This is a genomic window from Nitrincola schmidtii, assembly GCF_008973715.1.
Lineage (GTDB): Bacteria > Pseudomonadota > Gammaproteobacteria > Pseudomonadales > Balneatricaceae > Nitrincola > Nitrincola schmidtii.
The window spans coordinates 115,344-173,014 of sequence record NZ_WBOL01000005.1 but is presented as its reverse complement, the minus strand read 5'-3'; the positions used below and the strand labels follow the sequence as shown (position 1 = coordinate 173,014).

General features: G+C 45.1%; 56 protein-coding genes, 1 tRNA gene and 1 riboswitch (2 of these 58 cut by a window edge). Of the genes, 31 read left to right on the top strand and 26 right to left on the bottom strand.

All coding sequences use genetic code 11. The features are described from left to right. Together F7R24_RS06400 and F7R24_RS06395 are read right to left on the bottom strand one after the other, a co-directional pair. On the bottom strand, window positions 1-673 hold the 5' portion of the coding sequence (locus F7R24_RS06400; protein WP_240776011.1) for a FecCD family ABC transporter permease. Its footprint begins 320 nt before the window's first position; only the first 673 of its 993 coding nucleotides appear in the window; its start codon is at window positions 671-673; its stop codon lies off the left edge, out of view. Continuing rightward, on the bottom strand, window positions 670-1,479 hold the full coding sequence (locus F7R24_RS06395) for an ABC transporter substrate-binding protein (protein WP_168926786.1): 810 nt from the start codon (window positions 1,477-1,479) through the stop codon (window positions 670-672). Before F7R24_RS06395 ends, F7R24_RS06400 begins: the two co-directional genes overlap by 4 nt. Window positions 1,480-1,663: 184 nt before the next feature. Continuing rightward, window positions 1,664-1,886, top strand: a riboswitch (cobalamin riboswitch). Window positions 1,887-2,000: 114 nt separating this feature from the next. Here F7R24_RS06395 and F7R24_RS06390 point away from each other — a divergent pair. The 3 genes from F7R24_RS06390 (at window position 2,001) to F7R24_RS06380 (ending at window position 5,350) form a co-directional block, all read left to right on the top strand. Beyond that, window positions 2,001-3,854, top strand: coding sequence for a TonB-dependent receptor domain-containing protein (locus F7R24_RS06390; RefSeq protein WP_151670414.1), 1,854 nt, complete (start codon window positions 2,001-2,003; stop codon window positions 3,852-3,854). 64 nt (window positions 3,855-3,918) lie between these two features. After that, the gene (locus F7R24_RS06385) at window positions 3,919-4,593 is read left to right on the top strand and encodes a cob(I)yrinic acid a,c-diamide adenosyltransferase (protein WP_338087092.1); all 675 of its coding nucleotides are present in this window, start codon (window positions 3,919-3,921) and stop codon (window positions 4,591-4,593) included. A gap of 85 nt (window positions 4,594-4,678) precedes the next feature. Continuing rightward, the gene (locus tag F7R24_RS06380) at window positions 4,679-5,350 is read left to right on the top strand and encodes a Z-ring associated ZapG family protein (RefSeq protein ID WP_151670413.1); all 672 of its coding nucleotides are present in this window, start codon (window positions 4,679-4,681) and stop codon (window positions 5,348-5,350) included. A 10-nt stretch (window positions 5,351-5,360) separates the two neighbouring features. On the opposite strand, the gene F7R24_RS06375 is transcribed toward F7R24_RS06380, so the two are convergent. Beyond that, a complete protein-coding gene (locus F7R24_RS06375; protein WP_151670412.1) occupies window positions 5,361-6,131 on the bottom strand; it encodes a Nif3-like dinuclear metal center hexameric protein in 771 nt (256 codons plus the stop codon). 65 nt (window positions 6,132-6,196) lie between these two features. Between F7R24_RS06375 and F7R24_RS06370 the strand changes: the two genes are divergently transcribed. Continuing rightward, window positions 6,197-7,351 carry a trypsin-like peptidase domain-containing protein gene (locus F7R24_RS06370; RefSeq protein WP_151670411.1) on the top strand — a complete coding sequence of 385 codons (1,155 nt, stop codon included), beginning with the start codon at window positions 6,197-6,199 and terminating at the stop codon, window positions 7,349-7,351. Window positions 7,352-7,377: 26 nt separating this feature from the next. On the opposite strand, the gene hisD is transcribed toward F7R24_RS06370, so the two are convergent. From hisD to F7R24_RS06325, 9 genes are all read right to left on the bottom strand, one after another. Beyond that, window positions 7,378-8,688, bottom strand: coding sequence for a histidinol dehydrogenase (gene hisD / locus F7R24_RS06365; RefSeq protein ID WP_151670410.1), 1,311 nt, complete (start codon window positions 8,686-8,688; stop codon window positions 7,378-7,380). A 1-nt stretch (window position 8,689) separates the two neighbouring features. Further along, window positions 8,690-9,337 carry an ATP phosphoribosyltransferase gene (gene hisG / locus F7R24_RS06360; protein WP_151670409.1) on the bottom strand — a complete coding sequence of 216 codons (648 nt, stop codon included), beginning with the start codon at window positions 9,335-9,337 and terminating at the stop codon, window positions 8,690-8,692. Continuing rightward, window positions 9,334-10,611, bottom strand: a complete 1,278-nt coding sequence (murA, locus tag F7R24_RS06355; protein ID WP_151670408.1) for a UDP-N-acetylglucosamine 1-carboxyvinyltransferase — start codon at window positions 10,609-10,611, stop codon at window positions 9,334-9,336. The genes hisG and murA overlap by 4 nt, the downstream gene beginning before the upstream one ends. A gap of 21 nt (window positions 10,612-10,632) precedes the next feature. Then, entirely contained in the window at window positions 10,633-10,872 is a 240-nt protein-coding gene (locus F7R24_RS06350; protein ID WP_151670407.1) for a BolA family protein, read from the bottom strand. A gap of 97 nt (window positions 10,873-10,969) precedes the next feature. After that, on the bottom strand, window positions 10,970-11,257 hold the full coding sequence (locus tag F7R24_RS06345) for an STAS domain-containing protein (RefSeq protein ID WP_151670406.1): 288 nt from the start codon (window positions 11,255-11,257) through the stop codon (window positions 10,970-10,972). Further along, a complete protein-coding gene (locus F7R24_RS06340; RefSeq protein WP_151670405.1) occupies window positions 11,244-11,897 on the bottom strand; it encodes an MlaC/ttg2D family ABC transporter substrate-binding protein in 654 nt (217 codons plus the stop codon). Before F7R24_RS06340 ends, F7R24_RS06345 begins: the two co-directional genes overlap by 14 nt. 6 nt (window positions 11,898-11,903) lie before the next feature. After that, window positions 11,904-12,362, bottom strand: a complete 459-nt coding sequence (mlaD, locus tag F7R24_RS06335) for an outer membrane lipid asymmetry maintenance protein MlaD (protein ID WP_151670404.1) — start codon at window positions 12,360-12,362, stop codon at window positions 11,904-11,906. 1 nt (window position 12,363) lies between these two features. After that, the gene (mlaE, locus tag F7R24_RS06330; RefSeq protein WP_151670458.1) at window positions 12,364-13,146 is read right to left on the bottom strand and encodes a lipid asymmetry maintenance ABC transporter permease subunit MlaE; all 783 of its coding nucleotides are present in this window, start codon (window positions 13,144-13,146) and stop codon (window positions 12,364-12,366) included. Then, window positions 13,146-13,997, bottom strand: a complete 852-nt coding sequence (locus F7R24_RS06325) for an ATP-binding cassette domain-containing protein (RefSeq protein WP_151670403.1) — start codon at window positions 13,995-13,997, stop codon at window positions 13,146-13,148. The genes mlaE and F7R24_RS06325 overlap by 1 nt, the downstream gene beginning before the upstream one ends. Before the next feature lie 182 nt (window positions 13,998-14,179). On the opposite strand from F7R24_RS06325, the gene F7R24_RS06320 reads away from it, so the two are divergent. From F7R24_RS06320 to yjgA, 11 genes are read left to right on the top strand one after another with little or no spacing between them, the layout of a single operon-like run. Continuing rightward, window positions 14,180-15,151, top strand: a complete 972-nt coding sequence (locus F7R24_RS06320) for a KpsF/GutQ family sugar-phosphate isomerase (RefSeq protein ID WP_151670402.1) — start codon at window positions 14,180-14,182, stop codon at window positions 15,149-15,151. Window position 15,152: 1 nt separating this feature from the next. Then, window positions 15,153-15,689 carry a KdsC family phosphatase gene (locus tag F7R24_RS06315; RefSeq protein WP_151670401.1) on the top strand — a complete coding sequence of 179 codons (537 nt, stop codon included), beginning with the start codon at window positions 15,153-15,155 and terminating at the stop codon, window positions 15,687-15,689. Then, window positions 15,689-16,252 carry an LPS export ABC transporter periplasmic protein LptC gene (gene lptC / locus F7R24_RS06310; RefSeq protein ID WP_151670400.1) on the top strand — a complete coding sequence of 188 codons (564 nt, stop codon included), beginning with the start codon at window positions 15,689-15,691 and terminating at the stop codon, window positions 16,250-16,252. The genes F7R24_RS06315 and lptC overlap by 1 nt, the downstream gene beginning before the upstream one ends. Further along, a complete protein-coding gene (gene lptA, locus F7R24_RS06305) occupies window positions 16,239-16,751 on the top strand; it encodes a lipopolysaccharide transport periplasmic protein LptA (protein WP_151670399.1) in 513 nt (170 codons plus the stop codon). The genes lptC and lptA overlap by 14 nt, the downstream gene beginning before the upstream one ends. A 1-nt stretch (window position 16,752) precedes the next feature. Then, window positions 16,753-17,481 carry an LPS export ABC transporter ATP-binding protein gene (lptB, locus tag F7R24_RS06300; RefSeq protein WP_151670398.1) on the top strand — a complete coding sequence of 243 codons (729 nt, stop codon included), beginning with the start codon at window positions 16,753-16,755 and terminating at the stop codon, window positions 17,479-17,481. Window positions 17,482-17,517: 36 nt separating this feature from the next. Continuing rightward, complete coding sequence (locus F7R24_RS06295) at window positions 17,518-19,035, top strand: RNA polymerase factor sigma-54 (protein WP_151670397.1); 1,518 nt, start codon at window positions 17,518-17,520, stop codon at window positions 19,033-19,035. 48 nt (window positions 19,036-19,083) lie between these two features. Next, a complete protein-coding gene (gene hpf, locus F7R24_RS06290) occupies window positions 19,084-19,374 on the top strand; it encodes a ribosome hibernation promoting factor (protein ID WP_151670396.1) in 291 nt (96 codons plus the stop codon). A gap of 21 nt (window positions 19,375-19,395) precedes the next feature. Beyond that, complete coding sequence (gene ptsN, locus F7R24_RS06285) at window positions 19,396-19,860, top strand: PTS IIA-like nitrogen regulatory protein PtsN (RefSeq protein WP_151670395.1); 465 nt, start codon at window positions 19,396-19,398, stop codon at window positions 19,858-19,860. A gap of 3 nt (window positions 19,861-19,863) precedes the next feature. After that, entirely contained in the window at window positions 19,864-20,730 is an 867-nt protein-coding gene (gene rapZ / locus F7R24_RS06280; protein ID WP_151670394.1) for an RNase adapter RapZ, read from the top strand. Further along, complete coding sequence (locus F7R24_RS06275; protein WP_151670393.1) at window positions 20,727-20,996, top strand: HPr family phosphocarrier protein; 270 nt, start codon at window positions 20,727-20,729, stop codon at window positions 20,994-20,996. The genes rapZ and F7R24_RS06275 overlap by 4 nt, the downstream gene beginning before the upstream one ends. A gap of 10 nt (window positions 20,997-21,006) precedes the next feature. After that, window positions 21,007-21,549 (top strand): ribosome biogenesis factor YjgA, encoded by a 543-nt coding sequence (gene yjgA, locus F7R24_RS06270; RefSeq protein WP_151670392.1) that lies wholly within the window; start codon window positions 21,007-21,009, stop codon window positions 21,547-21,549. On the opposite strand, the gene F7R24_RS06265 is transcribed toward yjgA, so the two are convergent. From F7R24_RS06265 to F7R24_RS06240, 6 genes are all read right to left on the bottom strand, one after another. Next, on the bottom strand, window positions 21,530-25,102 hold the full coding sequence (locus F7R24_RS06265) for a YhdP family phospholipid transporter (protein WP_151670391.1): 3,573 nt from the start codon (window positions 25,100-25,102) through the stop codon (window positions 21,530-21,532). The two genes, yjgA and F7R24_RS06265, sit on opposite strands and share 20 nt — an antisense overlap. A gap of 16 nt (window positions 25,103-25,118) precedes the next feature. Then, window positions 25,119-26,597: a ribonuclease G gene (rng, locus tag F7R24_RS06260; RefSeq protein ID WP_151670390.1), complete on the bottom strand. Its 1,479-nt coding sequence runs from the start codon at window positions 26,595-26,597 to the stop codon at window positions 25,119-25,121. Window positions 26,598-26,630: 33 nt separating this feature from the next. Further along, window positions 26,631-27,218, bottom strand: a complete 588-nt coding sequence (locus tag F7R24_RS06255) for a Maf family protein (RefSeq protein WP_151670389.1) — start codon at window positions 27,216-27,218, stop codon at window positions 26,631-26,633. 3 nt (window positions 27,219-27,221) lie between these two features. Beyond that, window positions 27,222-27,713, bottom strand: coding sequence for a rod shape-determining protein MreD (gene mreD / locus F7R24_RS06250; RefSeq protein ID WP_151670388.1), 492 nt, complete (start codon window positions 27,711-27,713; stop codon window positions 27,222-27,224). Then, window positions 27,710-28,546: a rod shape-determining protein MreC gene (gene mreC / locus F7R24_RS06245; RefSeq protein WP_420812981.1), complete on the bottom strand. Its 837-nt coding sequence runs from the start codon at window positions 28,544-28,546 to the stop codon at window positions 27,710-27,712. The genes mreD and mreC overlap by 4 nt, the downstream gene beginning before the upstream one ends. Window positions 28,547-28,664: 118 nt before the next feature. Then, entirely contained in the window at window positions 28,665-29,702 is a 1,038-nt protein-coding gene (locus F7R24_RS06240) for a rod shape-determining protein (RefSeq protein ID WP_151670386.1), read from the bottom strand. Between the two features lie 148 nt (window positions 29,703-29,850). Between F7R24_RS06240 and gatC the strand changes: the two genes are divergently transcribed. From gatC to gatB, 3 genes are read left to right on the top strand one after another with little or no spacing between them, the layout of a single operon-like run. Continuing rightward, complete coding sequence (gene gatC, locus F7R24_RS06235; RefSeq protein WP_151670385.1) at window positions 29,851-30,138, top strand: Asp-tRNA(Asn)/Glu-tRNA(Gln) amidotransferase subunit GatC; 288 nt, start codon at window positions 29,851-29,853, stop codon at window positions 30,136-30,138. A 32-nt stretch (window positions 30,139-30,170) separates the two neighbouring features. Continuing rightward, a complete protein-coding gene (gene gatA / locus F7R24_RS06230; protein WP_151670384.1) occupies window positions 30,171-31,631 on the top strand; it encodes an Asp-tRNA(Asn)/Glu-tRNA(Gln) amidotransferase subunit GatA in 1,461 nt (486 codons plus the stop codon). A gap of 5 nt (window positions 31,632-31,636) precedes the next feature. After that, window positions 31,637-33,088, top strand: a complete 1,452-nt coding sequence (gene gatB / locus F7R24_RS06225) for an Asp-tRNA(Asn)/Glu-tRNA(Gln) amidotransferase subunit GatB (protein WP_151670383.1) — start codon at window positions 31,637-31,639, stop codon at window positions 33,086-33,088. Between the two features lie 107 nt (window positions 33,089-33,195). On the opposite strand, the gene F7R24_RS06220 is transcribed toward gatB, so the two are convergent. Then, window positions 33,196-34,254 (bottom strand): cytochrome-c peroxidase, encoded by a 1,059-nt coding sequence (locus F7R24_RS06220; protein WP_151670382.1) that lies wholly within the window; start codon window positions 34,252-34,254, stop codon window positions 33,196-33,198. Between the two features lie 144 nt (window positions 34,255-34,398). Then, window positions 34,399-35,061, bottom strand: a complete 663-nt coding sequence (gene rpe / locus F7R24_RS06215; protein WP_151670381.1) for a ribulose-phosphate 3-epimerase — start codon at window positions 35,059-35,061, stop codon at window positions 34,399-34,401. A gap of 119 nt (window positions 35,062-35,180) precedes the next feature. Between rpe and F7R24_RS06210 the strand changes: the two genes are divergently transcribed. After that, window positions 35,181-36,035 (top strand): DUF3530 family protein, encoded by an 855-nt coding sequence (locus F7R24_RS06210; protein ID WP_168926785.1) that lies wholly within the window; start codon window positions 35,181-35,183, stop codon window positions 36,033-36,035. 13 nt (window positions 36,036-36,048) lie between these two features. Here the strand turns inward: F7R24_RS06210 and djlA are convergent, their stop codons facing one another. From djlA to F7R24_RS06195, 3 genes are read right to left on the bottom strand one after another with little or no spacing between them, the layout of a single operon-like run. After that, a complete protein-coding gene (gene djlA / locus F7R24_RS06205; RefSeq protein WP_151670379.1) occupies window positions 36,049-36,882 on the bottom strand; it encodes a co-chaperone DjlA in 834 nt (277 codons plus the stop codon). Continuing rightward, window positions 36,879-37,586, bottom strand: a complete 708-nt coding sequence (gene murU, locus F7R24_RS06200; protein WP_151670378.1) for an N-acetylmuramate alpha-1-phosphate uridylyltransferase MurU — start codon at window positions 37,584-37,586, stop codon at window positions 36,879-36,881. The genes djlA and murU overlap by 4 nt, the downstream gene beginning before the upstream one ends. Next, window positions 37,583-38,632 carry an aminoglycoside phosphotransferase family protein gene (locus F7R24_RS06195; protein WP_151670377.1) on the bottom strand — a complete coding sequence of 350 codons (1,050 nt, stop codon included), beginning with the start codon at window positions 38,630-38,632 and terminating at the stop codon, window positions 37,583-37,585. The genes murU and F7R24_RS06195 overlap by 4 nt, the downstream gene beginning before the upstream one ends. 112 nt (window positions 38,633-38,744) lie before the next feature. Between F7R24_RS06195 and F7R24_RS06190 the strand changes: the two genes are divergently transcribed. The 12 genes from F7R24_RS06190 (at window position 38,745) to F7R24_RS06135 (ending at window position 50,138) form a co-directional block, all read left to right on the top strand. Further along, complete coding sequence (locus tag F7R24_RS06190) at window positions 38,745-41,594, top strand: LPS-assembly protein LptD (RefSeq protein WP_151670376.1); 2,850 nt, start codon at window positions 38,745-38,747, stop codon at window positions 41,592-41,594. Beyond that, window positions 41,581-42,879, top strand: a complete 1,299-nt coding sequence (locus tag F7R24_RS06185) for a peptidylprolyl isomerase (RefSeq protein ID WP_151670375.1) — start codon at window positions 41,581-41,583, stop codon at window positions 42,877-42,879. The genes F7R24_RS06190 and F7R24_RS06185 overlap by 14 nt, the downstream gene beginning before the upstream one ends. 4 nt (window positions 42,880-42,883) lie before the next feature. After that, window positions 42,884-43,891, top strand: a complete 1,008-nt coding sequence (gene pdxA / locus F7R24_RS06180; RefSeq protein ID WP_151670374.1) for a 4-hydroxythreonine-4-phosphate dehydrogenase PdxA — start codon at window positions 42,884-42,886, stop codon at window positions 43,889-43,891. Beyond that, on the top strand, window positions 43,884-44,693 hold the full coding sequence (gene rsmA / locus F7R24_RS06175) for a 16S rRNA (adenine(1518)-N(6)/adenine(1519)-N(6))-dimethyltransferase RsmA (protein WP_151670373.1): 810 nt from the start codon (window positions 43,884-43,886) through the stop codon (window positions 44,691-44,693). Before pdxA ends, rsmA begins: the two co-directional genes overlap by 8 nt. A 9-nt stretch (window positions 44,694-44,702) precedes the next feature. After that, window positions 44,703-45,089 carry a Co2+/Mg2+ efflux protein ApaG gene (gene apaG, locus F7R24_RS06170; protein ID WP_151670372.1) on the top strand — a complete coding sequence of 129 codons (387 nt, stop codon included), beginning with the start codon at window positions 44,703-44,705 and terminating at the stop codon, window positions 45,087-45,089. Window positions 45,090-45,171: 82 nt separating this feature from the next. Continuing rightward, window positions 45,172-45,981 (top strand): motility protein A, encoded by an 810-nt coding sequence (locus tag F7R24_RS06165; RefSeq protein WP_151670371.1) that lies wholly within the window; start codon window positions 45,172-45,174, stop codon window positions 45,979-45,981. Beyond that, window positions 45,978-46,766 carry an OmpA/MotB family protein gene (locus F7R24_RS06160; RefSeq protein ID WP_151670370.1) on the top strand — a complete coding sequence of 263 codons (789 nt, stop codon included), beginning with the start codon at window positions 45,978-45,980 and terminating at the stop codon, window positions 46,764-46,766. The genes F7R24_RS06165 and F7R24_RS06160 overlap by 4 nt, the downstream gene beginning before the upstream one ends. Beyond that, window positions 46,763-47,149: a PilZ domain-containing protein gene (locus tag F7R24_RS06155; protein ID WP_151670369.1), complete on the top strand. Its 387-nt coding sequence runs from the start codon at window positions 46,763-46,765 to the stop codon at window positions 47,147-47,149. Before F7R24_RS06160 ends, F7R24_RS06155 begins: the two co-directional genes overlap by 4 nt. A gap of 70 nt (window positions 47,150-47,219) precedes the next feature. Continuing rightward, window positions 47,220-47,296, top strand: a tRNA-Met gene (locus tag F7R24_RS06150). A 130-nt stretch (window positions 47,297-47,426) separates the two neighbouring features. Then, window positions 47,427-48,971, top strand: coding sequence for a plasmid pRiA4b ORF-3 family protein (locus tag F7R24_RS06145; RefSeq protein ID WP_151670368.1), 1,545 nt, complete (start codon window positions 47,427-47,429; stop codon window positions 48,969-48,971). Window positions 48,972-49,053: 82 nt separating this feature from the next. Next, complete coding sequence (locus tag F7R24_RS06140; protein ID WP_151670367.1) at window positions 49,054-49,518, top strand: PAS domain-containing protein; 465 nt, start codon at window positions 49,054-49,056, stop codon at window positions 49,516-49,518. A gap of 68 nt (window positions 49,519-49,586) precedes the next feature. After that, window positions 49,587-50,138 carry a PP2C family protein-serine/threonine phosphatase gene (locus F7R24_RS06135; protein ID WP_151670366.1) on the top strand — a complete coding sequence of 184 codons (552 nt, stop codon included), beginning with the start codon at window positions 49,587-49,589 and terminating at the stop codon, window positions 50,136-50,138. Window positions 50,139-50,147: 9 nt separating this feature from the next. Here the strand turns inward: F7R24_RS06135 and F7R24_RS06130 are convergent, their stop codons facing one another. The 3 genes in view from F7R24_RS06130 to F7R24_RS06120 are tightly spaced (at most 18 nt apart) and all read right to left on the bottom strand, a layout consistent with a single transcriptional unit that may run on beyond the window. Continuing rightward, window positions 50,148-52,748, bottom strand: a complete 2,601-nt coding sequence (locus F7R24_RS06130) for an EAL domain-containing protein (protein ID WP_151670365.1) — start codon at window positions 52,746-52,748, stop codon at window positions 50,148-50,150. An 18-nt stretch (window positions 52,749-52,766) separates the two neighbouring features. Then, window positions 52,767-55,724, bottom strand: a complete 2,958-nt coding sequence (locus F7R24_RS06125) for a CheR family methyltransferase (RefSeq protein ID WP_151670364.1) — start codon at window positions 55,722-55,724, stop codon at window positions 52,767-52,769. After that, window positions 55,721-57,671 carry the 3' portion of a response regulator gene (locus F7R24_RS06120; protein ID WP_151670363.1) on the bottom strand. It continues 1,157 nt past the right edge of the window, so only the last 1,951 of its 3,108 coding nucleotides appear in the window; its start codon lies off the right edge, out of view; its stop codon occupies window positions 55,721-55,723. The genes F7R24_RS06125 and F7R24_RS06120 overlap by 4 nt, the downstream gene beginning before the upstream one ends.

The window sequence follows — 57,671 nt, the reverse complement described above, 5'->3', positions numbered from 1 at the left end:
AGCTGGTCGCAACGTTTTCGCCAAGACTTAAGCCGAACAATAAACGGCGCTGACTGAAGACCAGCCCACCCCCTATGATGAGTGCTGGCAACAAAATCCATAGATGCTCAAAACCCCGATTGGCAACAGATCCTAATAGCCAAAAGACTAATTCCTGCATAGCATAAGGGTTAGGGGCGAAATTCAACACCATGGCTAACAGAGCACCGGTCAAGGTAGAAATGGCTAACCCCGCCATGATCACCATACTTTGGCGAGCACTGCCTGCTAAAAACAACATCAACATCATCGCCAAGCCAGCGCCCAATAAACCTGCCATCGCAGGAGCTGCACCACCTGCCTGAGGAAAGACTCCAAAGTAAAATACCGCCGCTGCCCCCAAAGCAGCTCCCTGACTGGCGCCCGTTAAACCGGGATCTGCCAATGGATTTCGCAACAAGCCTTGTAATGCAGCGCCACTCAAACCGAGGGCGGCACCGACTAAAAGAGCGATTAGGGTACGAGGCAAGCGAATATCACCCACGACTATTGCATCTAGGGTTTCCTGCTGAAAAATCCACTCCCATAGACCTTTGAAAACGACAACATCTGAAGAGCCCATCGATAAGGATAATAATGAAGAGACGATGAGCAGCAATATCAATACTGGATAAGTCAATGCTGGATAAATCAATCGAACGTCTCCTTCAGTGCTGATAACTGGTCTATCAGCTCATAAGTCCATGGCCCTGGGCACTGCCAACGCCAATAATCAGTTGTTAACCATGCATTTTCGGGTAAATGTTTTGCAAGGACCGGATGCTGCGCAAATTGGTTTGCCAACGCCGCTGACTCAGGTGCAGCCCATAAAATCGCATCAGGAAGATCCGTCACTAACCCTTCTAAATCTAAGCTAATATAACCCGATGACGTTAGATAATTTTGCCAACCTGCCCGTGTGATTAATTGATCCTCAAAGGTATCTTGACCAGTTCCCACACCATTAGCACCGAGCAGTAACAATCTCGGTTGATGAGGAGTGCTCTGAGCAACGACTGACTGTTCAGTAAAAGAACGTAAATCATCCAGTTTTGGATCTAACGGATCAATCGATTCATTGCTGAGATTGGGAATAGTCGTGATCGAAGAGAGATCCAATATTTCAATAAAACGTTGCAGATAACGTTCTACTTCAATTAAAGAGCGAGGGAGCGCTAATACTTCAACATTAACACCTAAACGCTGCAACTGAGAACGCAACATTAATGCATTAAACTCGCCAACGATTACTAAATCGGGGCGTAAACTAACCAATTGCTCAAGCGACCCATCATGAACAGGCCACTGGGTCGTATTGATCGGTAGAGGAAAACGTTGATGCAGAGGTGACAAAGCCAACACACGAGACGGATCCAGGTAGTAAGCCAATAGCCAGTCCATACAGAGATCCAACGAAGCGATACGCTGATAGGCTATATCAAATTGGTCAGGCTCAGTCATGCTATCACTCGCTTTAGTCAGCGAGGACACAGAGAGCATCGCACAGATCAACCCAATCATTGCCCTGCTATGTAACCATCGTCTAGTTTGATTCATCTTTGCCTAGCAACAAGATCAAAACCAAGCAGGATAACGGAAACCTAAGATGACTTCATCTGTTTAGATCACGTATACTACGTCCGCTTCAATTTTCCTACACTCAGGTGCTCTGTCTTTGGAATAGTGTTTCAATTCAGAGTTAAACGGGAAACAGGTGCTGACACCCGTCAAAAGCCTGTGCTGCCCCCGCAACGGTAAGATGTTGTCATCGCTAATGCCACTGTGCTTTGTTTTAGCATGGGAAGGCGCGATGATCCGCGCACTGCGCCGCATCAAGCCCGGATACCGGCCTAAGTGGGAACACTGTTGGTGTTGCGGAGGGCTTCACCCAGTCAAACAATCAGAACTGTCACTACGATAGCGCTGTGCTTTTGGCTTTCCCTCCCTCATCACGCCCTAACTTAGCGTATGAGGATTTAGATTTGAAAACTCCATCGTTCAAAAGAACATTACTGTTAAGCGCAATCGCTGCCATCAGCTTGCCACTTCAAGCTGAAACATCGCTTGACCCCTTAGTGGTCACAGTGACCACACCCTTAAGAATGTCACAACCCGTTGACCAAACCTTAGCAGCAACAACCGTCATTACTCGAGCAGACATCGAACGCCAACAACCCGAATCAGTGGCACAACTGCTGCGAGGCACACCGGGCGTTGAATTTGCGAGCACTGGCGGTTCAGGATCAATGACCAGCCTGTTTCTTCGAGGTTCAAACTCCAACCACACCCTTGTTTTGATCGATGGCGTTAAAGCCAATAACCCAACAGATGGCTCCTTCAGATGGGAATTTCTTCCCGTCAGCCAAATCGAGCGCATCGAAATCGTGCGCGGCCCGCAATCGAGTATTTGGGGCGCAGATGCCATTGGCGGTGTGGTTAACATCATCACACGGAGCCCTATTCAAGCAGGAACTCAAGGTGAAATTCGTGTCGGTGCAGGCCAACAAAACACCCAACTCACCGACGCTAACTTCAGCGCAGCAAACGAAACCACTCGCTTTAACTCATCTCTAAGTTACCGAAAATCAGATGGGTTTAATGCCACCCAAGCTGACACTACGGGTGAAAAAGACGGTTTTGAACATTACGCTGTTAGATTACAAGTGGAACAAGATATTGATGATCAGAATACTGTTTCGGCTGGGTATTTAAGAAGTCAGGGGACTAATGAGTATGATAACTCATGTGATACCGCTCCACCGCCAGACTTCCAATGTATTTCTAACAATGCTTTCAAGCAAAACTTTGTACTACAAACCATCAATTTTGGTTTGAAAGCTACTGTTACAGACAGCTTCACTATAGATTCGAATTTCTCACGAACTGCAGAAGACCGTAAAGAATTTAGAGAAGGTGTTGCTAACGGTAGAGTCAAAACAGAAAGAGATCAAGCTAGCGTAAAATCAACCTACAGATTAGAAAACATAGCTATGGTAATGGGCTTGGATGCCCAAAAAGAACGTCTTTTGGAAGCAAGTGACTACTTAAGAAACAGTAGAGAAATTTATGGGGTGTTTGCTCAAACCAGTTATGACCTGAATGAGTTTTGGCAACTATCAGCTGGAATTCGTCATGATAAAGATCAGTTTTTTGGCGAAAAAACTACTGGGAATTTAGGTTTACAATGGATTGTCAGTAATTCAAATACGCTCGGAGCTTCGATAGCACAAGGCTATCGTGCACCAAATCTCTTAGAGTTATATGGACCAATCTCGTGGGGTTCAAATCCAGAACTACAACCGGAAAAGTCACTTAACTATGAGTTGTACTGGCGCTACAAGCCTACAAATGATTTAAATACTGAATTACGACTTTTTCAGAATGAAATCGACAATCTCATCGTAGGTAATCCCAACAACTCTTGGAAATTTAATAATATAAACGAAGCTAGGATACGAGGTGCTGAAGTCTCAGTGACATACTCTATTGAAAACTTCAATTTCAACAGTGCCATCACACTACAAGATCCTGTAAATCGACAAACTGATACACTACTAACTCGACGCGCAAGAGAACATGCTAGGTTTGATATCGACTATGCTGTTTCTAATTGGGGTGCTGGTGTAACGCTCGAAGGCCAAAGCAAACGTTACGACTTCGGCAATCAAAGAATGGGCGGCTATGCTCTTGTAAACACCCGAGCCCACTGGCACCTATCACCTGACTGGACACTTCGCGCCAAAATCGACAATCTGTTTGACAAAGATTACGAACAAGCAGTTGGCTTTAACACCCAAGGCCGCTACTTTGAAACAAGTCTAACTTACCGTTTTTGATCGACGGCAGGAATTATCAAAGGAAGTCTGAGGTTACCCTGAAATATGACCTCTGCAGCCATGGATGGCTGCAGCGAGCCTACAAGGACGTACTTGTGGCGTGTCAGATTACAGGGTAACCTCAGACGCACAGATGCACGAACATCATAACGATAAGGCAACCACCATGTCTGACAGACTCGACCGAATCTATACTCGCAGTGGCGATCAAGGCACCACGGGACTTGCCAACGGCAAACGCATCCCCAAAACGCACCCCAGAATCGAAACCCTAGGCGATGTCGACGAACTTAACAGCATCATCGGGCTTGTGATCGCAGAACTAGATCACCCACACCCACTCGCCGAACTTCTTTCAAGACTGCAAAATGACCTGTTCGACCTAGGTGGAGAACTCGCCATCGCAGATAAGACCTACACCGTCATCACCCTAGAGAAAGTCACCTATCTAGAAGAGCAATTAGACGCTTTAAACAACAAACTTCCGCCACTGAAAGAATTTATCCTTCCTGGTGGCAGTAAAACCGCCGCAACAACACACCTAGCTCGCTCAGTATGCAGAAGAGCTGAAAGACAAATGGTATCGCTAGCCAGCATCGAAGGGGAAACCATCAATCCCATGGGAGCAAGCTACCTAAATCGCTTATCAGACCTCCTCTTTGTGATGGCAAGAACACTGGCACGTGAGCAAGGTGGTCAAGAAATACATTGGAAACCTTCTGCCCCAGAAGCGCTCTAAGAAAAAGTATGATTTTACACAGCAGTACAAATCAGGATAATCTGAAGTAGAACAGGATCATAATAGCTAAAAATAGGAGAGTCAGGTGGAACAAGAAACAATTTGGATTATTGCCATTGTTGCTCTTGCAGTCGGTGTACTCATCGGTTTTCTGATGGGCAAATCCGGAAGCAGCGAAACTCAACGCAAAACCCTCGAAGACGAACTCAACGGTTCTCGTGCCGAAATGGATCGTTACAAAACAGAGGTCACCAGCCATTTCGAACAAACCGCTTCTTTAGTCAATGAGTTAACTGAACAGTACCGAAAAGTTCATCAGCATCTTGCAACGGGTGCTCAAAACCTATGCCCTGACCAAGCGGCAGGACGTTCGCTTCAATCATCTCTTCAGCCTAAGCTCGAAAAATCAACAACTGAACCGGAGCAAAGTGACCAGAAGCATCTCGATCAAGCTGCTGAAGAAAAACCAACTACCTCTTCTGCTCCCAGTGAAGAACTGAACGAAGTTAATACAGCAGAAACCTCAGAAAATACAACTGAAAGTAAAGCTGCCAAAGAGAAACAGGAAACCCCTGAAATCAATATTGAGCCACCCAGAGACTGGGCACCCAAAAGCCCTCATGATGAAGGTACGCTCTCTGATCGTTATGGTCTCAAGAAAAAGTCTGAAGACATGCCAAATCCACCCTATCCAGACCCAGGTCTGAACGAGGATGAATCTGACAAAAACGATTCACAGAAAAAAACTAACAACTAATCTGTGAAGACTATACTGGATTAGCTATCTCGACAAAGCGGTGTTCAAGGCCAAAATGACGCGCTAGATGCTCACCGAGTGCCTGAACACCGTAACGCTCTGTGGCATGATGCCCAGCTCCGATGTAATGAATACCCGCCTCTCGCGCAATATGTACCACTGGTTCAGAAATCTCACCACTGATGTAGGTATCCGCTCCTAGCTCGATGGCTTTTTCAATATAGCGCTCTGCGGCTCCAGTACACCAAGCGACTTTACTGACCTTATGAGTGCCTCCTGCAATGACTTGAGGCTCTCGATCTAACACTTGCTTTACACGCTGAGTAAACAGTTTTAACGAGCAAGGCTCTGACAGTCGTCCTATATTCCCAATCGCATTGACCTTGCCTGGCTCAAGCGTGTCTTCAATTTCCAACCCTAGACGGACCGCTAAACGAGCGTTGTTACCCATGACTGGGTGTGCATCCAAAGGCAAATGATAAGCAAGCAAACTCATCTCATTAAGAATTAAGGTACGAATCCGACGATACTTAATACCGGTCAATACGGATGATTCACCTTTCCAGAAATAACCATGATGTACCAGTACTAAATCAGCGCCCCATTCCACAGCTTCATCCAGTAATGCTTGGCAGGCTGTGACACCCGTGACAATTTTTTGAACCTGCGAGCGACCTTGAACCTGCAAACCATTCGGGCAGTAGTCATTAAACTGGGATGATTTGAGAATTTCATCGCAATATTCAACTAACTCAGTCAACTCAACGCTATTGTAATTCATTGTAAAATTCCCAATTTCTCTTTTAGAGACGTATAATAGTCGATCACTTTAAACGAAATGGATATATGGGTAAATTCAAACTACTCTCTTGGCCTGTTACGACTGGCATCTTAGCTGCGCTAGTACTGATTCAGTTTTTTTACAAAACAGATGAGTCAGGCTTAGCTCCAAAGGTCGAGATTATTGAGACGCAAGCCATTACTCAGCAAGAAGCTAGAGCTTTGCCGAGTCGCCTATCCTTTGCCGAAGCAGTGGATAGAGCCTCACCAGCCGTAGTAAACATTTACACTCAAACACTGGTCAGACAACCTGCTAACCCTTTGTTGAATGATCCATTGTTTCAGCAGTTTTTTAATATTGAGCGCTTACCACAACAAGAACGCATTCAATCAAGCTTAGGGTCAGGAGTCATTCTAAGCCCTCAAGGCTATGTAGTGACCAATAACCATGTTATCTCAGGGGCTGATAGCATTGTCGTGTCGCTCCAAGATGGTCGAGAGGCGCTGGCAACCGTCATTGGCAGCGATCCAGAAACGGATCTAGCTTTACTGAAAATCAATCTACCCAGCCTTCCTAGTATCATTTTAAATACCACAGATAACCTGCGTGTCGGAGATATCGTCCTTGCGATTGGTAATCCATTTGGGGTTGGACAAACGGTTACTCAAGGCATCGTTAGCGCGACTGGCCGAAATAGCATCGGGCTAAGCACCTATGAAAGCTTTATTCAAACGGACGCAGCGATCAACCCTGGTAACTCTGGAGGGGCATTAATTGATCCTAACGGTCATCTAGTGGGAATAAATACCGCTATCTTTTCGCAATCAGGCGGATCTCATGGTATAGGTTTTGCCATTCCAGCCATTACCGCTCGTCAAGTTATGCAGGACCTGATTGAGCATGGACGTGTGATTCGTGGCTGGTTAGGTATAGAGGTTCAAGAACTTACACTGCAGCTCGCTGAATCCTTTAATTTGGACTCCAATTCAGGTGTCATTATCTCAGGTGTTGTACGAAACGGCCCAGCTCATAGCGCTGGCCTTCAACCGGGCGATATTCTTCTTGCGATGAATGGCACAGCCATCACGACTGGACGAGATTTAATGCGCAGAATAGCAAGAACCAAGCCGGGTGAGTCAGTTAGATTTGAAATTCTACGTAACGAACGCAAGTTTTCAATTGTTGCAGAGATGTCAGAAAGAACTCAACCTGCACGCTAAGGTGCAGATTGAGTGATCATAGAATTTTATTTATCAGAAAGAATACGATATTCCGCTGATCGAGCGTGTGCAGTTAAACTTTCACCGCGTGCTAAGACTGAAGCGACCTTACCCATTTCTGATGCGCCCTCAGCAGAGAACATAATAATCGAAGAGCGTTTTTGGAAATCATACACACCTAAGGGTGATGAGAAACGCGCCGTACCCGACGTAGGCAACACATGGTTAGGGCCTGCACAGTAATCCCCCAAGGATTCTGCCGTATATCGACCCATAAAGATCGCGCCAGCATGACGAATCGATGGCAATAGCGCCTCTGGATCCTCTATAGAAAGCTCTAAGTGTTCTGGTGCGATACGATTACTTAACTCAGCCGCCGCTTGCAGATCATCCACCTGTATTAAAATCGCACGGTTTTTCAGTGAAGTGCGAATAATCTCTTCGCGCTCCATCGTTGGCAGCAGCTTCTCAATGCTTGCCTGCACTTGGTCAATATAGGATGCATCGTGACAGATCAAGATCGACTGAGCATCTTCATCGTGCTCGGCTTGAGAAAAGAGATCCATCGCAATCCAGTCAGGATTGGTTTTGCCATCACAGATGATTAAAATTTCGGAAGGTCCCGCAATCATATCAATACCCACGGCACCAAACACAGCGCGCTTCGCTGTGGCGACGAAGATATTTCCTGGGCCAACAATCTTATCAACTCGAGGAACCGTTTCAGTACCGTAAGCAAGCGCGGCAACCGCTTGTGCACCACCGAGGGTAAATACTCGATCGACACCGGATAAGGCTGCTGCAGCGAGAACCAGCTCATTAACTACCCCGTCTGGAGTCGGCACGACCATGATGATCTCTTTGACGCCAGCCACTTTGGCCGGCATGGCATTCATCAACACCGATGAGGGATAAGCGGCTTTACCACCGGGAACATAGATACCCACACGATCCATCGGTGTAACTTGCTGACCTAAGACTGTGCCATCCGCTTCAGTATAGCGCCAAGATTCACTTTTCTGGCGCTCGTGGTAATCCGCAATGCGTTTTGCTGCAATTTCCAAAGCCGTTCGCTGATCTGCAGGTAGGTTTTTTAACGACTCATGCAGACGCGCCTGGCTCATTTCTAGCTCAGCCATGCTTTCAGCATTCATTCGATCAAAACGATTGGTGTATTCAACCAAGGCTTCGTCGCCACGTGATCGAACATTAGCAATCACATCATCGACTATCTGATTAACCTGCTTATCCGAAACGCTTTCCCATGCTAATAATGCATCCAATTTTGCATCAAAATCTGTTTGGCCTGCGACCAAGCGGGTGATTTCCAGAGTCATTTTAAACCTCGCGTTTAGCCACCACAGCGGCCTGCATTTTTTCAACAATAGGCTGAATTAATTCATATTTCATTTTCATCGAAGGTTGACCGACAACCAGTCGTGAACTGATATGCGCGATATGCTCAAGAGGTTCCAGCCCATTCGCTCGCAAGGTATTGCCGGTATCTACGATATCGACAATACGATCTGCCAGACCCATGATTGGAGCAAGCTCCATCGCGCCGTAGAGTTTGATAATATCCACTTGCATACCTAAACGGGCATAGTAGTCACGGGTAATATTGACGAACTTACTGGCCACTTTAAGACGACCTTCTACCGCTGCAGCACCTTTCATTCCTGCCACCATTAATCGACAACAAGAGATTTCAAGGTCTAGGGGTTCATAGAGACCTTGACCGCCATGCTCCATCAGTACGTCTTTACCAGCAATTCCCATATCTGCACCACCATACTCAACGTAGGTAGGCACGTCGGTTGCACGAATCACTAATAGCTTGATATTGTCGTGATTCGTATCAAAGATCAGTTTCCGACTACTAAAAATATCCTCGGATGGATGTATATCAGCAGCCGCGAGCAAGGGTAGCGTCTCGGTTAAAATACGTCCTTTAGATAAAGCAATCGTCAACTGTTGGGAGTTCATGCACCCGTCCCCTTACCCGAAATTCGCTTGATCTGAGCGCCTAAAGCCTGAAACTTTTCTTCGATACATTCATAACCGCGATCAATATGATAAATACGATCAATCAAGGTTTCACCTTCTGCAACCAATCCAGCAATGACTAAGCTGGCAGAGGCTCTAAGATCCGTTGCCATCACCGGTGCTCCTTTTAATTTTGCCACACCTTCGACGACTGCAGTGTTACCGTCGATGGTGATATCAGCACCCATACGACGCATTTCTTGCATATGCATGAAACGATTTTCGAAGATCGTTTCTTTGATGATTCCAACACCGATTGCCACGGTATTCATCGCCGCAAACTGGGCTTGCATATCGGTCGGAAACGCAGGATAAGGTGCCGTGGTCAAATCGACAGCCTTTGGACGACGACCTTGCATATTTAATTCTATCCAATCCTCACCCGTAGTGATGTCCGCTCCAGCTTCTTGCAATTTTTTCAACACAGAATCAAGTGTATCTGGGCGTGTGTTTCGGGTACGAACATGACCACCTGTTGCAGCGGCAGCCACTAAAAAGGTTCCTGTTTCAATTCGATCAGCCATGACTGGATATCGACAACCTTTCAATTCAGCCACACCGCGAACCGTAATCATATCGGTTCCAGCACCGCGAATATCCGCACCCATTGCATTTAGGCAGTTAGCCAGGTCTACAATTTCCGGTTCACGCGCGGCATTTTCAATCAGCGTTTCACCTTCAGCAAGCGCTGCAGCCATCATAATATTCTCGGTACCTGTCACTGTGACCGTATCAAAGAATACTGTACCGCCTTTCAAACGACCTTCGCATGATGCACGAATGTAACCTTGATCAACTTCAATCGTTGCTCCCAAGGCCTCTAAACCTTTTAGGTGAAGATCAACGGGACGACTACCTATTGCACAGCCACCGGGTAGAGAAACTTCTGCCTTGCCAAATCTTGCTAATAAAGGCCCTAATACGAGTATTGAGGCGCGCATGGTTTTAACAAGGTCATAGGGCGCTACGACTGAATTGATCTGTGTTGAGTCTATTTCAACACTCATAGACTCGTGCAACGTAATCTCGACACCTAAGCGACGCATCAATTCTAGCATGGTGGTGATATCATGCAGATGTGGCAAATTTGAAATCGTCACGGGTTCCGATGCCAGCAGAGTAGAGGCTAGAATCGGCAAGGCAGCATTTTTTGCACCAGAAATCCACACATCGCCTTTTAGGCAAGCGCCGCCTTGTATCAATAGCTTATCCATTTATCTTTCCATTTTGGGCAATCAGTTCAGTGCGGCCCATTGTTCAGGGGTATAGGTTTTAATCGTTAGCGCGTGAATGGCTCCACTGGCAATTTGCTCATTTAAGCAACCGTAAACCATTTGTTGTTTTTTTACCGGCGAAAGACCAGTAAAAGCTGGGCTAATCACGGTAACTTCAAAGTTACATCCCTCACCAGCCGTCACAACTTCACTGTCTTGAATTTGACTTTCAACGATGCGCTTTACTTCTTCAGCCTGCATAAAAGCTCCGAGAAATTCTTAATCACTTATAAAGGGGGACTATCTTAACGCAAAAAAAGGCTTTTGAGCGAATTGACTCAAAAGCCTTACAAAGGAATTAGTTTAATTGATCGTCAATGCCGACCAATTTTGCAATCGACAGCATATCAACGGGCAAGTTAACAACTTCTAATGATAGTGATTTTGCTTGAGCGTAACGCTGGCAGCACAACCACAAAGACAAAGCAGAACTATCAACTCGACCCACACCACTAAAATCGATACGACATTGACCGGTTAAATCTTTCAACTGATTCAGTAAAGCGTCACGTTTCGCAACAACCGTTGAAAATAACAAATCACCTGCGACTGTTAATTCAACGACGGAAGTGTCATCCTTCGACATCTTCTACTACCTCAGCAATAGTTCGAGCAACGCGCTCTTCCCAATTATCGATTACAGCAGAAACGTTTCTTGAACGCTGGAACATGTCAGCAAACTGATTTTGGAAGGTTAAACGAAGGTTGATACCCTCAACTGCAACATTCACCAACATCCAGTTTCCGTCAACATTACGCATGTAGTAGAGAATATTGTATGTTTTTCCAGCGGTTGAAGTTAACTGCACGTTAACTACCTGCATTTCAGGCTGGGGGCTGGGTGCTCTGGGTGGTGTAATTGAGTATTCACGAACCGCAAACTCACTAACCGCCAAAGAATAAGTACGAATCAACGTCGTTTTTAAAATATCAGCAAAACGTTGTAACTCATCTTCCGTTGCAGTACGAGCAAAACGTCCCATCACACCGCGGCCGAAACCGTAAAAATCAATCACTGGTGTCACAATCGTCTCTATCTCAGACTGTAATCGTGTACGATTTTCATCCTGCAATAATGAGCGATCCTCCATCAGTGCAATGACGTTTTCAGTCGTTTCAGCAACAACCGCTCTAGCGGCTTCCCATTCAGCATCTGCAGCCATTGATTTTGCAGAGATCAACATGGAAACCAAAAAAATCCAACCTGCGCTATACAGTTTATTCATTCGTTTTTACTCACTCACCTGATTCATGAGAAATTTACCGACCAGATCTTCAAGCACAAGAGCTGACTGGGTATTAAAGATAAAATCACCATCGCCTAAAACATCCATATCACCACCAGGGACTATCCCGATATATTGCTGACCTAGCAGACCTGACGTCAGAATCATTGCAGAACTGTCTGCACTAATAAAATCAACATCAGCAAAAATACTCATCTCCACCTCTGCCATCAACATTTGTGGATCGAGTCGGATACTGCGAACTTCTCCAATTTGTACGCCTGACATTGACACTTTAGCCCGTTGCGTTAATCCACCGATATTCTCAAAAGAGGCGTAAAGTGTGTAACCACCCGCTTTGGGCTTCAAGGTTAGGCCACTTACATTTAAAGCCAGCAGGATTAAGGCTACAAAACCCAACAACATAAAAATACCGACGCTGATTTCAACAGTACGGATACGCATATTACAAATCTCCAAACATCAAAGCGGTAAGAACAAAGTCGAATCCCAAAACAGCGAGCGATGCGTACACAACTGTACGAGTCGTTGCTTGGCTTATGCCTTCAGAGGTTGGGACACAGTCATAACCTTGATAGACAGCAATCCAGGTCACAATGAACCCAAAAACCACCGCCTTGATCAACCCATTAATAACATCTTCTCTAAAATCAACAGCTTGCTGCATATTTGCCCAGTATGCACCACTGTAGATACCTAACCAGTCAACAGCGACCACTGCAGCACCCCAGATACCCACCACAGCAAAGATCATGGAGAGTAGTGGCATACAGATAAATCCAGCATAAAGTCTTGGCGCGATAATACGACGGTAAGGATCGACGCCTATCATCTCTAAACTGGCAAGTTGCTCTGTTGCTTTCATCAAACCTATTTCTGCCGTTAATGCAGAACCAGCGCGACCAGCAAACAATAATGCAGTAACAACAGGGGCTAACTCTCTTAACAAGCTTAAGGCAACCATTTGACCTACAGCTTGCTCTGAACCGTAGTCAACAAGGATAGTATATCCCTGCAACCCAAGCACCATACCTATAAATGCACCGGACACAACAATAATCACTAGTGATAAGACACCTATAAAATAGATCTGCTTGATCAATAGTGGCAACATCATCATCGGCGCAGGACGAGCGACGATAGATTGAAATAAAATTTGTCCAGAACGCCCAAATGCAGCGCACTTAGACAGGGTCCTATGACCCAAACGCTGTATATTATCCAAAATCACTTAAATACACCTCCTGCCATCAACTCATCTAGCAAATCAGGTGCTGGATAGTGAAAGGGAACAGGACCGTCTGGCAAACCATCAACAAACTGTCTAACCTGCTCTGAATCTTGCTGTTTCAGCATTTCGGGTGTTCCTTCAGCGATAATCTTTCCATCTGATAGCACATAAATGTAATCTGCTATCGATAGGGTTTCCTGTATATCATGGGAAACGATAATGGATGTATGACCTAGCGCTTGATTCAATCGTTTAATCAAGTTCACCAAAACACCCATTGCGATAGGATCTTGGCCGGTAAAGGGCTCGTCATACATCACAATATCTGGATCTAATGAAATAGCTCTAGCTAGTGCAACTCTTCGAGCCATGCCACCAGAAAGCTCACTTGGCATCAGTGACACTGCGCCGCGAAGTCCGACCGCTTGAAGCTTCATCAACACGATATCGCGAATCATGACTTCCGGTAGCTCTGTGTGAACTCGAATAGGAAATGCGATGTTGTCAAACACATTCATATCAGTAAACAGCGCGCCGCTTTGAAACAACATCCCCATTCGCTCACGCACAATGAATAGATCTTTGCGATTAAGTTTAGGAATATTTTGTCCGTCTAATAGAATTTCACCCGTGTCTGGACGCAACTGACCACCAATAAGCTTAAGCAAGGTGGTTTTTCCAGTACCAGAAGGTCCCATAATCGCTGTTACTTTACCGCGAGGTATCTTTAAACTGATATCGTCGAAAATTTTTCGCGATCCACGAGTAAAGGTCATATTACGGATTTCTACTATGATATCGTCTAGTGGTAGTGCTTTACCGTCAACGACAGGCTTATCCTGACCCATCTTTTCACCCTGTAACTTCAAACAAGACGTGCAAATATACCATTACAACGCCTCACATTAAACGTGCTATTGATACGAAACGATCACTATTACGACAAATGAGATACGAAACTCGTTCAATCTGCGCTAAACTTGGTCTTTAATTTATAACGAATACTTACTATTGGTTACTTCCAACTCAGATGAATAATTTCAATTTTCTTGCTACGGGTCTGCGCACCATTGAAATCGAACAAGCCACCTTAACGGCTTTGAAAGGTCAACTGGATGGCCACTTTACAGACGCATGTAAATTGATGTTGCGCTGTGAAGGTCGAGTTATCGTTACTGGAATGGGTAAATCTGGCCATATCGGAAATAAAATAGCGGCCACACTTGCTAGTACAGGCACACCTGCGTTTTTTGTCCATCCCGGTGAGGCCAGCCATGGTGACCTGGGCATGTTTACCGGTAAAGATGTTGTGCTCGCCCTATCTAACTCAGGTGAAACCGCAGAAGTCGTTACCATACTTCCATTGATAAAACGCATGGGCGCCCCACTGATCAGCATGACCTCTAATCCTGAGTCTACCTTGTCAAAATGTGCCGATGTCAATTTGCACCTGCCCGTAGAACGTGAGGCATGCCCACATAATTTAGCACCAACCTCAAGCACCACCGCTCAACTGGTTATGGGCGATGCGTTGGCGATAGCTCTATTAGAAGCTAGAGGCTTTAGTCCTGAAGATTTTGCTTTTTCTCATCCCGGCGGCAGCCTTGGTAGGCAATTATTATTACGCGTCGATGACATCATGCATTCAGGTGACGAGATACCTCAGGTCACGATTACCACTCCCATCCATAAAGCACTGATGGAAGTCACGCAAAAACGTCTTGGTATGACGGCGGTCACCAATGATAAAGGGGAGTTACTGGGTATTTTTACCGATGGTGATTTACGCAGAACGTTAGATCTCGGTGTTGATCTAAAAAACACAGCGATTGCAGAAGTAATGACTCTAGGAGGCACAACGATCAAAGTTGGATCCTTGGCCGCTGAAGCATTAAAAATCATGCAAGAACGCAAAATTAACGCGCTTCTTATTACTGACGAACAAGGAAAGCTTGCAGGCGCTCTAAACATGCACGACCTGCTAAAAGCAGGAGTAATTTAACATGTCCGAACCCCTTTCAGCAGTTCTAAAACAGCGTCTGCTAGGCATACGATTAGTGGTGTTTGATGTTGACGGCGTACTAACCAATGGATCATTGAACTTCTTACCTGATGGTCAAGAGGTAAAAAGCTTCAACACCCTTGATGGCTTAGGCATTAAGTTGCTGCAAAAAGCAGGTATCAAGACCGCTATTATTACTGGCCGAAGCTCCTCTCAAGTCAGTATGCGTGCTAAAGCACTGGGCATCGATTGGTTAATTCAAGGACGTGAAGATAAATTGATCGCTCTTGAAGAGATCTGGAAAGACAGTGGCGAAAGTGCCGCGACAACCGCTTACATGGGGGACGACCTTCCTGATTTATCTGCGATCACAACGGTCGCCTTTGGCGCTTCAGTCCCTAATGGTCACCCATTAGTGTGTAAAGAATCAGACTGGTGCAGCACCCGTCGCGGTGGTGAGGGGGCAGCTAGAGAACTATGCGAACTCATCCTTCATGAACAAGGTAAGCTGAATGCATTATTAGAGGCCTTTCGTTGATGCTAAAAAGTGCCCGCCTACGTTTATTTATTGGCTTTATGCTACTCACCATAGCAGGTGTGTATTGGGCTTTTTTTGGCACTCCACAACCCTTATCAACAAGCACACCTGATGACCCTAATCGCGTTGACTTCTTTATTAGAGATGCTTTTATTACCAAATTTGATGAACAAGGCCAGATTGAACACATCATCACATCACCCTTGCTCCAGCACTTTCCAGTACAAGAACGAACCACACTTGAAACTCCCTTCGTCACGCTTCCGAATGATACAGGTGATATGCAAATCTCTTCTGATGAAGGCTTTATGCTGGATGACGAGACCAAAATTGAACTTGCAGGAAACGTGCAGGTTATTGATAATTCCACATCAGAAGTACCCTGGGTACTAACAACAGCCATCCTGACTTTCCTGCCACCGGAAAATTATGCTGAAACAGAGGCTCCCGTGCTGATTGTTCAGGGTCAAAACCGTACTGACGCGATTGGAATGAAGGCATGGTTTAATGAACGCCAAGTCGATTTGCTGTCAGAGGTAAGAGGTTATTATGTTACCAACTAGCAACACGTTACGAGCCCTATTCGCATTATTACTGACGGTCAGCATCACCAGTCACGCACTACCCGAAGATCAAGACCAACCGATTTACGTCAGTGCCGACCAAGCATCAATGAATGAAATTACGGGTATTGCAATCTACACAGGCGATGTTGAAATTCGCCAAGGAACCATGATTCTCCAAGGCTCTCGTGTGGAAATGCATCGTGACGCTCAAGGAAGCATCAATCGTATTATTACCACGGGTTCGCCAGCACAATTCCAACAGCAAGCATCACCGAACCAACCATTAACTAAAGCTTTTGGTTTACGGATGGACTACAACGTCCCTACACAAACCGTTACCATTACCGAACAGGCAAGGGTAACCCAAGACGCTGATGAATTTACCGGTGAACGTATTGTTTACAATATGGATAAATCGGTAGTCGATGCTTTCCGAAGCGATAGTCAAGGCGGCCAACGCGTGCAAATGGTTATTCAGCCTAAGGCTAACCCTTAATATGACACATAGACTGGAAGCGCTGCATCTTGCTAAGTCCTATAAAGGTCGCGCTGTTGTTCGTGACGTTTCATTACACGTCGAACAAGGTGAAATCGTTGGCTTACTTGGCCCCAACGGTGCCGGCAAGACAACCTGCTTTTACATGATAGTAGGCATTATTACTGCTGATAAAGGAAATATTCGGCTGGCACAACAAGACATTACTCGTCTAGCGATGCATAGTCGTGCCAAAAAAGGAATTGGATACCTACCGCAAGAAGCATCCGTGTTTAGAAAACTCAGTGTTAGCGATAATTTAATGGCCATTTTAGAAACACGTGCTGAGCTATCGAAAGCGCAACGCAAGCAGCTTTTAGAAGAATTGCTGCAGGAGTTCCATATCACCCATATTCGCGATAGCCTAGGCATGTCGCTATCCGGTGGCGAAAGACGACGGGTTGAGATTGCCCGTGCATTAGCGACTGAACCCAAATTCATTTTGCTTGATGAACCTTTTGCGGGTGTTGATCCCATTTCAGTCAATGACATTAAGCAAACCATTCGGCACCTTCAAGAACGAAACATTGGTATACTCATTACCGATCACAACGTGCGCGAAACGTTGGACATTTGTGAACGAGCTTATATCGTTAGTGAAGGCACAATCCTTGCAGATGGCAGCCCATCTGACATAATGAACAATGAACAAGTTCGCTCCGCTTATCTGGGCGACCAATTCAGACTATAACAACTCCCTGCCTCTGAAGAAGTGATCTAAAGGCATATGAAGCAAGCGTTACATCTAAAGATTGGCCAGCATCTCACGATGACGCCGCAGTTACAGCAGGCGATCAGGCTATTACAGTTATCCACCTTAGATCTGCAACAAGAGATCCAGCAGGCTTTGGATAGTAACCCCTTGCTTGAAATTAGCGAAGATGAAGCTGATCACGCTGAAGAACGCACCAATGACAACTACGACGCCAATCAGTACGAAGGCACAGAAAAAACAACCGCTTCTAACAATGATAAAGATCAACTCGACTCACATGCTGAAGAAAGCAATGCCGAGCATGAGTGGAGCGAGTCGATTCCAGAGGAATTAGCTACCGACAGTCAATGGGAAGATACGTTTCAACATCAATCGAGTGGCCCTTCAGGAGACAGTGATTGGCCTGATAATGAAAACGACACCCGAGAAGATACACTCCAGGATCATCTTATCTGGCAGCTGAATTTAACTCCAATGACCGATCAGGACCGTTTAGTTGCCGAGTCGATTATAGATTCCATCGATGCTGATGGTTATTTACGCAGTGATGTAACAGAATTATTGGAACAGTTCAAAACCCAAGAACCGGATCTTTTTTCTGAAGCGGAAGAAGATGAAATCTTAGCTGTATTGCACCGGATTCAACAGTTTGATCCTCCTGGCGTTGGAGCAAGAGACTTAAGTGAATGCCTGTGTATTCAGATACACCAACTTCCACTTGAATTAACATGGCGACAAGAGGCAATCAAACTCTGTCGAGATTTTTTACCTCTACTGGGTAGTCACGATTACAAAACACTGCTGCGCAAGATGCGCTTAAATGAAACTGAGCTGGATGAGGTCATCACCTTAATTCGTTCACTAAATCCTAAACCTGGCGCAATGATCAGTAGCACACAGTCTGAATATGTTATTCCTGACGTGATGGTGCGTAAAATACAAGATGAATGGATAGTATCTTTAAATCCTGACATTGCCCCTAAATTACAGATCAACAATCAATATGCTGATCTGATTCGTCGTGCTGACACCAGTGCTGACAACACCTATCTTAAAAACCACCTGCAAGAAGCTCGCTGGTTTTTGAAAAGCCTGATGAGTCGTAACGAAACTCTATTAAAAGTTGCCACCGAAATTGTTGAGCGTCAGCGCGATTTCCTAGAGGTAGGTGATGAAGCAATGAAGCCGATGGTGCTTCATGACATTGCTGAGGCCGTGTCCATGCATGAATCGACTATTTCTCGTGTGACCACACAAAAATATATTCATACACCCCGTGGTATTTACGAACTGAAATACTTTTTTTCCAGTCAAGTGAATACTGCCGATGGTGAAGGTGCCTCTTCTACTGCCATTCGAGCACTGATTAAGAAACTCATTTCGTCAGAAAACACAGCAAAGCCCCTAAGCGACAATAAAATTGCGCAGCTACTCAAAGAACAAGGGATCAATGTCGCTAGACGCACGGTTGCAAAATATCGTGAAGCGCTATCGATTCCACCTTCAAATGAGCGCAAGCGTCTGCTTTAATTAATATAGAGTACGATCTTCATCGTACCAGCACTAAGGAGATATACCATGCAGATCAATATCACAGGTCATCACGTAGAACTAACAGAAGCTATGACCGAGTATGTCAATACAAAGTTTGAGCGTCTGGAGCGACACTTTGATAACATTACCAATGTACAGGTGACCCTCAGTGTTGAGAAGCAACGCCACAAAGCTGAAGCAGATATGCATGTTGCAGGAGGTGAAATATTTGCCCAAGCAGAGCAAGACGACATGTATGCTGCTATTGATGCCATGGTCGACAAGTTGGATCGCCAGGTTATCAAGCACAAGGAAAAAATGAAGTCACATAAATAAACTAATTAGACAGATTATCTCATGCCTATTTCCGAGCTGCTGACAGAGTCGATGACACGCTGCCATATTGATGCAGTCAGCAAGAAACGTGTCCTTGAATTAGCTAGCGAATTGCTGGCTGGTAATAACGAAGCAATGGAAGCAGAAGATGTTTTCAGTGCGCTGTTGAATCGTGAGCGGCTCGGCAGTACGGGTATTGGAGACGGTGTGGCGATCCCACACTGTCGCCTTGCCGGCTGTGAACATGCTACAGCCCTTCTTATAACCCTAAAAGAGCCGATCGAATTTGACGCAATAGATAACCGTCCTGTCGATCTTCTGTGTTGTTTACTGGTTCCCGAAGATGCGGCCACTGAACACCTTCATACGCTTGCAGGGTTGGCAGAAATGTTCAGCCAGTCAGATATTCGTGAAGCGTTACGACAATGCACCGCTGACGATGAACTCTATCAGCGATTTATCTCTCTTGCGGATAAACGGAGCTAAGTTGTGAAACTGGTCGTGCTGAGTGGACGTTCTGGATCAGGCAAAACTACCGCTCTACAGGCACTTGAAGATGCTGGCTTTTATTGCATAGATAACCTACCTGCCATGCTGTTGCCCGATCTCATCGAGCAGATGACAGCAACCGACGACGGACCAAAACGCATTGCCGTTAGTATCGATGCACGCAACTTGACTAGTAACCTTGAGCGCTTCCCAACGCTACACAAGCAGCTTAAGGCATTCAATAACCTCACCTGTGAAGTGATCTATCTAGATGCCTCTGAAGCAACACTGCTTAAACGTTTTAGTGCCACACGACGTAAACATCCACTGACAGATCTCTATTCTGGCTTGCAAGATGCGATTGACCAAGAGCGTATGGTTCTTGAACCTATCGCCTCTCTGGCTGATTTACGAATTGATACCACGCACATGACACTCTATGATTTGCGTGATCGAATTAAGCTTCGCATTAATCAAAGTCGTGAACAGTCACTGTCGTTACTGTTCGAATCCTTTGGCTTTAAGCATGGATCACCACTGGATAGCGACTTTACCTTTGATGTTCGTAGTCTTCCTAATCCTCATTGGATACCCGAGCTTCGTCCACTTACGGGAATGGATCAGCCAGTGCAAACGTTTTTACGACAGTCCAGTGATGTGTTAGAAATGCAACAAGATATTACCCAGTTTTTAGAACGCTGGTTGCCACGGATTCGCAAAGATAACCGTAGCTACCTAACTGTCGCTATAGGCTGTACTGGCGGGCAACATCGCTCTGTCTATCTTGCTGAACAACTGGCTAGCCATTTTAGTCAAGCTATGGATAATGTACATGTTCGCCACCGAGAATTAACTGAGAACGCATGATTACAGCGCCAATCACTATCATTAATAAATTAGGACTGCACGCACGCGCGGCTGCAAAGTTAAGTGCACTCGCTGGAAGCTACACCAGTCAAATTCAAATAGAAAAAGGTGGTCGTTCTGTCGACTGTAAAAGCATTATGGCTGTGATGATGCTAGCTGCAAGTAAAGGGACAGAAGTGATCTTGCACATCGATGGAGCAGATGAAGCCGATGCGCTTGACGCACTCACTACCTTAATTAATAACCGTTTCGATGAACCGGAATAAAGAAGAGTCTATGAAGTCAGATAAAAACCCGAACCTCGATGACGAAGATTACATCAGTCGTTCAGAAATTAAACGTCAGATGGAAGCATTAAAGCATCTAGGCAAGCGTGTTACTGAACTGCGTCCGGATCAGCAAGATAAAATCCCAATGGACTCTGTTTTACGAGCTGCGATGGCAGAAACACGTCGTATCACCTCGAATGGTGCGCTGAAAAGACACATGCAATACATTGGTAAACTGATGCGTCATGCGGATGTTGAAGCGATACAAGCGGCGCTAGACCAGTTTGATACAGCAAGCCAAGCGCATAACCAAAAGTTTCATGCACTAGAACAGTGGCGTGATCGCCTAATTTTGCCTGGTGAGGCGGGAAATGAAGCTGTAGAAGCCTTCATTAGTGAATATCCTTCGACAGATATTCAACAATTAAGACAACTGATACGTAACACTCGTAAAGAGATTGAAAAACAACAGCCTCCGACTCAATTCAGGAAACTCTTCCGGTTTTTGCGAGAAACCACCGATACTGATATTAGCGATCAGCAGGATTAAGTAAATTAAGCTGTGGGTCCTTCCAATCACCAGTTAAGGTGTAAGCGATTCGGGTCATTTTATCGATCCGATCACCCATAACACGATCAAAAAGAAACAACGCGCCAGCTACATGAGGGGCGCCTAAGAGTGCTGCACCGATAGTTAAATTACTGCCTATCGGCACACTCACCCTAATCGTCTTGTCAAGCTGGTGTGTATTCAGATTAACCTGTCCGGTGATCTCCATATTGGCAGAGGGACCCGTCATCTGTAGGGGCTCTCGAATCAGAGCAACACCTTGATTTAACTCGTAATCGGCTTTAATTTGATCAAACACTAACCCTTTTTGCAGTAGATCGCTAAAATCTAATCTCAATCTTCTGGATAATGTATTGAGGTTGAGTAAGCCAAAGACTCTTAACAGATTTGCCCCCGCACCAGACTCTATAATGCGACCCTCATCTGCTTGAAATTGAAACATTCCATCGAGTGACCCTAAACGAAACTGCCAAGGCGCACCACGCCATGTCAGTTGAGCGTTAGATCTGAACTGTTTTGTTTCAATAGGTCGGCCTAAATCCCAACGATGGAGTATCTGTGATAGATCGCCACCAGCCAGATTTGCGGTCAAGTTAGTGCTGGGAAAATCAGCGGCATTCCAATGCGCATGCCCGGATAAGGTAAAATCTTCTAATCTTCCGCGAATTGACTCAATAGTTAAATTTTGACCACTCGGTTTTAGGTCAAGAGACCAAGCGCCCAACCCCATCGATTTATAACGCAAGTCATCTATCTGCAAAGACACCTGAGGAAAGCCACTGATGTCTACCGATGAATACTCTTGATTTAACGGCTCATCTTCAGCTTCAGATTCGATACCCCGCCAATGCAAGTGATTGAGGTGCGACACCCACACTTCACCGTCTCGACGTATGCGACCGTTGACACTTATTTCTGGCAGATCTCCAAACAGCTCAAGGTACGAATCTTGAGGTAATAAAGCCTTACCTTGACCTAATAGCAACTGCCCCCTTAATGGAACAGATAAATCAAAAGCACCTTGCAAGAATTGGTCATAATTAAAATGAAGCCGCTGCAGTTCGGGAAATAGGTCAACATATAACCGTCTAACTTCTGTATCAGTTTTACCTAAGTTTAAGGGCAAGTCGACAGTCGTTCCGACTAGATCAGAACGTACTTCAATTCGAGGACACTGCAAACTTTGTGGACATAACGTCAACGTCATATCAGCATGGCTTTTCCCTTGAAATCGCTGACCTAGGCTTAAACCTGTCAACTGATCCATGTTTGCTGTCGCAACTGGGCCATTCACCGCAACCTGGATTCGATCGCCTTGAGAAGAAATAGTGGCATTTAACGCCTCATTAAATAAGCGACCTTGAAGGGCTTCAGAACGCAGACCATCTTGGGTGGTGTAAATAATACCACCTCGAATCTCAGAAAACTGAAGATCTCGCTGCTGTAAATGCAGTTGATTACCCTGCAACTGAGTATTTACCTGAACACCTACGCGCTCTGGCTTATTAACCGGTATTTGCAGGGACAAGCGCGTTGCTGTAGGCCCCGCCAGCTGCCAGTCATCAAAGGCTGAACCTAAATAATTACCTAACGCAGACTCAGACAGCAATACTGAGAAATCAGAAGCATCGCCTTCAAGCATCGCTGCGACTTGAACCTCTTGGCTGTTTGGTGGCAGATATATCCAGCCACTTTGGACAGTCGAGTTTAAGATCTTTGCGGAAGCGATATCGATACGCAATTCAGTGTTGCGTAATTGTAAAAACACACGACCCTCTCGAACGGTTGGCCAATTATTATCAAAAGTAAATTCAGCTTGGTCAGCATCTAAAAAAAGTTGAACAGTCGGAGGTAAAGCGTATGAACCCGGTCGTAAACCAGCATGTATCATCAACCCCGCCTGATTCACTTTACCGGCTTTAATTGAGCCTTTAAGCCAATCATAGAGTGTCTGGCCTAACTCTTTCGGTGGCGTGTAAAACTCCGTTTGCATGGCATCTGTGTCAGTGATACCGATCAACAAACTAAACTCAATTTGTTCTTCGCGATCAAAAGGACGATAGAGCCCAAAGCGTCCTTTAGCCTGAATATCATTGTTGCTTAAGCTTAAAATACCACTATTTAATCGCAGCGCCTCTCCCGTGACTTGCCAACTGACTTGTCCGCTCGCTTCAGAGTAGCGCCAACCCGTACCAAAAAGTTGAGGGAAATTGAGGGTAAATGCAGCACTCTCAAGCATGACCTGTCCCTCTGTTGGACCTGCATGAACCCAGCCAGAAATTCCGGACGCTGCTGGAGCATCTTGCCATGCAGAAACAGCCACGTCATCGAGCCGGGCCTGCAGAATAAAATCAGAGAGATCTTCTGCATTTTCCCAATAGACAACAAGATCATTTAACCGTCCAGAGGGTGCTAGTCGATCCAATATCCCTTCAACGGATTCAGGCAAGATATCCAGCTGATCAACCCAATGATAAAGAGCAGCCAGATCTAGGCTAGCAATTTGAATGAGATCTAGTTTTGGTTGCTGGCCTTGTTCAAACCTAAAATCGGATATCAACTCTGGAATCGCTAAAACAACATCTTGCGTTTTTGCTGAAATATCGCGAAGTTGTAATTGATACAGCTGTTCTTTTATGGGTAAAAGAACAAATTTCATTTTCAATTCATCTATATCAGGCCATCTCTCGCCAGCAAGTAGTAACGGCGTAATAGCAATGTCGCCCTGCAACTCGATAAGCTGATGCGCCTTCCATTCACCCCAAAGGTGCGTTGATAGATTTAATTCGTTCATCTCAAAGGGCAATACCCCAAGGCTTAACAACTCAGCGCCTAGCGCATCACTTTGTACATAAAAACGATAGTGACCTGCCAAGAGATCTTTTGGATCAAATTCTTGTGCATGCAGCGCCATAACGACATAGGCATCCTCACCTATTCGGGGAATGCGTATAGAACCACTGATCTGATACTCGCCTTCTGCTGCCTCAAACATGGCATTGACCGGCGATATTAACTGCATCGGCCCTTCCTCTGGTTGAAGGCCAAGATGTAGATCTTGCAACATAATGCTGGGTTGGTACTGCAATAGTGCTAAGAGTTTTGTAATGGAATCCTGCTCGGTTGCTTCTGTATCTACCTCTGGAAACCAACGCCCTTGATGTTGCTGAAGCAAAATATCAGTGTGTTGAAGTGATGCTGTGCTAAATACAGGTAAGCGATGCAGAATCGTTTTAAATAAATCCAGCGTTAAATTCAGATGCTGTGCTTTTAAAGACATTCGGGGTTGAGATTCATCCTGGCTCAACAAGGTAAGTTCACTGAGCTGCAAACGAACGCGCCATTGATCTAGTGATGCAGTTAACTCACCTATCTGCACCTGCATCCCAAGAGATTGGCTGAGTTGATCGGCAATCTGATCTGAATACCTTGATAACTGGGGCAAGCCCATTCTCAAGGATAAAATCAATACTGCTGGAATCAATGCCAGTATTAACAGAACACGATAGCTTCTAGCCAAATGATGTTTCATCTGCGATTAGCCATAGTTAACGCAGTACAACATCAAACTGCTCTGGTGTGTAAAGAGTTTCAGCTTGAAAACGAATGGTTTTACCAATAAAGGCTTCGAGTTCTGCCAAATGATCAGAAGCTTCATCTAATAAATAATTCACCACACTGACCGCCGCAACAACTAAATAACTTTGCGTATCATAGGCACGGTGCTGACGAAGTATTTCACGGAAAATTTCGTAAGATACGGTTTCTGGTGTTTTTACGGTCCCGCGTCCTTGGCAAACGGGGCATGATTCACAGAGAACATGCTCAAGGCTTTCTCGAGTACGTTTTCGTGTCATCTCTATCAAGCCTAATTCCGACACGCCAGTCACCTTGCACTTGGCATGATCTTTTTCTAATACGCGATCCAGTGTTCGCTGCACTTGACGCTGATGGTCAGGATCAGTCATATCAATAAAGTCGATGATAATAATACCACCAAGATTACGTAAACGTAGTTGGCGTCCAATCGCGGTCGCCGCTTCAAGATTGGTCTTAAAAATCGTTTCTTCTAGGTTACGATGTCCAACAAAACCACCGGTGTTGATATCAACCGTGGTCATGGCTTCTGTTTGATCGAAAATGAGATAACCACCCGATTTCAATTCAACTTTACGTCCTAAAGCTTTCTGCATCTCTTCTTCGACATTAAACATATCGAACAAAGGTCGCTCACCAGGGTAATACTCGATCTTATCAACGATTTCAGGAACTAAGTTTCCAGCGAACTCTACCGCACTTTGGTAGGTTTCACGGGAGTCGATGCGAATGCGCTCCACATCAGCATGCGCCATATCTCTTAAGGCACGCATATGCAACGGCAAATCTTCATACACAATAGAGGGAACACTGGCTGAAACTATTTTCTGTTGTAGGTTTTGCCAAAGGCGTCGTAAGAAGTCTATATCAGAGCGTAACTCTAACTCACTGACACCTTCTGCTACTGTCCTAAGAATAAAGCCACTGGACTCCTGTTCCTCAGCAGTTTCAAGAAGGAGTTGCTCCATCAAATCCTTCAGGCGATCACGTTCTTCTACATCATCAATGCGCTGAGAAACACCGATATGATCATTTTTTGGCATCAACACCAAATAACGTGAAGGAATAGAGATATGGGTGGTTAAACGCGCACCTTTAGTGCCAATGGGATCTTTAGTAACCTGCACCAGCAGGGTTTCACCTTCACGGATCACTTGGGCGATCGGCACAGTCGAACGCTGGCCTTGCTGAGCTTGAACTTCGGGACTGACTAACTCATCAACCGGAATAAAGGCTGCACGCTCCAGCCCGATATCGACGAAGGCAGCTTGCATACCTGGTAAAACACGCACAACGCGACCTTTATAGATATTACCGACAATACCCCGACGACTAGCACGCTCAACGTAAATTTCTTGCGGCATACCGTTTTCAATCACCGCCACGCGGGTTTCCATCGGAGTAAAGTTTATTAATATCTCTTCAGCCACGTAAAGGCTCCTTATCGTAACGAATTTACAGTGTCAAAGATCATCTATTTGCCAAACCTTAATACCATGTTTCTCTAGCAGTTGTGCAGTTTCATGTAAGGGTAATCCGACGACACTCGAGTAACTACCTTTAAGATGTTTCACAAAAATGGCGCCCAAACCTTGTACCGCATAGCTACCCGCTTTGTCTTGCGGTTCACAAGTACGCCAATAGGCTCGACACATCGCCTCAGTTAAATGGGCAAATTCAACATCGCTTACGACACTCAACACATCTTCGCCTTGACTGGAGATCACCGCAATACCAGTGATCACTTGATGAGTTTTGCCTGACAGACGCATCAACATCTGTATCGCATCCGTTTCATCGACCGGCTTACCTAGTATAGCACCATCGATTGAAACGGTTGTATCTGCTGCCAAAACAACCTGTTCAGAAGCATGATGACGCAAGCAATGCCGTGCTTTTTCAAGTGCTAATCGACATGTATATGGCTCGGGTGCTTCGTTGGGTAGTGCATCTTCGCAGATATCAGAAGGAGCCACGATGCAGGAAACACCGATCTGCTTTAACAAAGAACGTCTGCGAGGCGATGCTGAGGCAAGAACTAACTCAGGCATAAATTACTCAATACGGAAGGTTTTTCGAACGCCATGCAAAACGACATAGATCCATGGCCAGAAAATACCACTAATTATAGAGGGGATCAAAAACTGTAGCCCACCTGCTGTGGTCCCTGTAATACCCTGCATCCAAAAGAAAAGCAGTTGGTTAATACCCACCAGCACCATCACCATCATGGACTGCTGCCACAGAGGAAACATTCGTAAGCGCTTATAAAGCAGTAATACCAGGTAGGCAATGATGGTTAGTGATAACGCATTTAAGCCCAACACACTACCACGAATAATATCCAGTAGTAGTCCCATGAAAAAGGCGCTGACTAAACCAACGCGATGCGGAACCATCAACACCCAATAGATTAATACTAATGCCACCCACTCTGGGCGATACCAAATTAAAAAATCAGGTAACGGAATTTGGCTGAGTATTAAACCTATCAGGAAAGTGGCAAAAATCAGTAACGAACCACCCTGGGTCGCATCCTGCCTCATGTCTCAGGTGACTCCTGTGACTCATCTAACCCTAACTGAGGCTCTGACTGAACACTGGATTGCGGGTTGGGGTAGTCGATAACCAACAGCTGACGACTTCGATCAAGACGCGCTGAAGGTTTTGCTTTGACTAACAAGAATGGTCGACCCGGATCTCTAACTATCTCCTCAACCACACCCACGGGATAGCCTCTAGGAAAGCGACCACCCAGACCAGAGGTCACTAATAGATCACCCTCTTCAATATCAGCCGTGCTGGGGACATGACTTAACTCAAGTTCATTCAACAATCCCTTGCCTAGTGCTATCGAACGAAAGCCACTTCGATTGACTTCAACAGGAATGGCAGTTCGAGCATCGGTGATCAGCATAACGCGGCTTGTGTAATGAGCTAATGAAAGCACTTGCCCTAGGATTCCACCCGAATCAATAACGGGTTGCCCTACCGCAAGACCGTCCTCAACTCCGCGATTTAATATAATTTCATGCAAGAATGGATCTGGATTTACACCAATTAGCTCAACCGCTTTAACATTGTGCTCAACACGTTGACGCGCATTGAGCAACTCACGCAGTTGAATATTTTCTTCTGTCAGGGCTTCCATACGCAGGGTTCTACGTTGCAATTCAAGTGCCTCTGAACGAAGGTGTTCATTATCACGAATCAACGAAGCACGATCAACAAACAGATCAGATAGGCCATCAGCTGCGCGAGCAGGGATATCTATCAACCACTGTAAGGGTGTTACCAAAAGAGTAAGGTACATTCGCCCCTCTTTCATTTTTTGCCAATTCAAATCTGTTGCTATTAACCCGAAAGTTAACAGCAGCAAAAAGACAAACAAAAAACGAGGGTTGCGTCCTTTGAAGATAGGATTAATTACACACCTCCAAAAATGCTTGTTTTGGAAGTGTGCTTTCTAACCGCAGAAGGTTTTGATCCTGCATAGTTTACTCGTGTGTCAGTATCTCAAAAGAATGCTTATCCAGCATTTCAAGAGCTCTACCACCACCACGAGCAACACAAGTTAACGGATCTTCTGCCATGATGACAGGTAATCCAGTTTCTTCGCTAATCAAACGATCTATGTTACGAAGCAGCGCACCACCACCCGTCAATACAATACCGTGCTCGGCAATGTCAGACGCTAATTCAGGAGGGCAACCTTCTAATGCACTTTTGACTGCCTGAACTATCGCAGATAGTGGCTCTTGTAACGCTTCTAGAATTTCATTGGAGTTCAAGGTGAAGCTACGTGGAATACCTTCAGCCAGGTTACGGCCTCGAACATCTATTTCCAACACTTCATTACTTGGATAAGCGGTACCGACTTCTTGCTTAATACGCTCTGCCGTTGCATCACCGATCAAGCTACCGTAGTTGCGACGAACATAAGTAACGATAGATTCATCGAAGCGATCACCACCGACGCGCACTGATTCTGCGTAAACGATACCATTAAGGGAGATCACTGCAATTTCTGTGGTACCACCGCCGATATCCACAACCATAGATCCCGTTGCTTCATCTACTGGCAAACCCGCACCTATGGCTGCTGCCATAGGTTCTTCAATTAAATAGACTTCACGAGCACCGGCGCCAATAGCAGATTCACGAATGGCACGACGCTCTACTTGTGTTGACTTGCAAGGTACGCACACTAACACACGCGGGCTAGGCGTCATAAAACTGTTGTCGTGTACTTTACTGATAAAATACTGCAACATTTTTTCGGTAACATGGAAATCGGCAATAACGCCATCCTTCATAGGGCGAATTGCGGTGATATTTCCGGGTGTACGCCCCAGCATCCGTTTTGCTTCCATACCAACAGCCGCAACACTTTTTTGGTTACCCACCGTCCGGATGGCCACAACCGACGGTTCATTTAATACAATATCGCGATCTCGGACATAGATCAGTGTATTAGCTGTACCGAGGTCGATGGAAAGGTCGCTTGAAAAAAGCCCTCTGAATTTCTTAAACATGTGAGTGAGTACCTGAGATTTGCACGTTTGGCCAATAATCCATAAAGGCAGTAACTCTAACAATCGCAGGGATTTTGAGCAAGGAACAAATGTGTTAACTTATGCAGGAAACCCACTTTTTTCAAGTTTATTTGTGAGAAATTGATTTATGTCTCTGGATCGATCTGATGTTGAACGCATCGCGCATCTGGCTCGCTTGGCCATGAATGAAAACGAAGCCCCAGAATACACTGAGAGTTTGAACAGTATTCTCACCTTAATTGACCAATTACAGGCAACATCTACCGATGGAGTTGAGCCCTTAGCCCATCCAATGGATGCGGTTCAGCGACTTCGTGCAGATGAAGTCAGCGAGCTTAACCAGCGCGATGCTTTGCAAGCCTGTGCGCCAGCCGTCGAAAATGGGCTCTTCTTAGTCCCTAAAGTGATTGAATAATTGTCGCCCTTCTACCCTCAAGGAAACCACTGATGTTTAACCTAACACTCAGCGAGCTATCAAACGCTCTGAGCCGAGGCGAATTTAGCAGCTTAGAGCTGACACAGGCCTTTCTGGATCGAATTAAGCGTCTGGATACGCAGTACAACAGTTTTATTACCCTTTCAGAAGAACATGCACTGCAACAAGCAAAAGCAGCAGACACTTTGCGCGCAACGGGTCAAGCAACAGCACTGACCGGCTTACCTATCGCACACAAAGATCTATTTTGTACCCAAGGAATTCGTACCAGTTGCGGCTCCAAAATGCTGGATAATTTTATTTCGCCCTATAACGCGACTCTGGTTGAAAGACTCAACTTGGCGGGCATGGTTACGCTAGGCAAAACCAATATGGATGAGTTTGCGATGGGTTCATCCAACGAATCCAGTTACTATGGCCCAGTTAAGAACCCTTGGGATTTAGATCGAGTCCCTGGCGGATCTTCAGGCGGTTCAGCCGCAGCAGTCGCTGCTCGTCTAGTGCCTGCAGCCACAGGATCGGATACCGGTGGATCGATTCGCCAACCTGCTGCGCTTTGCGGTATCACTGGACTAAAACCCACGTACGGACGCATTTCACGTTACGGCATGGTGGCCTATGCTTCTTCATTCGATCAAGCCGGTCCTATGACCCGCACAGCGGAAGATGCTGCGCTATTACTGCAGGTGATGGCTGGAGAAGATCCTTTAGATTCTACCTGCGCTACACAAGCCGTTCCTAATTTCTCAGCGAGTCTTAACGATAGCTTGTTGGGTCTTCGAATTGGTCTGCCTAAAGAGTATTTTGCTGAAGGCACTGACCCAGTGATTTTAGAGCGCGTTCGTGAAGCCATTGCAGAGTTTGAAAAGCTTGGCGCAACCGTTAAAGAAATCAGTCTACCCAAAACACAACTCAGCATCCCAGCCTACTATATTCTTGCACCTGCAGAAGCGTCTTCTAATCTATCGCGTTTTGACGGTGTACGTTATGGCCATCGCTGTGACAGTCCTAAAGATTTAGAAGATCTATACAAACGCACCCGCGCAGAGGGTTTTGGCGCTGAAGTCAAACGTCGCATCATGGTCGGCACTTATGCGCTGTCTGAAGGATTTTATGATGCCTACTACCGTAAGGCGCAACAGATTCGGCGCATGATTCAACAAGATTTCATTCAAGCACTGAGTGAAGTCGATGTCATTATGGCACCTGTGACACCTTGCTCAGCGTTCCGCTTGGGTGAGAAGAATAGTGATCCCGTTTCCATGTACATGGAAGATATTTTCACCCTGTCACTTAACCTAGCGGGCTTACCCGGGATGTCTATTCCGTGTGGGTTTGCCGATAATTTACCGGTAGGTTTACAGATCATTGGCAACTATTTTGACGAAGCCAAGCTACTCAATGTTGCTCACCAATATCAACAAGTGACGAATTGGCATCAACAATCACCTGCCAATTTGAGTGAGGGTTAATCAAGATGGAATGGGAAGTCGTTATCGGGTTGGAAATACATGCCCAACTTGCTACCAATACCAAAATTTTCTCAGGCGCCAGCACTGCATTCGGCGCTGAGCCCAACACACAAGCCTGTGCAGTTGATTTGGCGCTACCAGGTACACTACCGGTCTTTAATGAAAACGCCCTGCGTATGGCGGTCATGTTTGGCCTAGCGGTTAACTCCGAGATAGGTAAACGCTCTGTTTTTGATCGTAAAAACTACTTTTACCCTGATCTTCCAAAAGGCTACCAAACCACTCAGCTAGCTGAACCCATTGTCGGCCCTGGCTATGTTGATATCGAAACAGATGATGGCGATACTCGTCGAGTTCGCATTCATCATGCACATTTGGAAGAGGATGCTGGAAAATCTCTCCATGAGGATTTCCACGGCATGAGCGGTATCGACCTTAACCGTGCTGGAACCCCACTGGTTGAAATCGTCTCAGAACCCGATATGCGCAGCTCCAAAGAAGCAGCAGCTTATGCCCGCAAAATACACGCTATCATTACAACCTTGGGAATTTGTGATGGCAATATGGCAGAAGGCTCCATGCGCTGCGACTGTAACGTTTCTATTCGTCCAAAAGGGCAAGCAACGCTGGGAACTCGAACCGAGTTAAAGAATATTAACTCCTTCCGTTTTATCGAACGCGCCATCAATACCGAAGTGGCTCGCCAAATAGACTTGATTGAAGATGGCGGTCGTGTGATACAGGAAACACGCTTATACGATCCTGACAAAAATGAAACTCGCAGCATGCGCTCGAAAGAGGAAGCTAACGATTACCGTTATTTCCCCTGTCCTGATCTGCTTCCCGTGATCATTGACGATGCCTACATTGATGCCATTCGTGCCGAACTACCCGAGCTTCCCGATGCACGTCGTGCTCGCTTTATAGAGCAGTACGGACTCTCCGATTATGACGCTGGCGTTTTATCTTCCGATCGCGCCCAGGCTGATTACTTTGAAACCGTGGCAGAATTGACCAAAAACGCAAAACTGTCAGCTAACTGGATCACGGGAGAACTTGCTCGGCTGTTAAATCAAGCTGATATGACGGTCAAACAATCACCCGTGTCAGCTGATCAGTTAGCCGGTCTCATCAACCGTATTCAGGATAATACTATCACCGGCAAAATTGCCAAAAATGTCTTTGAATTACTGTGGAACGAAGGCGGCAGTGCTGATGAAATTATTGCAGCGAAAGGACTCAAGCAGGTCAATGACACGGGTGCTATCGAAGCTGCTATTGATCAAGTGATTGCTCAATGTACAACTCAAGTCGAGCAATACATCGCCGCAGAACCAGATAAGCGTGGCAAGATGCTCGGCTTTTTTATGGGGCAAGTGATGAAACTGACCCAAGGCAAGGCGAACCCTGGACAAGTGCAGGGAGTATTGAAGCAAAAACTTGATCAGCGTTGCTAAGCTGCGCAGCTCCTGCGCATCCATGCGCCCGCGGCACACCGCAAATTCTGTACATATAACAAAAACCCGCCGAGGCGGGTTTTTTAGTCACTCAACACAGTCAATCTCTAGTATGTAGTATCCAACATACTCACTGGACGAGGAGTTTCGCGAGTACTGACTGGCAAATGCGGATAGACCACTGTTGGAGTCTCACCTGTCAATGTACGTAAAAACTCTGCGATTTTATGTACTTCTTCATCGTTTAACTCAGCACCAAGCTGCGCAACACCCATGACTGCGACCGCTTCTTCCAGATCCCAAACAGATCCAGAGTGGAAGTAAGGTGCAGTTAACTCAATGTTACGAAGAGGTGAGGCACGGAACACATAGTCATCAGTCGCAGTTTGAGTCACTTCGAAACGACCACGATCACCTTCTGGCAGAATATCAGCACCAGGGCGCTTCACTAAACCAAATGGGAAGTAGTTTTGACCACCGAAGTTAACGCCCGCATGACACGCTGCACAACCTTTGTCCATAAACAGTGCCAAGCCTTCTTTTTGCTCATCATTCATTGCAGCATCATCGCCACCTAACCATAAATCGAAAGGTGAGTTCGGCGTGATCAAGGTTGCTTCAAAAGCTTCAATGGCAACCGCCATATTTTTGAAGGTCACAGGATCATCTTGACCTGGGAAAGACGCTTTAAAGCGCTCGATGTACTCAGGCATACTATTCAGAGTATCAACGACACGCTCTGGTGTACTGGCCATCTCTACACCTGCTTGAACGGGTCCCATCGCTTGTTCAGCCAAGTCAGCCGCACGACCATCCCAGAACTGAGCTGCGTTGAACACTGCATTAAACACAGTAGGTGCGTTACGTGGACCCTGCTGCCAGCCGTGACCAATGGAAACAGGAAGATAATCATCACCACCAAAACCAACGTTATGGCAAGTGTTGCAACTGATCAGATGACTGGCAGATAAACGTGGTTCGAAGAACAACATTTTGCCTAGCTCAACTTTCTCAGGCGTTAACTCATTACCATCGATTACCGGTGGTTCTTGTGGAATGGCTTCAAACATAGCAGCAGCACGATCACGAAGAGCGTCTGCCATTGCTACGGAAGATGCCAAAGACAAACAGACAGCGGTTGTCAATAGACTGATTTTTCTTTTCATTTTGCCCCCTTTAACCCGCGTAGCGGGTATTAAACTAAAATCAGTGTAGCAAGGATCGACAAGAGGGCAAATCGGAAAAATCCAAAAGTTCACGCTTAAAATTGATCTAGATCAACAAAACGTTCGATAAACAAAGGTCTTACATTACTTGAGATTAGCTCTCATTTTCATAATCGTTGCTTGATAATCACTCGTATTAAATATGGCTGATCCCGCAACAAAAGTATCCGCCCCGGCAGCCGCTATTTCAGCAATATTATCGACGGTCACACCACCATCTACTTCTAGTCGGATAGCTAAACCACTGGCATCAATTCTGCGACGAACCTCAGCTAGTTTATCTAGGGTACTAGGAATAAACTTTTGACCGCCAAAGCCTGGGTTTACCGACATCAGCAAAATCACATCGAGCTTATCCATAACGTAATCAAGATAATGCAGTGGAGTGGCGGGATTAAAAACCAAACCCGCTTTGCAACCCGCGTCGCGAATCATCTGCAACGAGCGATCGATGTGCTCTGAAGCTTCGGGATGAAAGGTAATCCAGCTCGCGCCGGCCTCAATAAAATCACCAATCAATCGATCGACGGGCTTCACCATTAAATGCACATCAATCGGAGCCGTGATACCGTGCTTACGTAACGCCTTACACACCATCGGCCCTATGGTTAAATTGGGCACATAGTGGTTATCCATTACATCAAAATGCACAACATCAGCACCGGCAGCCAACACGGCATTCACTTCGTCACCTAGGCGTGCAAAGTCTGCAGATAAGATGGATGGGGCGATTAGATAGTCACTCATGGGTTTCTTCCTGGTCGTCTGTCTGTCAATTTTCCGCTATTGTAACTTACAATAGTCATGACCACAGCCATCATGGCGAATACAAATTAGGCTCTACCAATCTACTAGGATTTTTTAACTTGCTGAACATCTTAAGACAGTTAATGGGCTGGATGATCATCATCATCATGAGTTTTGGCGCATCTGCTAGCACCAGACTAGAGACTGAACTGCGCCGAGTTGTGCCAGTTGATACCGATATTGTGATACTGGAAGAAGCTCAAGGACAGTTTCCAGCACTGATGCAATCGGCTGTTCGTGCCGAACCTTTGGGCGCTATTTTGCTGCTAACGGATACTCAAAGTCAGCAACAATGGCTCGATCAATCCCATGCGATTCGTATTCACCTAGCTGATCATGGCTGGCTAACCATGACGCTCCCTCTGCCGATCACACCCGTCAAAACCGATTTACACTCGGATGAAGTTTACGATGAGCTACTCAATCAGCATCAACAGCAGGTTATTTCCCGCATACAAACGGGCTTACAACAACTGGATGAAGAACGCATTCTAATCTTAGCCATGGGACGAAGTGCGGAATGGGCGGCAAGAGTCCTGCAAGACAATAATCCTTCGATACGCTTGATTATCATCAATCCCAGACCCGCTGATGATCAACACCCCATGAGATTGTTAGATCATCTTACAGCGCTAGAAATCACTATTATTGATCTTTACAGAGAGCCCTATTCTGCCGGTAAGCAAGCCATTCCTGATGCACGCTTGCGTCGCAATGCGATGATTCAGGCGGGTCATGCAAATTACCATCAACAAGTGATCAAAGATGCTATCTGGGGAAACGAAACAGATTTGCTGAAACGCCAACTGCGAGGAGTGATCAATACGTATATCATTCTTGCCGATCAAAAACGTGCGCAACAAGCACCAGAAGCTTTAGAGGTAGACGAACGCCCTCCTGGTGTTCGTCGATAATGTTTCAGCTACTTCATGACGCATCCCGTGCTTTTCGGATGCGATCATAGGCACTTTGAATCTCTTGGGTTTTTTCTTTAGCTAGCTGTAACATTTCCTCTGGCAAGCCCTTTGAGACTAGCTTGTCGGGATGATGCTGACTCATCAGTTTTCGCCATGCTTTTTTCACTTCCGCGTCACTCGCTGTTTCACTGACACCCAGAACACCATATGCCTCTGCAAGCAAACTGGTATGGGATTGACCTGTCGCATGATCCCAGTCACCTGCATGTTGCGCAAAAGCTTGAGCGGCACGAATTCGCTCAACGACAGCGCGCATTTCAACTGGCGTAAAGGCCAAGTGATGACACAACCTCTCTATCACTTCTAATTCAGCAGCTGACATCTCTCCATCTGCCATCGCTGCTTGTAACTGCAACTCCAAAAACATCAACTTCACAGGAAAACGATTTTTCAATACGATCGCCAGCGGTCTTAATACTTTTTCCAAATCACAGTCAGCACTTTTGCCTTCAGTGAAATAACGTATCGCTAAAGCACGAGCAGACTCATTTAAACGCATCTGAGACATAACCGCTCGAGCAAAATCGATCTCTGACTCGGTGACACGCCCGTCAGCCTTGGCAATTTTCCCCATAACAGTGAAGGTAGCTCTAAAAAAGAGCTGTTGTGGTGCAATCGCCTTAACTTTGCGCAGAGTCCGCTCAACAAAATAGCCCAGCGCGCCACCAAACATCAGGCCGAAAATCCCACCAAACATCAAACCGATTAAGCCGCCAATAACTAGGCCTGTTTTATGCGTTAAAAAACCTTGCCCTGCTTTCTGCCCCCAGTGCTCTGCACTCATGCAATGTCTCCTGCTTTAACCTTTTCATTAACGGCACTTAATCTCTCCGGTGTGCCAATATCCGACCAAAACCCCTTATGCCTAATGGCTTGTAGTTGATTCCTGGTAATCGCTTGTCGAAGTAAAGGCGCCAAACCAAATACACCTTCAGGATAATTTTCAGCACAACCCTCAAACAATCTTCCCGATAACAGACTGATGCCACTATAGGTTAAGGATCTGCCATGATCCGTTTGAAGATAGCCCGTTGACTCATCCAGTAAGAAATCTCCGTTAGGGTGCCAATCAGGATTATCAACCATCAATAATCGCCCTAAGTCATTACACTTCAACTCTGGCTGAAGAAGGTCCGAGAATGACACATCACAAAAGACATCGGCATTGACGACCAAAAAGCATTCACCTGGCGAATCAATCAACAGGGGTAAGGCACGAAAGATTCCACCTCCCGTTTCTAAAGGCTCACCTTCAGCTGAATAATGAATATGACAACCCAACGCTTCACCTTTGCCGAGATAATCTTCTATCTGCTCACCCAACCATGCGTGATTGATCACTAAATCTGTAATACCCGCATTGACCAACCTTTCAATATGCCATTGTATCAGTGGTTTATCAGCTACCGGGAGTAAAGGCTTAGGTGTTGTTAGGGTCAAAGGGCGCATTCGCGTTCCCAGACCTGCCGCTAAAATCATAGCTTTCATGCAACATTCCAATAATCTGCTGATAAATCCATTAACCTATCGGATAACTCAGGGCGTTTTAACAGCTCAGGCAAGACTCGACGCTTTAGCCATTGAGAAAACTCAAAAAATTGCGGATAGCGCTCAGCAGACTGCATCAGATTTCTAAAGGTAAGAGGTATGTCTTGTAAATATCCGGCTTTACCATCCCGCTGACATAAACGCACAAAAATGCCACAGACTTTCAATTGACGCTGCATCCCCATCCAGTCGAAAGCTTGTTCAAATTGAGTCAAGGTTAAATGTTCTTGCCAAGGTGAAGACAGATAAAACTCTTTAACCCATCCTTTTACTTGAGTTTCCGGCCAGTGAACATAACTATCACGCAACAATGACACCAAATCATAGGTCACTGCACCGATAACGGCATCTTGGAAGTCGATCACGCCGATTTGATCATTGGGTAACAGCATGAGGTTTCTAGAATGATAATCACGATGTACAACGCTTTGGGGCTGTTGTTGAGCCGACTCGATCAACAAAGCTTCAACCTTCGCTAAACAAGCCTCTTCATCGTCAGTAAGCTCTATTTGTAACCATGAACACAAAAACCACTCTCGAAACAGTGACATTTCACGTGTTAACAAGACTTGATCATAAAGCGGTAAATTTTGTGCAGGCAAGGTTTGAATACGATGTAATTCATCCATCGCTTTAGCGTAAAGCTGATCAACACTGTCTCTTGTTAGACTAGCGCGCAGATGTTGATCACCAAAATCCTCTAACAGTAAAAAGCCTTGCTTAAGATCTTTTGCCAAAATACGTGGCACACGAACGCCAAAAGTGATCCAGATCGTAGCAATTTGAACAAATGGCAAACAATCTTCATGCTCAGGAGGAGCATCCATTAAAACGTAACTTGTGTCGTTATGCTTGAACCTAAAATATCGCCGAAAGCTTGCATCCCCAGCAATCATGGTGATGTCAGCCACTTCGACAGGCTGATTAAGTAAAGACGAAAGCTCTATTGATACCCATTTTTTCAACGCCTGTTGACGCTCGCTCATTCGTTGTCCTCTAGCACTGAACCCAGTGAATGCTTTATTATGCAGGGCTTAATAGTACTAGACTCACAGGCAGCACGAAACACTGCCTGACTCGCTAGCGGATCGCGACCAGATGCCTTTTAAAAAAAACAGTGCTTATAAACTTTCTTTAGCCATCGCAACCGTCCTGTGTGCGCCTTTTGCGTTTGCACAACAGGATAATAATGCATGGGTGTGTGATGTACTTCCTAACGGTGAATGGGACTGTAAAATCGGTGACCTGATCATTGAAACGCCAGATATAGCGCCAATTGAAGTCACTCGCTCCATAGAGCCAGCCGAGCCTGTAATCGTCTCTGAACCCGCTCCGCCAGCCATCGCTGAACCTGTTTCAACACAGACGACAAGCTCTGAATCAATATCAACAGAAACACCACAGTTAACCGAAACGCCTGTATCAACGCCTTCAGCCTCTTCTCCTGTCGATACCAGAGCAGTGTCATCATCCAATGACTCTACTGCGCCAAGAACGACTCAAAGCAGCACTTTAGGCAGAGCTCAATCAGCCAGCGCATGGGATTGCACAACGGGTAGCGACGGCAATTGGTCGTGTGCGCCAGGAAACCAACAAGGCGTCAGTGTTGCGCAGGTAGGTCAATTTAACACCCCAACTGCGGGATCAACTGGGCTATTACTGAATAATCCCTTTGCTTATCTGGATTGGTATCCAAACTCTAGCAATGAACCAATGCTCTGCGCTGGTGGCTACATTGAGCCTGAAATTGCGTATTTAGAACCGAATGTTGAACTTGGTAACGAAGCCGTTTATGCCGAGGCATACTTATCTTCTGCTGACTTGCAAGGAGGACTTGCTCGTTTGACCGGTGGTGTCATTATTCAGCAATCGAATCGTCTGTTTACCAGCGGTTATGGTGAAGTCGACAATAACGCAGGTACAGCCTTCTTAGAAAATGCAGTGACCTTTCGCGAACCCGGTCTATTGTTGATTGGCACCAAAGCTGAAACAGATTTTAACACAGGCGTTTCAAGCTTTTATTCAGCCGAATTTGTGATGCACGCAGAACATCTTCGAGGTTCTGCAGAGAAGATTACCCGCTTTAACGATCAACGCGTGACCTTCAACTCTGGTTCTGTAACCTATTGCGAACCTGGCAATAATGCTTGGGCTATCGCCTCATCTGATATCACATTATATCCGGATAGAGGCTATGGCACTGCCAAACACATGACCTTTAGAGTCGCCGATGTTCCTGTATTCTATTTACCTTGGTTCCGCTTCCCTATTGATGACACTCGTCAATCGGGTTTCTTGTATCCCAGCCTTGGGGTATCTAAAAGCGATGGCCTTGATGTAAGCATCCCCTATTACTTCAATATTGCTCCCAACATTGATGACACTCTAACGGTTCGTCATATCGAAAAACGTGGACTTTTGCTTGAGAATGAATTGCGTTACATGAATGAATGGTCAAGAAATGAATTAAGTCTTGGTTATTTGTCAGGTGACAAGAAAAGTGATGGCGAGAACCGTTGGTTGACTGGTTTAACTCATCGAGGTACGCCAGCGGATCGCTGGACAAGTCAAATTGACTATACCAAGGTTGGTGATATAGATTATTTTTCAGACTTAGGCACTTCTCTAGAGGTACAAAGAGCTGATCATCTTGACCAACGTGGTCAACTTCGTTACCAAGGTAATGGATGGAACTTTTTAGCTGATCTCCATCAGTATCAAACTATTAACGACAACATCGCATCTCCTTATCAGAGATCGCCGCAACTGTTATTAACGGGGAATGAAAGACTTAATAACCGTGCTAACTTAGACTATCAAGCTGAATACGTTCGATTCACACGTGATAGAAAAGACTTTTTTATACGTGATAATCTGCTCATAAATAGAACTGAAGCGCAAAGAATTCATTTACGCCCCACAATTTCACACTTAAATAGTCGCCCATGGGGCTATTTAAATAGTGCAGCTACGTTGTGGAACAGTAGCTATGATTTTAGTTTTCCTGAGATTCCTCCTGAAAATGACGTTACTAATTTGATACCAAACTCAGTTACTGCAGGTATTGCCAGCGTAGACGCTGGTCTCTATTTTGATAGAGACTTCGAGTTTGCCAGTAACAGCTACTCTCAGTCACTAGAACCTAGATTAATGTTACTGCATGTTGCAAAAAATAATGAACAACCTACACCTCAGCAATTCCGTTACTTTGACTCTTCACAGTTAAGCTTCAGCTATAACAATTTATTTGATCGATATGGATGGAGTGGGAATGATCGAGTGTCAGCAACATCGCAAGCGACAATTGGTGCGTCTTCAGCTATATACAATGAAAGAGGCGCTGAACAAGCTCGCCTAGCTGTCGCACAAGCCTACTATTTTAGTGATCGTGAACTCAATGATCTTCGACCTGGTGATATTAGCGGAACGGAATCAAGTTCTAATATTGCACTTCTCGCCCAATGGAACATTACCCAGTATCTGAGACTTCGTCATGACTCTGAAATTGATCGTGATGACTTTAGTCTTGAAGAACAAAACTATCAGCTAACCTGGCGCCCTGACGATGAAAACCTTTTCTACTTTAGCTACCGCGATCGCATAAACTCTGCCAGTAATGCAGCCAGAACTCGTCAGTCAGACATTGCTTTTAGAAATCAAATAAACCCACAATGGGCAACTATTGGTCGATGGCAGCATGACATTGCAAATCGTCAACGACTAGATACTGTCCTAGGCTTAGAATATGGAACCTGTTGCTGGAAGATGCGTCTGACAGCACGAGAATGGCTGACAACATCTAACCTTCGTGGCTCAGAAGCAGAATATGATCGCGGCGTATTCCTGCAATTCGTCCTACGCGGTCTTGGCTCCTTTGGTGGAGACGGTGGGCGTAGCTTGATCGAAGAAATAACCGGATTTAGAGAGAGAGATCATGATAATTTCTAAAAAAGGACTGATGCGGTCATTGATGACCCTAGTTCTGACAAGTGCCCTAGCTACCCAAGTCTTAGCACAACAGCTTGATCGTATAGTTGCCGTAGTGAATGAAGACATCATCATGCAAAGCGAACTTGACCTTCGTATTGCCTTAGTGACCGATCAAATTCTTGCTCAAGGTGTACAAGTACCACCTGCTGATGTATTACGCCAGCAAGTTCTCGACCGCTTAATCATGGACAGCCTGCAGCTACAAATTGCAGAAATGCAAGGTCTTAGAGTATCCGATCGTCAGCTAAACGAAACTTTAGAGAATATCGCGGCACAGAATGGTATGACCTTATCTGAGTTTAGGGATGCGCTGATTGCTGAAGGTCAAGACTACGCTCAAGCACGCGAACAAATTCGCCGTGAACTTTTGGTCAGCCAAGTTCAACAAAGCAACGTTAATCGTCGCATTCAGATCACTGAACAAGAAGTTCGCAACTTTCTGAATTCAGACGCTGCACGCCAACAATCACGAGCGGAATTCCTTCTTAGCAATATACTAATCGGACTGCCTTCGCAAGCGTCACCACAAGATATCCAACAAGCGGAACGTAGGGCTCAGGAGATCTATCAACAACTGACAGACGGTGCGGTGTTTGCTGATTTAGCCGTTTTAGCATCAAGTGCTCCGAATGCACTGAACGGAGGTGATCTAGGCTGGCGTAATCAGAATGAACTGCCTGAAAATTTGGCTACTGCTATCTCAGCTCTTCAACCCGGTCAGTTTAGTCGTCCTATTCGTACTCCGGGTGGTTTCCATATTTTACAAGTGCGCGATCGTCGAGGTGGAGATGTCACCTTGGTAGAGCAAACCCTGGTCAGTCATATTCTGTTAACTCCAAACGAGATTCGATCACCACAACAAACCCGAAGCCTAGCGGTTGATCTGCGTAATCGCTTACGCGAAGGACAACCTTTCGAGAATCTGGCACGTCGATACAGTGATGATCCAGGCAGCGGTTCACAAGGCGGTAACTTAGATTGGGCTCAAGAAGGCCAAATGGTGCCAGAGTTTGAGCAAGTCATGGTTAACACGCCTGTGGGTGAGATCTCTGAACCGTTTGAATCTCGTTTTGGTTGGCATGTATTGTGGGTTAGAGATCGTCGCACACAGGACATGACCAATGAGATGATGGAAAACATGGCACGTAACGCGATCGGCCAGCGCAAATTTAGTGAAGAGCTAGATAATTGGTTACGTGAATTACGTTCTCAGTCTTATATCGAAATTCGTAATCCAGGTTAAGTGCGTGTCAATATTACGTTTTGCAGTGACACCCGGTGAGCCAGCAGGCATAGGGCCAGATCTTTGCGTTATGCTGGCTCAGCAAATTTGGCCCCATCAGTTAATCATCTTTGCAGACCCGAAACTAATGCAGTCTCGTGCTGCACTGCTGGGCTTACCGCTAAAGCTTAAGCTGTGGGAAGGCCCTGAAGATTCACATCTATGCTCACCCGGTGAATTATTAATTCATCCTCATCATCTGGGAGCACAGGTTACCGTCGGTCAAGCCGATACACGAAATGCACAGTACGTATTGGATACGCTGACGAGTGCGACTCAACTCTGCCAAGATGGCATTTTAGACGGTTTGATTACGGCCCCAGTTCATAAAGGTGTTATCAATGATGCAGGTATTGCTTTCACTGGGCATACCGAGTTTCTTGAACTGATGACAGGTGTTTCTAAAGTCGTGATGATGCTGGCAACGGATGGTTTACGGGTTGCACTCGCCACCACCCATTTACCCTTGCGTGATGTTGCAGATGCTATTTCAGCGCCGCTATTACATGAAGTGTTAGAAATACTGCTAACTGATTTACGGCAAAAATTTGGTATCAAACAACCTAGAGTATTGGTAGCAGGTCTTAACCCACATGCGGGTGAAAGTGGCCATTTAGGCATGGAAGAGATCAATATCATTACCCCCGTTCTCGATGAGTTTCGAGCACGAGGAGAACTCATTAACGGCCCTCTTCCTGCAGATACTTTATTTAATGAAAAGTTACTCAGTCAAGCCGATGCCGTTTTAGCCATGTATCACGATCAAGGCTTACCTGTGCTTAAATACAAAGGGTTCGGTAAGGCCGTAAATATCACCTTAGGGCTTCCTATTATTCGAACCTCTGTCGATCATGGTACTGCGTTTGATTTGGCAGGTACCGGAAAAGCGGATCCAGGAAGCTTAATGACTGCTATTCAAGTCGCTGTCGAAATGGCGAACGCACAACATAAACAATTGGAATCACATGAGTAAAAAACCCGTGGCCCACAAGGCCCGTAAACGCTTTGGTCAGAATTTTCTTCAAGACCAAAGTGTCATTCAACGCATCATACGCTCCATAAGTCCAAAAGCTGAAGATGCACTGGTAGAAATAGGTCCGGGACTGGGCGCTTTGACTGAAGAACTGCTAGCCAATGCAGGTCATCTCGATGCGATAGAACTGGACCGTGATCTAGTGCCTATTCTTCGCACTAAGTTTTTTCGTTATGGTGATCAGTTTCGCATCCATGAAGCGGATGCGATGAAGTTCGATTACACGACTTTGTGTACTGATCAAAAACGACTGCGTGTCGTCGGAAATTTGCCCTATAACATCTCGACTCAATTGATCTTCCATCTACTGAGTCATCATCAACATATCGCTGATATGCATTTTATGTTACAAAAAGAGGTCGTAGAGCGTCTTGCAGCAGGCCCTGGGGAGAAAAACTATGGTCGACTCAGTATCATGGCACAGTATTACTGCCGTGTTGATAACCTCTTCCTAGTTCCACCCGAAGCCTTTGACCCTATCCCGAAAGTCGATTCAGCGATAGTGCGTCTGACACCCTATGAAACGCTTCCTTACGAAGCATTAGAGGTGAATCAATTACAAAACGTAGTGCGCACGGCATTCAATCAACGTCGTAAAACACTGCGTAACAACTTAAAAGAGCTAATCAGTGCTGAATCGCTTGAGGCACTTGATATTAATCCTGGCGAAAGACCTGAACGATTAGACTTGCAGGCTTTCATACGTATCAGTGATCACCTGACTCAAGCAGAAAAGGAATAACGTGCATTTATGAATACACCCTCACTGGATAAAAACATTCAGATATCCATCGACACCGCCTACTTAACAGAGCAATCAGATCCTGAAGCTCACCGTTATGTATTTTCTTATCACATCACCATCACCAACCATAATGCCTTCCCAGTGCAACTTATTAGTAGACGCTGGTTGATCACCGATGGCAACGAACAAACCCAAGAAGTGAATGGTGAAGGCGTGGTAGGTGAACAACCTGTTATTCAACCAGGCCAAAGCTACAGCTACACCAGTGGCACAGTTCTACCAACCGAAGTGGGAAGTATGCAAGGTCACTACGCCATGGTGAGCGAGGCTCTTGGCGAGTTTATCGCCCCTATTCCAGCATTCACACTCGCTCTTCCCAACTCGCTTCACTAAACCTCTCTGTTTACCCCTTACGCAAATTCACCGAGTATTGTTATACTCGGTGCATAATTCTTTTTATTTACAGAGTAATGCCATGGATTTCGCATCACTGCTAGGTATCATTTCTGGCTTCGCCCTGATCATTATTGCTATCTTTTTGGGTGGCAATCCAGATGTGTTTGTGAATATTCCCGGATTAATGATTGTATTCGGTGGCACCATAGCAGCAACCTTGTTAACAGTTCAGTTCCGAGATGTTCTCAATGCATTCAGAGCGGCCTGGATTGTCTTTACTCAAGACAGAACCAATGCCCAAGAGATGATTGATACCATGCTGGAGCTAAGCCGAATCAGTCACCGCCACGGATTGTTAATGCTAGGCGATATCGAAACTAACTCACGCGTCCTTCAGCGCGCTGCTAACTTACTGGCAGAGGCTGCGTCTGAACAAGTGATTCGTAATACCATTCAAAATGAAATTGATTCTTTAATCGCTCGTCACTTTACAGTACAAGATGTATTTAAAAAAATGGCGATGTATGCTCCTGCCTTCGGCATGCTAGGAACACTGATCGGCCTAATCCAAATGCTGAGCGCGTTAAAAGATCCTGAAACCATAGGCCCTGCGATGGCAATAGCTCTTTTGACAACCTTTTACGGATCCCTCCTCGCCACCGTCGTCTTTTTACCAATTGCAGGAAAACTTCGCGCCAGAACCCTATCAGAAGTCACTAACCTAGAGATTGTCCGTGAAGGCTGTATTAGCATTTTAACCAACGACCATTATGCGCATGTGTATGAACAACTCTCATCCTACTTGCCCGAAGCATCTCGTAAACCTTTAAGAATGGGAGGAAAGCAGGCTAAAGCAGAAGGAGCAGATGCAAAGGGTAAAAAAGCATGAGTCGGAAAACTCAGCTGCTGGAAGAAAACGATGGACCCGGCTGGATCACTACCTTTGCAGATCTAATGACGCTGTTGTTGGTTTTCTTTGTGTTGCTGTTTTCGATGTCTAGTGTAGAAAATGAAGCCTTTGAAGAAGCTGCTCGCTCCCTAAATATAGCCTTATCTCGTGATAGCGCGCCATCAAGCTTAATTCCACTGCTGGAGCCTGCAGCAGAAACCACTCGTATTCCAGACCCTAATGAATCGGTCATCATTAACCGAGACGCTGAACTAGCCGATCAAATGCGCTTTCAACAAGCGTTAGTAGACTCAATAAACCTTGAGTTAGAAGAGATCATTCAAGATCTTGAAGGCTCGTTGGCTGAATCAGACATGGGCAGCTGGGTTGAGATTGGCACGCCGCTAGATGGTAGGTTAACGCTCAAAGTGAATGCTGCAGTAATGTTTGACCCAGGGTCTGTGGCAATTCGACGCTCTATGATGCCACTTTTAGATAGCATCCTCGAAGTAGTTCTAGAAAACCCGGGATTTAAGCTTGAAGTACAAGGCCATACTGATGACACACCCGTTGATACCGACCGTTTCCCGTCTAATTGGGAGTTATCAGCCCTCCGTGCAACGGCCGTATTACGCTTTTTAATTGAAGGCGGGCTAACCCCTCAACGAGTCGTTGCCAGTGGTTATGGTGACTCCATACCACTGTTACCTAACACCTCAGAAGAAAATCGCACCGCCAATCGGCGCATAGAGTTTGTTCTTGAACGAATGGAGCTACCACGATGAAGCCCCTAGTTAGTTTACCAGGCGTGAAAGAAAAAGGCCGAAGAGCCTTTCGCATGACGCCCGTTCAAGATGATCCTGTTAGCCTTAGAGTCAACGGACATCTAGTTGATCTTGAAGATCTTTCCGCAAATGGTGTTGCCTTTATAACGGAAGATGAACTCAGTTCTGGTAGTTATGATGCACAACTTAACTTTACCCTAAGCGAACGAGACTACTCTATTTTCTGCAAACTCCAGCTGATCCGAACGAAAACGGGCACCTATGCTGGAGAACTGCAACAGATGACTTCTCTAGATGAGCGTTTACTATCGCGCTTCATTCTTGAATGCCAAAAAAATGCAATCCTGCGTGCTCGAGAGGCACATGATGAGCACGACAAGTAAACTCTTTTGCAGATGCGTAACATTTCCTTGACAAGCCCTATACTCATCTATAATATACGCCACACGTTGATGCGGGGTGGAGCAGTCTGGTAGCTCGTCGGGCTCATAACCCGAAGGTCATAGGTTCAAATCCTGTCCCCGCTACCAAATTTTAGAAGGCAGATCAGTTAACTACTGATCTGCCTTTTTTCATTGGGTATTAAAATCCACTCGAGATTAAAACTTATAAAAAAAGCACTTAAACCCACCAGCTCCAATTAGTTGAAATCGTCGCCCTATGAAAAAAATCCAAGCAACATTTCTCTCTCGCCAGCTTTATCAAATTCATATTGAACTGGAAGAATCCTCTCCCTCTGTCTGGCGTAAGCTTTTAGTTCCTAGCAATTTATCATTAGACCAACTCCATTTAATTATTCAGGTCACCATGGGATGGCAAAACTGTCATTACCATGTGTTTCAGACACAGGAAAAGTGCTGTTTTAGTGATCCAGAAGCTTTAGAAGATGGCATGGATAGCTGGTTTGACGAAACCGATGTGCCACTCAGTGATGTTCTTCACGGCAAATCTAAATATCTTAGCTACGATTATGATTTAGGTGATGCATGGAGTCATCGCATTACGCTAGAAAAAATGTTGCCACTGATAGGACAGCAGAGCGCTGATATTCTGTGTTTAAACGGCGAAAATGCCTGCCCTCCAGAGGATGTTGGCGGTATAGAGGGTTATAAAAACCTAATTACGGTATTAGAAGATCGATCACACCCAGATTTTGAAGAGATGAGAGACTGGATTGGATTTGACCATTTTGATCCAAGCTATTTCAATTTAGCAGCGACCAACACTCGCTTGCAGATGATGCTGACTTATAGCCCTTTGCTCATTCATGATGAAATCTATGATAACTTTCATAGCAATCAAAGCGAAGTGGATGCACTCATCTCGACCATCTCTAAAAAAGACAACGTTCAACAGCAAGCGATCATCGATCAGTTTTTAATGGATATGCTTGAAGATGACCTATCCGCTTCCGGTGAACTACCCATATCACCCGATCAGCTGCATCAACTCCTATATCATCCATTTGATGCGCCAGAGGTTATTACCTTTGACCCAAGCGCTGCGACCCTTAAAAATTCTCCTATGTTGGCAATTTTTAGGGTATTGGCAGAAGCGGCTCAGCAAAAAGGAATAAAACTGACGTCAAGGGAAAATTTACCCTTAAAAGTCACTCGGCAAATGATATTTGCAATACCCTCTTGTTTATCTTATGGCCAATCTGACTGGAATAAAAATATCCGCTCCGAGGAAGATGTATACCCAGTCCACATTACCAGAATACTGGCGACCATCTCTGGACTCTGTCGAGTTCAGAAAGGAACCCTACTTCTTACCGCCAAAGGCCGTAAGATTTTAGAATCAGAACAATGGGAACTGGCTTTCCATGAACTGGTTAAAGCCTTATTCACAGAGTTTAATTGGGCGTACGTCGATAGCTTTCCTGAACTAGGGATGATTAGAGCAACTAGCTGGATGACGCTATTTCTATTACGTGACAATGATTTAGAAATACCTAGTGATATTGCTGCTGAGTCTCTACTGACCATATTTCCAGCACTTATTGACGATATTCCAGAAGAAGAACTGCTTTATACCTCAGCGGAAATGGTGTTGATTCACACCATGTCGCACCGTTGGTTAACGTTACTCGGACTGTGTGGATTGATTGACTACAGTAAAATACATAACCCTCAATCAAGCAAAAGTGAATATAGTATTCGCTTGAGTCAGCTGGGTAAGGGTTATCTGGGTTGGAAAATTTAAAAGGCATTCGAGAACCTTGTTAGTGGCCTTGAAATGTTTTGCATTTCTATCCAATCCAACCCTTAAGTGATAGTTTGCCTACATGATCGATAAACGTTTCCCAATGAGCCTGTTTGAATTAGCTGTAGAACAAACTTACGATTCCATTCTAATAACCACTGCGGAACTAGACTTACCGGGTCCTCAAATCATTTATGTCAATGATGCTTTTTGTCGGAAAACCGGTTACTCACGCGAAGAGTTAATCGGTAAAACCCCCAGAATTCTTCAAGGAGAGATGACCAATAGATCTCTCTTAGACGAGTTGCGTGAAACGCTAGCGTCAGGACAACGTTTCGAAGGATCGACCATTAACTATCGAAAAAATGGTCAACCCTATGTTGTTCGCTGGAGTATCAGTCCGCTGATGAATGAGAAAGGAGAAATCGTTAACTTTGTATCAGTTCAGCGAGATATCACTCATCAAGTTGAACTCGAAAACTTCAACCAACGGTTGCTCGAAAGCTTAGCTGAGGGTGTTTTTTGTATCGATAATCAGGGTATCTGACCTCTAGATGTCAGCAAATACCGGAAATACGCACGGCTAGTCTTTCTGCATCCACTTTTAGTGGCGACATGGTTCTAAGCGCAAAATTACCTAATGGCGGTATGCGTATATTGCTGGGAGACTTCACTGGCCACGGGCTTGCTGCTGCAATCGTTGCACTTCCGGTCAGTGACTTATTTTACACGCTTACAGAACTGGGCTGTGATCAAGTTAAGTTGCTGACAGAGTTAAATAAACGATTATGTAAACTTCTTCCTGATGATCGTTTTATGGCGACCACTATTGTTGACGTCAGTGAGGACAAGCGCAACCTCACGCTTTGGTCTGGCGGTATGCCTGCTTGCCATCTTCTTCAAAATAATGATTTAAGCCAACTAAAGCTATCTGGGTTACCGCTCGGTATTCTTGATAAATATGATTTTGAAGCCGAACAGCTTCACGTAAACTGTACACAAAATAGTCGTTTATTACTTATGAGTGATGGATTTTTAGATATTCGAAACGCTAATCGCGTGAGCTTTGTTGAATCAACGCACTTTCAAGAATTCATCAGTCAATGGAAGAGCAATGTATGTCCAGTTGATGAGTTGGTAAAAATCACTGTTGATAGGCATTGCTAAAACAGATACCTATCGACGAAGCAAGTGGGTTATCTCACTCAAAGATACCGGCCTAGAAAACAAATACCCCTGCCCCATCATGCAGCCATTGGCTTTTAAAAACTCCTCTTGCTGCTTATTTTCAATCCCTTCCGCAACGGTTTCAAATCCAAGCGCTGCTGACATAGCCAAGATGGTTTTACAGATGACAGCATCATCACTTTTCGATGGTAAACCCAGCACGAAAGACCTATCAATTTTTAACACATGGAAGGGAAGTTTTTTGAGATACATCAACGATGAGTAACCAGTGCCAAAGTCGTCGATCGACAAGCGCACGCCTTTTTCATGCAGACTACTCATAATGGATGCCAGCTTATCAGTATCCTGCATGGCCAAACGCTCGGTGAGCTCAAGTTCTAACAGATGGGGAGGAACATTTGACTTATCAAGTGCCTCTGTGACCATATTAACAAATCCCGCACGCCAGAACTGCCTAGCGGAAACATTGACAGCCATTCTCAGCTCAGTCCAACCTTGGCGATGCCAATCAGCCAAAGCACCTAGGGCTTCATCAAGCACCCATGATCCCAGCTCATTGATTAAATCGGATTGTTCTGCAATTGGAATAAAAATATCCGGTGGTATATTGCCAAGCTCAGGGTGAGACCAACGCAATAAGGCCTCAACAGCAACGATCTTTTGACTCTCAAGGTTATACTGCGGCTGATACACAAGGCTGAAGTGCCCTTGCTGCAGAGACTGACGCATTGCAGTATCGAAAGTCACTCGCGTTGAGGCATCCTCTAACATTTGTGACTCGAAATACATGAAGGTGTTTCGACCTGCTTCTTTGGCAGCATACATGGCAATATCGGCATGCTTTAACAAGGTATCATAATCATCACCATGATCCGGAAAACGTGCAATACCGATGGAAGCTGATATGTTTAACTCGGTGTGATTAATCGTATAAGGAGATACAACCAGTTCAATCAGGAGCTTGGCTTTTTGATCGAGAACCTCTTGATTAACATCACTAATCAGAATAACAAACTCATCACCACCGATGCGACTTAGGGTATCGGTTTCGCGAATATGATCGGACAATCTAGATGCTACTCTTTGCAGTAACTTATCACCCACTGCGTGGCCATAGACATCATTGACATCTTTGAAATGATCTAAATCGATAAATACTAAGGCAAAGGTTTTGTCGGCTCTCTGCATTTCAACAATTTTTTGACGGACTCGATCTCGTAGCAGATATCGATTTGCACAACCTGTTAGTTCGTCATAAAAGGCTAAGCGCTCTATGGTTTCTTCATTTTGTTTTTGCAGGGTAATATCTCTAAATACACCAATGAACTGCGGATCTGATCCAACCTCGGTATCAACACGACTGACCGAAATCCACTGTGGATAGACTTCACCATCTCGTCGTCGATTCCAAATCTCACCCATCCATTGACCTGTGTTGTTAATGGACGTCCAAAAGGTTTCCCAAAAAGCAGCACCGTGGCGACCCGATGACAAAATATGCGGATTTTGGCCAATCACCTCATGCTGTTTGTAACCGGTAATTTTTTCAAATGCCTGATTAACATAGGTAATACGAGCATGTTTGTCAGCAATTAAAATGCCTTCACTACCTCGACTAAAAACCTGCATAGCCAAATTTAAGCGTGATTCTATCTGCTTTAGGTTAGTGATATCAGTAGTAATACCAGCCACAGCATACAAACGACCGTTACTATCAGGTAACGGGAATTTATGACTTAGAAACTTATAGTTCCAACCATGCTCATCGATAAACTCTTCTTCTATGACTAAGCTTTTACCGCTATTAAGCACTTCTTCGTCATTTTTCGAGTGCCGTATCGAATCCGCTGTATCAACAAAATCATTCCGTGATCGGCCTATCAGTCGATCCACATCGGTTCCGAGTAATTGAGCTGTCTTCTTATTGGCTAACAGACACTTTGCGTGCTCATCAAAAACATAGATTAATGACTCACTATTATCTAAGAGTGTTTGCACTAAACGATGGTATTGGTCCAGTTCATCTTCCGCACGTAAATCACGCAACATCAGCAAGAAGTGATTATCTAATCCATAACTGGCGGGAAGTCGTGCAATCGAGCAGTCCACCGATACGTAATCAGTAACTTGCTTTAAACGAAGTTTATGATTAACGGTCGTAACAGATTGCTTACAAAGCTGATTGATTTGATCTGCTAGCCATGAAGATGAATTGGCGTCAAATAGTCTAAACAGGGAATGCTTCAGTAATCTTTTAGGACCGGTAAAGTTCAGCAGTTCAGCTGCATAGAGGTTGGCTTCAAGTATGATAGCTGATCGATCAACGACCAAAGCACCAATTGGCATAGTGTCAAACAGTGTTAGATAACGTTGCTGTTCTCGATTGGCTAAATACTCCGAGTCGCGCAACTGCTGGTTTTGTATTTCCAACTCAGCTTGATATACCCGCAGTTCTTCCAGCACGCGTGGCGCATTCGCTGCATCCATAAGGTCGACAGCATCATTTTTATATAACGACGCATCATGACCATCATAGTCAGCAAGTGCTTTCTCAGCCCTTTTCTTTAGATCTTCTAACTCTTTTGACATAGACTACTCATTTTCCAATCAGTCCAGAGTATCTGAACTGTTTTCTTCATGCCACTCAGTAATATTATTGTGACTGACCACCGCACCAAATTCATGGTTACCCTTTATCAAGCCAATATTCATAATAAACCAGCGTTTTTCATCAGGTGCATGACAGGGGTAGACCATTTGAAAAATGGGTAAGGAACCTTCTAACACCCCTTTAACGCCTTGGTAGGCACGATTAACTGTCTTGTCTTTACCATCAGATAACGAAGTTCTACAAGCCTCTAAGTAGTTAGTACCCGGACCTGTTGTCAGTAACTTAGGATCACCATTAGCTTTAGCAAAGCGGTTCCAAGATGCATTAACCATAGCGATAGTACCGTCTTGCTCTAACACAGCGATATGCTCTGGTAATGCGTCGATGATTGATTGCAACCGTTCTGCATCCTGAAAAGCAGTAATATCGACAAATGTCGCGACTGCACCTTTCGCTGAACTGGAGGGTACCTTGTAAAAAATAATGCGCATCAAAAAGGCTTTACCTTCATCAGAGAGCACTTCTTTTTCAAGTGTTTGCTCTGTCGCTAAGGTTCGAGCAAAATCTTCCATAATGTCAGAATGCTTCAGTCGATGTGTTATTTCATCTAGGGGTCTACCGATATCTCCCTCTCTAAGTTTAAAGATCGAGACTGCTGCAGGACTAAAACGAGTTAAGTTTAATTTTTCATCAACAAATACCGTAGCCACACCCACCGCTTTTGCCATCGTGTCCAAGTCAACGTTTAGACGATTGAGCAGCATTACTTTTTCTTGGAATTCTGCATTGACCGTATTCAACTCTTCATTGACGGATTGCAGTTCTTCATTCGAGCTTTGCAATTCTTCATTGGATGCCATCAACTCTTCATTGGTCGCCTGTAACTCTTCGTTAGAAGTTTCAAGCTCTTCAATCGTCGCTTGCAAACTTTCACGAGTCGCAGCAAGTTCAGTATGAAGTGCTTCAATACGAGCGGTGGTTTCAGAGTTGACATCAATCGAGCTAAAAGGACTTTTCGAAGTTTCATGATGAGAGGCTGGGCTTTCAAAGCACAGTAACAAAAGCCTCTCGTTTGCATCCATCATCACTGGCTTTACAGTGAGCCGAACTTGCTGATAAGGACCTTCATAATCATTAGATAAGCTAACATAGTCAGATTGCAGCATTATCCAATCCTTGGCAGCTTTAAAAAGTAATGCTTGGGCTACTGGAACAAGGGACTCTGGCAAGATACGAGAGATTTGGGTAGAGACTGCACCTGAGCGCACACGGAAATAGGGCTGCACGTCACCAAAAAAATGGACTGCTTGATGATTATCATTCACCAAGATCGACGGGGGGGCATAAAGATCTAATAAAACAGCCGTGGACTGATCTAACACCGACAACTCTCGGCTCATACCAGAAGTGATAGCAGGCACTTGACCTTTAGCGCTTTGGAGACTTGAGGATCTATGTAATAAGGCTTGGCTAGTTCCATCGATGACAAAAGGTAACGTTTTATCATTTCGTCGAAACAGCTTTAACTTTGGATTGATATCTTCAAAACCCTTGGCAATACCACCAATAGACTCACTGGAACCTAGAAATAGGACTCCACCAGGGCGAGTAGCATATTGTAGTCGATGCATCGCACGAAGCTGAGCTTCTGGCTTAAAGTAGATCAAGGCATTACGACAGACAACCAAATCCATTTTGGTGAATGGAGGATCGGTGAGTAAGTTATGCTTTGCAAAGACGATGCACTGACGCAATTCAGGTTTGACTGTAAAGTTGTTGCCTGTTTGATTAAAGAAACGCTCTAGGCGCTGACCTGAGAGTTCAGCCGCGACAGCTTGTGTGTATTGGCCTGCCGCTGCAATTTCTATCACCTGTTGATTGACATCGGTAGCAAAGATTTTTAGTTGAGGCCAACGTCGAGCACGTTCAAATTCCTCAATAAAAAGCATCGCCAAAGAATAAGCTTCCTCACCCGTTGAAGTCGCTGCAGACCAGACTCTAATAATTGAGTTGGGCTCAGTTCTGGCAACCAAATCAGGTATCACACTGGTGGCTAAAACCTCGAAAGCTTCTGGATCTCTGAAAAAACTGGTGACACAGATCAATAGCTCGCGTCTTAAGGTATTTAATTCAGCCTGATCTTCTTGCAGTAACACATAGTAGTCACTGATCGAGTTGATCTGTCTAACTTGAACACGTCTTTCTACTCGTCGCAAGAATGTGGCAACTTTATAGTCCCTAAAGTTAATACCACCCGACTGTAATAGTAAGTCCATGATGCCTTCCATCGCATCATTATCATCGGTTGGGATAGAGACTTTATCTGAAGTGGTATCAACTTTATGCAAGGTTGGGTTATCGATATGATCAACAATACGCTTAGGCAGCGCATCAACTTTTAAAACCGCATCTACTACATCCGTTGCAAGAGCACTTTTAGGCATTCCATCAAACTTTGCCTCTAGCGGGTCTTGTGCGGCAACAAAACCACCAGCGGCATTAACGGCTAATGCGCCTCTAGAGCCATCTGAACCTGTACCAGATAAAATCACCGCAACGCATCGATTTTCATAACTTTGCGACATGGAGTTGAAAAAGATGTCTATCGGCAAGGTTAATACATGTGGACTTTTGGCACTTAGATGAAACCTATCCATTTTTAGCGTCATGACCATGCCCGGAGGAATCAAAAAAATACAGTTGGCTTTTAAGCGCATACCTTGCTCAACCACGGCAATTTCCATCTTAGTGTGGCGTGCTAACAGATCCTTCATAATGCTTTTATGATCAGGTGATAAATGCTGAATCACCACAAAGGCAGCTCCCACATCCTCTGGACAATGACGAAAGAAACTCTCTAAAGCCTCCAGCCCTCCTGCAGATGCTCCAACAGCAACGATGTAACCATCAAAAGCATTTTCATTTACGCTCAGTTTCGTTTCTTGCTCAGTCATGTGGTACCTTCAATGGTTTCAACTCGGTTACGCCCTTTTTCCTTGGCTTGATATAGTGCTTTATCTGCAACTTGCAATATTTTCTCAGGTGAATCTCCATTAGGAATACAGGCAACACCGCCCAGGCTAATCGTGATGACGCTGGCGATATCTGAAAACTCGTGTTTTATCATCAAGCTTTCAACGGCTAGACGCATTTTTTCAGCAATGTATCGAGTGGATTCAAGGTCTGTATCTGGCAAAATGACAGCAAACTCTTCTCCTCCGTAACGTGCCAGTAGATCCTTGGGTCGATTGATGGTTTTTTGTAAGGCTGCGGCCACTTTAACTAAGCAATCATCTCCCTTGCCATGACCATAGTGATCATTGAAGGGTTTAAAGTAATCAATATCCAACATGATGAGCCCTAAAGAGCTTCGTGCTCGCTTAGCATGCTTAAACTCATTCTCAAGGATGAAGTCAAACTGACGTCTATTAGCAATCTGTGTTAATCCATCGATATGAGACAGACTTTCAAGTAGATCGGTATTCACTTTTAGCGTCATGTGATTCCGAACTCTGGCTTTCACCACATCAGGATGAAAAGGTTTGGTAATAAAGTCGACTGCACCTAAGTCGAGCCCACGCATTTCGTCCTTCACTTCGTCTAGCGCGCTAATAAAGATGATCGGAATACGTCGAGTTGCTTTGTCATTTTTTAATTGACGGCAAACCTCGTAACCATCCATATCGGGCATCACAATGTCGAGAAGAATCAAATCAGGTGGGTGATTACCTCGAGCCACTTGAAGTGCTTTGGCAGCACTATTAGCGATTTGGATTGTATAGTCATCAGACAGTAAATTTGCCAGTAACTGAATATTGGTAGCGATGTCGTCAACGATCAGAATGGAGCGCTTATCGGATTTAGAAGGTGAGGCTGAATCTGTTTCTGCTTCTATTTTTTCAGTGGCTAACCATGGCGTTAAGGAGTCAAACAGCTGTTCAGCCGTAAAGGGTTTTCCTAAATGATCATTCATACCAGACGCCAAGGCTTTCTCACGATCCTCCACTAAAGCCGCTGCCGTCAGGGCAATAATGGGAATTTCTTGATTGAATTCTCGTATATGCTGAGTGGCAAGATAGCCATTCATAATAGGCATTTGAATATCCATCAACACTAAATCAAAGCTTTCTGTTTTAACTTTTTCAACGCCTTCAAAACCATCTTCAGCAATGGCGACCTGTAAACCCATCTTTTCAAGTAAGGACTTGGCGATGTGTTGATTAATCAGATTATCTTCCACGACTAAGATACGTTGACCACAAAAGCGTGTGTTCTGAAAATCGGATACACGCATCTCATCCTTTGGAATGAACGGTTGTTCGGCTAACTTCAACGGCAGGACAAATTGGAAACAGCTACCTTGACTCTCTTGGCTTTCTAGCTGAATGCCATCGCTACCCATCAATTGAACAAGCCGTTGGCTAATAACCAAACCTAAACCTGTACCACCATATTGACGAGTAATAGAGGTATCTGCCTGATTGAACGCTTGGAATAACAGACATTGATGCTCTTCATTGATACCTACCCCCGTATCTAACACAGAAAACCTGATTGAATAGAGGGTGTCTGAAGAGTGGTCCGTTTCAACCTTAAGTTCCACTCTACCCTGATGGGTAAACTTAACCGCATTCCCCATCAGATTGGTTAATACTTGTGTCAATCTGAGCGCATCCCCTTCGAACCAATCAGGCAAGCCCTGTTCAACGGACAGATAGAGTTCTAAGCCTTTTTCACGACAGGATAATGAAAACAGGGTGTTTAAGTGCTCAAGAACATCACCCAGTTTAAATATCGTATTTTCAGTGGTCATCCTACCCGCTTCGATTTTGGAAAAATCGAGTAGGTCATTGATAATTCCTAGCAGTAAGCTTCCAGAACGATGGATTTGCTCGATACGC

Coding starts and splice junctions, on each gene's coding strand:
- F7R24_RS06395 (WP_168926786.1), bottom strand. CDS start 1,479: ATGACTGAGCCTGACCAATTTGATATAGCCTATCAGCGTATCGCTTCG.
- F7R24_RS06385 (WP_338087092.1), top strand. CDS start 3,919: ATGGCTGCAGCGAGCCTACAAGGACGTACTTGTGGCGTGTCAGATTAC.
- F7R24_RS06375 (WP_151670412.1), bottom strand. CDS start 6,131: ATGAATTACAATAGCGTTGAGTTGACTGAGTTAGTTGAATATTGCGAT.
- F7R24_RS06370 (WP_151670411.1), top strand. CDS start 6,197: ATGGGTAAATTCAAACTACTCTCTTGGCCTGTTACGACTGGCATCTTA.
- hisD (WP_151670410.1), bottom strand. CDS start 8,688: ATGACTCTGGAAATCACCCGCTTGGTCGCAGGCCAAACAGATTTTGAT.
- hisG (WP_151670409.1), bottom strand. CDS start 9,337: ATGAACTCCCAACAGTTGACGATTGCTTTATCTAAAGGACGTATTTTA.
- murA (WP_151670408.1), bottom strand. CDS start 10,611: ATGGATAAGCTATTGATACAAGGCGGCGCTTGCCTAAAAGGCGATGTG.
- F7R24_RS06350 (WP_151670407.1), bottom strand. CDS start 10,872: ATGCAGGCTGAAGAAGTAAAGCGCATCGTTGAAAGTCAAATTCAAGAC.
- F7R24_RS06345 (WP_151670406.1), bottom strand. CDS start 11,257: ATGTCGAAGGATGACACTTCCGTCGTTGAATTAACAGTCGCAGGTGAT.
- F7R24_RS06340 (WP_151670405.1), bottom strand. CDS start 11,897: ATGAATAAACTGTATAGCGCAGGTTGGATTTTTTTGGTTTCCATGTTG.
- mlaD (WP_151670404.1), bottom strand. CDS start 12,362: ATGCGTATCCGTACTGTTGAAATCAGCGTCGGTATTTTTATGTTGTTG.
- F7R24_RS06325 (WP_151670403.1), bottom strand. CDS start 13,997: ATGGGTCAGGATAAGCCTGTCGTTGACGGTAAAGCACTACCACTAGAC.
- F7R24_RS06320 (WP_151670402.1), top strand. CDS start 14,180: ATGAATAATTTCAATTTTCTTGCTACGGGTCTGCGCACCATTGAAATC.
- F7R24_RS06315 (WP_151670401.1), top strand. CDS start 15,153: ATGTCCGAACCCCTTTCAGCAGTTCTAAAACAGCGTCTGCTAGGCATA.
- lptC (WP_151670400.1), top strand. CDS start 15,689: ATGCTAAAAAGTGCCCGCCTACGTTTATTTATTGGCTTTATGCTACTC.
- lptA (WP_151670399.1), top strand. CDS start 16,239: ATGTTACCAACTAGCAACACGTTACGAGCCCTATTCGCATTATTACTG.
- lptB (WP_151670398.1), top strand. CDS start 16,753: ATGACACATAGACTGGAAGCGCTGCATCTTGCTAAGTCCTATAAAGGT.
- F7R24_RS06295 (WP_151670397.1), top strand. CDS start 17,518: ATGAAGCAAGCGTTACATCTAAAGATTGGCCAGCATCTCACGATGACG.
- hpf (WP_151670396.1), top strand. CDS start 19,084: ATGCAGATCAATATCACAGGTCATCACGTAGAACTAACAGAAGCTATG.
- ptsN (WP_151670395.1), top strand. CDS start 19,396: ATGCCTATTTCCGAGCTGCTGACAGAGTCGATGACACGCTGCCATATT.
- F7R24_RS06275 (WP_151670393.1), top strand. CDS start 20,727: ATGATTACAGCGCCAATCACTATCATTAATAAATTAGGACTGCACGCA.
- yjgA (WP_151670392.1), top strand. CDS start 21,007: ATGAAGTCAGATAAAAACCCGAACCTCGATGACGAAGATTACATCAGT.
- F7R24_RS06265 (WP_151670391.1), bottom strand. CDS start 25,102: ATGAAACATCATTTGGCTAGAAGCTATCGTGTTCTGTTAATACTGGCA.
- F7R24_RS06255 (WP_151670389.1), bottom strand. CDS start 27,218: ATGCCTGAGTTAGTTCTTGCCTCAGCATCGCCTCGCAGACGTTCTTTG.
- mreD (WP_151670388.1), bottom strand. CDS start 27,713: ATGAGGCAGGATGCGACCCAGGGTGGTTCGTTACTGATTTTTGCCACT.
- F7R24_RS06240 (WP_151670386.1), bottom strand. CDS start 29,702: ATGTTTAAGAAATTCAGAGGGCTTTTTTCAAGCGACCTTTCCATCGAC.
- gatC (WP_151670385.1), top strand. CDS start 29,851: ATGTCTCTGGATCGATCTGATGTTGAACGCATCGCGCATCTGGCTCGC.
- gatA (WP_151670384.1), top strand. CDS start 30,171: ATGTTTAACCTAACACTCAGCGAGCTATCAAACGCTCTGAGCCGAGGC.
- gatB (WP_151670383.1), top strand. CDS start 31,637: ATGGAATGGGAAGTCGTTATCGGGTTGGAAATACATGCCCAACTTGCT.
- F7R24_RS06220 (WP_151670382.1), bottom strand. CDS start 34,254: ATGAAAAGAAAAATCAGTCTATTGACAACCGCTGTCTGTTTGTCTTTG.
- rpe (WP_151670381.1), bottom strand. CDS start 35,061: ATGAGTGACTATCTAATCGCCCCATCCATCTTATCTGCAGACTTTGCA.
- djlA (WP_151670379.1), bottom strand. CDS start 36,882: ATGAGTGCAGAGCACTGGGGGCAGAAAGCAGGGCAAGGTTTTTTAACG.
- murU (WP_151670378.1), bottom strand. CDS start 37,586: ATGAAAGCTATGATTTTAGCGGCAGGTCTGGGAACGCGAATGCGCCCT.
- F7R24_RS06195 (WP_151670377.1), bottom strand. CDS start 38,632: ATGAGCGAGCGTCAACAGGCGTTGAAAAAATGGGTATCAATAGAGCTT.
- F7R24_RS06190 (WP_151670376.1), top strand. CDS start 38,745: ATGCCTTTTAAAAAAAACAGTGCTTATAAACTTTCTTTAGCCATCGCA.
- F7R24_RS06185 (WP_151670375.1), top strand. CDS start 41,581: ATGATAATTTCTAAAAAAGGACTGATGCGGTCATTGATGACCCTAGTT.
- rsmA (WP_151670373.1), top strand. CDS start 43,884: ATGAGTAAAAAACCCGTGGCCCACAAGGCCCGTAAACGCTTTGGTCAG.
- apaG (WP_151670372.1), top strand. CDS start 44,703: ATGAATACACCCTCACTGGATAAAAACATTCAGATATCCATCGACACC.
- F7R24_RS06165 (WP_151670371.1), top strand. CDS start 45,172: ATGGATTTCGCATCACTGCTAGGTATCATTTCTGGCTTCGCCCTGATC.
- F7R24_RS06160 (WP_151670370.1), top strand. CDS start 45,978: ATGAGTCGGAAAACTCAGCTGCTGGAAGAAAACGATGGACCCGGCTGG.
- F7R24_RS06155 (WP_151670369.1), top strand. CDS start 46,763: ATGAAGCCCCTAGTTAGTTTACCAGGCGTGAAAGAAAAAGGCCGAAGA.
- F7R24_RS06145 (WP_151670368.1), top strand. CDS start 47,427: ATGAAAAAAATCCAAGCAACATTTCTCTCTCGCCAGCTTTATCAAATT.
- F7R24_RS06140 (WP_151670367.1), top strand. CDS start 49,054: ATGATCGATAAACGTTTCCCAATGAGCCTGTTTGAATTAGCTGTAGAA.
- F7R24_RS06135 (WP_151670366.1), top strand. CDS start 49,587: ATGGTTCTAAGCGCAAAATTACCTAATGGCGGTATGCGTATATTGCTG.
- F7R24_RS06130 (WP_151670365.1), bottom strand. CDS start 52,748: ATGTCAAAAGAGTTAGAAGATCTAAAGAAAAGGGCTGAGAAAGCACTT.
- F7R24_RS06125 (WP_151670364.1), bottom strand. CDS start 55,724: ATGACTGAGCAAGAAACGAAACTGAGCGTAAATGAAAATGCTTTTGAT.